The 55,500-nt window shown below is 66.6% G+C and carries 53 protein-coding genes (1 of these 53 only partly in view); 29 read left to right on the top strand and 24 right to left on the bottom strand.

Going from position 1 to position 55,500, the window contains the following annotated elements; all coding sequences use genetic code 11:
* The 5 genes from ACYQ1Z_RS06860 to ACYQ1Z_RS06840 form a co-directional block, all read left to right on the top strand.
* Positions 1–209 carry the 3' end of an IclR family transcriptional regulator domain-containing protein gene (locus ACYQ1Z_RS06860; RefSeq protein ID WP_459791741.1) on the top strand. Its footprint begins 604 nt before the window's first position, so only the last 209 of its 813 coding nucleotides appear in the window; its start codon lies off the left edge, out of view; its stop codon occupies positions 207–209.
* A 251-nt stretch (positions 210–460) separates the two neighbouring features.
* A complete protein-coding gene (locus tag ACYQ1Z_RS06855) occupies positions 461–1,630 on the top strand; it encodes a Re/Si-specific NAD(P)(+) transhydrogenase subunit alpha (RefSeq protein ID WP_459791740.1) in 1,170 nt (389 codons plus the stop codon).
* On the top strand, positions 1,630–1,947 hold the full coding sequence (locus ACYQ1Z_RS06850; RefSeq protein ID WP_459791739.1) for an NAD(P) transhydrogenase subunit alpha part 2: 318 nt from the start codon (positions 1,630–1,632) through the stop codon (positions 1,945–1,947). The genes ACYQ1Z_RS06855 and ACYQ1Z_RS06850 overlap by 1 nt, the downstream gene beginning before the upstream one ends.
* Positions 1,944–3,317: an NAD(P)(+) transhydrogenase (Re/Si-specific) subunit beta gene (locus tag ACYQ1Z_RS06845; RefSeq protein WP_459791738.1), complete on the top strand. Its 1,374-nt coding sequence runs from the start codon at positions 1,944–1,946 to the stop codon at positions 3,315–3,317. Before ACYQ1Z_RS06850 ends, ACYQ1Z_RS06845 begins: the two co-directional genes overlap by 4 nt.
* A gap of 80 nt (positions 3,318–3,397) precedes the next feature.
* Entirely contained in the window at positions 3,398–4,318 is a 921-nt protein-coding gene (locus ACYQ1Z_RS06840) for a diacylglycerol/lipid kinase family protein (protein ID WP_459791737.1), read from the top strand.
* Between the two features lie 16 nt (positions 4,319–4,334).
* Here the strand turns inward: ACYQ1Z_RS06840 and ACYQ1Z_RS06835 are convergent, their stop codons facing one another.
* From ACYQ1Z_RS06835 to ACYQ1Z_RS06810, 6 genes are all read right to left on the bottom strand, one after another.
* Entirely contained in the window at positions 4,335–5,060 is a 726-nt protein-coding gene (locus tag ACYQ1Z_RS06835; RefSeq protein WP_459791736.1) for a maleate cis-trans isomerase family protein, read from the bottom strand.
* A gap of 8 nt (positions 5,061–5,068) precedes the next feature.
* Positions 5,069–6,496, bottom strand: a complete 1,428-nt coding sequence (locus tag ACYQ1Z_RS06830) for an amidohydrolase family protein (RefSeq protein ID WP_459791735.1) — start codon at positions 6,494–6,496, stop codon at positions 5,069–5,071.
* A 28-nt stretch (positions 6,497–6,524) separates the two neighbouring features.
* The gene (locus ACYQ1Z_RS06825; protein ID WP_459791734.1) at positions 6,525–7,304 is read right to left on the bottom strand and encodes an aspartate/glutamate racemase family protein; all 780 of its coding nucleotides are present in this window, start codon (positions 7,302–7,304) and stop codon (positions 6,525–6,527) included.
* Positions 7,304–7,984: a GntR family transcriptional regulator gene (locus tag ACYQ1Z_RS06820; RefSeq protein WP_459791733.1), complete on the bottom strand. Its 681-nt coding sequence runs from the start codon at positions 7,982–7,984 to the stop codon at positions 7,304–7,306. The genes ACYQ1Z_RS06825 and ACYQ1Z_RS06820 overlap by 1 nt, the downstream gene beginning before the upstream one ends.
* A 79-nt stretch (positions 7,985–8,063) precedes the next feature.
* Complete coding sequence (locus ACYQ1Z_RS06815) at positions 8,064–9,422, bottom strand: MFS transporter (RefSeq protein ID WP_459791732.1); 1,359 nt, start codon at positions 9,420–9,422, stop codon at positions 8,064–8,066.
* Positions 9,423–9,785: 363 nt separating this feature from the next.
* Positions 9,786–10,628 (bottom strand): amino acid-binding protein, encoded by an 843-nt coding sequence (locus ACYQ1Z_RS06810; protein WP_459791731.1) that lies wholly within the window; start codon positions 10,626–10,628, stop codon positions 9,786–9,788.
* Positions 10,629–10,792: 164 nt separating this feature from the next.
* Between ACYQ1Z_RS06810 and ACYQ1Z_RS06805 the strand changes: the two genes are divergently transcribed.
* From ACYQ1Z_RS06805 to ACYQ1Z_RS06795, 3 genes are all read left to right on the top strand, one after another.
* On the top strand, positions 10,793–11,857 hold the full coding sequence (locus tag ACYQ1Z_RS06805) for an FUSC family protein (RefSeq protein WP_459791730.1): 1,065 nt from the start codon (positions 10,793–10,795) through the stop codon (positions 11,855–11,857).
* 62 nt (positions 11,858–11,919) lie between these two features.
* Positions 11,920–12,657 (top strand): IclR family transcriptional regulator, encoded by a 738-nt coding sequence (locus ACYQ1Z_RS06800; RefSeq protein WP_459791729.1) that lies wholly within the window; start codon positions 11,920–11,922, stop codon positions 12,655–12,657.
* A gap of 112 nt (positions 12,658–12,769) precedes the next feature.
* Positions 12,770–13,957, top strand: coding sequence for a 4-hydroxybenzoate 3-monooxygenase (locus tag ACYQ1Z_RS06795; RefSeq protein ID WP_459791728.1), 1,188 nt, complete (start codon positions 12,770–12,772; stop codon positions 13,955–13,957).
* Positions 13,958–13,961: 4 nt separating this feature from the next.
* Here ACYQ1Z_RS06795 and ACYQ1Z_RS06790 read toward each other — a convergent pair whose 3' ends face one another.
* Positions 13,962–14,501, bottom strand: a complete 540-nt coding sequence (locus ACYQ1Z_RS06790) for a TetR/AcrR family transcriptional regulator (RefSeq protein ID WP_459791727.1) — start codon at positions 14,499–14,501, stop codon at positions 13,962–13,964.
* Positions 14,502–14,556: 55 nt separating this feature from the next.
* Between ACYQ1Z_RS06790 and ACYQ1Z_RS06785 the strand changes: the two genes are divergently transcribed.
* A complete protein-coding gene (locus ACYQ1Z_RS06785; RefSeq protein ID WP_459791726.1) occupies positions 14,557–15,612 on the top strand; it encodes an FAD-dependent monooxygenase in 1,056 nt (351 codons plus the stop codon).
* Here the strand turns inward: ACYQ1Z_RS06785 and ACYQ1Z_RS06780 are convergent, their stop codons facing one another.
* The 5 genes from ACYQ1Z_RS06780 to ACYQ1Z_RS06760 form a co-directional block, all read right to left on the bottom strand.
* A complete protein-coding gene (locus ACYQ1Z_RS06780) occupies positions 15,613–17,442 on the bottom strand; it encodes an ABC transporter permease (protein WP_459791725.1) in 1,830 nt (609 codons plus the stop codon).
* Complete coding sequence (locus ACYQ1Z_RS06775; RefSeq protein WP_459791724.1) at positions 17,439–18,506, bottom strand: ABC transporter ATP-binding protein; 1,068 nt, start codon at positions 18,504–18,506, stop codon at positions 17,439–17,441. The genes ACYQ1Z_RS06780 and ACYQ1Z_RS06775 overlap by 4 nt, the downstream gene beginning before the upstream one ends.
* Positions 18,507–18,548: 42 nt before the next feature.
* Complete coding sequence (locus ACYQ1Z_RS06770) at positions 18,549–19,625, bottom strand: extracellular solute-binding protein (RefSeq protein WP_459791723.1); 1,077 nt, start codon at positions 19,623–19,625, stop codon at positions 18,549–18,551.
* Positions 19,626–19,803: 178 nt separating this feature from the next.
* Entirely contained in the window at positions 19,804–20,238 is a 435-nt protein-coding gene (locus tag ACYQ1Z_RS06765) for an acyl-CoA thioesterase (protein WP_459791722.1), read from the bottom strand.
* Positions 20,239–20,291: 53 nt separating this feature from the next.
* Positions 20,292–20,795, bottom strand: coding sequence for a GNAT family N-acetyltransferase (locus ACYQ1Z_RS06760; RefSeq protein WP_459791721.1), 504 nt, complete (start codon positions 20,793–20,795; stop codon positions 20,292–20,294).
* A gap of 157 nt (positions 20,796–20,952) precedes the next feature.
* Between ACYQ1Z_RS06760 and ACYQ1Z_RS06755 the strand changes: the two genes are divergently transcribed.
* Positions 20,953–21,468, top strand: coding sequence for a MarR family winged helix-turn-helix transcriptional regulator (locus ACYQ1Z_RS06755; RefSeq protein WP_459791720.1), 516 nt, complete (start codon positions 20,953–20,955; stop codon positions 21,466–21,468).
* Between the two features lie 330 nt (positions 21,469–21,798).
* Positions 21,799–22,734, top strand: a complete 936-nt coding sequence (locus ACYQ1Z_RS06750; protein ID WP_459791719.1) for a serine/threonine-protein kinase — start codon at positions 21,799–21,801, stop codon at positions 22,732–22,734.
* Here ACYQ1Z_RS06750 and ACYQ1Z_RS06745 read toward each other — a convergent pair.
* Positions 22,731–23,405, bottom strand: a complete 675-nt coding sequence (locus ACYQ1Z_RS06745; protein WP_459791718.1) for a histidine phosphatase family protein — start codon at positions 23,403–23,405, stop codon at positions 22,731–22,733. The genes ACYQ1Z_RS06750 and ACYQ1Z_RS06745 overlap by 4 nt on opposite strands.
* 117 nt (positions 23,406–23,522) lie before the next feature.
* Positions 23,523–24,965: an adenylosuccinate lyase gene (purB, locus tag ACYQ1Z_RS06740; protein WP_459791717.1), complete on the bottom strand. Its 1,443-nt coding sequence runs from the start codon at positions 24,963–24,965 to the stop codon at positions 23,523–23,525.
* Between the two features lie 170 nt (positions 24,966–25,135).
* Between purB and ACYQ1Z_RS06735 the strand changes: the two genes are divergently transcribed.
* Together ACYQ1Z_RS06735 and ACYQ1Z_RS06730 are read left to right on the top strand one after the other, a co-directional pair.
* Positions 25,136–25,438 (top strand): hypothetical protein, encoded by a 303-nt coding sequence (locus tag ACYQ1Z_RS06735; protein ID WP_459791716.1) that lies wholly within the window; start codon positions 25,136–25,138, stop codon positions 25,436–25,438.
* Complete coding sequence (locus ACYQ1Z_RS06730; protein ID WP_459791715.1) at positions 25,435–26,784, top strand: alpha/beta hydrolase family protein; 1,350 nt, start codon at positions 25,435–25,437, stop codon at positions 26,782–26,784. Before ACYQ1Z_RS06735 ends, ACYQ1Z_RS06730 begins: the two co-directional genes overlap by 4 nt.
* 10 nt (positions 26,785–26,794) lie before the next feature.
* On the opposite strand, the gene ACYQ1Z_RS06725 is transcribed toward ACYQ1Z_RS06730, so the two are convergent.
* Positions 26,795–27,220 carry a phage holin family protein gene (locus ACYQ1Z_RS06725; protein WP_459791714.1) on the bottom strand — a complete coding sequence of 142 codons (426 nt, stop codon included), beginning with the start codon at positions 27,218–27,220 and terminating at the stop codon, positions 26,795–26,797.
* 122 nt (positions 27,221–27,342) lie between these two features.
* On the opposite strand from ACYQ1Z_RS06725, the gene ACYQ1Z_RS06720 reads away from it, so the two are divergent.
* The 5 genes from ACYQ1Z_RS06720 (at position 27,343) to ACYQ1Z_RS06700 (ending at position 32,933) form a co-directional block, all read left to right on the top strand.
* Complete coding sequence (locus ACYQ1Z_RS06720) at positions 27,343–28,461, top strand: histidinol-phosphate transaminase (protein WP_459791713.1); 1,119 nt, start codon at positions 27,343–27,345, stop codon at positions 28,459–28,461.
* A 150-nt stretch (positions 28,462–28,611) separates the two neighbouring features.
* A complete protein-coding gene (gene pdhA / locus ACYQ1Z_RS06715; protein WP_459791712.1) occupies positions 28,612–29,853 on the top strand; it encodes a pyruvate dehydrogenase (acetyl-transferring) E1 component subunit alpha in 1,242 nt (413 codons plus the stop codon).
* Positions 29,853–30,833 carry an alpha-ketoacid dehydrogenase subunit beta gene (locus tag ACYQ1Z_RS06710; RefSeq protein ID WP_459791711.1) on the top strand — a complete coding sequence of 327 codons (981 nt, stop codon included), beginning with the start codon at positions 29,853–29,855 and terminating at the stop codon, positions 30,831–30,833. Before pdhA ends, ACYQ1Z_RS06710 begins: the two co-directional genes overlap by 1 nt.
* Before the next feature lie 8 nt (positions 30,834–30,841).
* The gene (locus ACYQ1Z_RS06705; RefSeq protein WP_459791710.1) at positions 30,842–32,311 is read left to right on the top strand and encodes a dihydrolipoamide acetyltransferase family protein; all 1,470 of its coding nucleotides are present in this window, start codon (positions 30,842–30,844) and stop codon (positions 32,309–32,311) included.
* Positions 32,312–32,315: 4 nt separating this feature from the next.
* Complete coding sequence (locus ACYQ1Z_RS06700) at positions 32,316–32,933, top strand: phosphatase PAP2 family protein (RefSeq protein ID WP_459791709.1); 618 nt, start codon at positions 32,316–32,318, stop codon at positions 32,931–32,933.
* Here the strand turns inward: ACYQ1Z_RS06700 and ACYQ1Z_RS06695 are convergent.
* The 5 genes from ACYQ1Z_RS06695 to ACYQ1Z_RS06675 form a co-directional block, all read right to left on the bottom strand.
* Positions 32,912–33,259 carry a hypothetical protein gene (locus ACYQ1Z_RS06695; RefSeq protein WP_459791708.1) on the bottom strand — a complete coding sequence of 116 codons (348 nt, stop codon included), beginning with the start codon at positions 33,257–33,259 and terminating at the stop codon, positions 32,912–32,914. The two genes, ACYQ1Z_RS06700 and ACYQ1Z_RS06695, sit on opposite strands and share 22 nt — an antisense overlap.
* 157 nt (positions 33,260–33,416) lie before the next feature.
* Entirely contained in the window at positions 33,417–33,845 is a 429-nt protein-coding gene (locus ACYQ1Z_RS06690; protein ID WP_459791707.1) for a universal stress protein, read from the bottom strand.
* A 44-nt stretch (positions 33,846–33,889) separates the two neighbouring features.
* Positions 33,890–35,179 (bottom strand): aminotransferase-like domain-containing protein, encoded by a 1,290-nt coding sequence (locus ACYQ1Z_RS06685; RefSeq protein ID WP_459791706.1) that lies wholly within the window; start codon positions 35,177–35,179, stop codon positions 33,890–33,892.
* Positions 35,180–35,241: 62 nt separating this feature from the next.
* Positions 35,242–36,003, bottom strand: a complete 762-nt coding sequence (locus ACYQ1Z_RS06680; protein ID WP_459791705.1) for a GerMN domain-containing protein — start codon at positions 36,001–36,003, stop codon at positions 35,242–35,244.
* 211 nt (positions 36,004–36,214) lie between these two features.
* Positions 36,215–36,772: an NAD(P)H-dependent oxidoreductase gene (locus ACYQ1Z_RS06675; protein ID WP_459791704.1), complete on the bottom strand. Its 558-nt coding sequence runs from the start codon at positions 36,770–36,772 to the stop codon at positions 36,215–36,217.
* 121 nt (positions 36,773–36,893) lie between these two features.
* Between ACYQ1Z_RS06675 and ACYQ1Z_RS06670 the strand changes: the two genes are divergently transcribed.
* From ACYQ1Z_RS06670 to ACYQ1Z_RS06645, 6 genes are all read left to right on the top strand, one after another.
* Positions 36,894–37,502, top strand: coding sequence for a TetR/AcrR family transcriptional regulator (locus ACYQ1Z_RS06670; protein WP_459791703.1), 609 nt, complete (start codon positions 36,894–36,896; stop codon positions 37,500–37,502).
* Positions 37,503–37,868: 366 nt separating this feature from the next.
* Positions 37,869–38,852: an ABC transporter permease gene (locus ACYQ1Z_RS06665; RefSeq protein WP_459791702.1), complete on the top strand. Its 984-nt coding sequence runs from the start codon at positions 37,869–37,871 to the stop codon at positions 38,850–38,852.
* A gap of 3 nt (positions 38,853–38,855) precedes the next feature.
* Positions 38,856–39,854, top strand: a complete 999-nt coding sequence (locus ACYQ1Z_RS06660; RefSeq protein ID WP_459791701.1) for an ABC transporter permease — start codon at positions 38,856–38,858, stop codon at positions 39,852–39,854.
* Positions 39,851–42,088 (top strand): dipeptide ABC transporter ATP-binding protein, encoded by a 2,238-nt coding sequence (locus tag ACYQ1Z_RS06655; RefSeq protein WP_459791700.1) that lies wholly within the window; start codon positions 39,851–39,853, stop codon positions 42,086–42,088. The genes ACYQ1Z_RS06660 and ACYQ1Z_RS06655 overlap by 4 nt, the downstream gene beginning before the upstream one ends.
* A 49-nt stretch (positions 42,089–42,137) precedes the next feature.
* Complete coding sequence (locus ACYQ1Z_RS06650; RefSeq protein WP_459791699.1) at positions 42,138–43,859, top strand: ABC transporter family substrate-binding protein; 1,722 nt, start codon at positions 42,138–42,140, stop codon at positions 43,857–43,859.
* A gap of 135 nt (positions 43,860–43,994) precedes the next feature.
* Entirely contained in the window at positions 43,995–45,065 is a 1,071-nt protein-coding gene (locus ACYQ1Z_RS06645) for a Gfo/Idh/MocA family protein (RefSeq protein WP_459791698.1), read from the top strand.
* A 102-nt stretch (positions 45,066–45,167) separates the two neighbouring features.
* Here ACYQ1Z_RS06645 and ald read toward each other — a convergent pair whose 3' ends face one another.
* Positions 45,168–46,286: an alanine dehydrogenase gene (gene ald / locus ACYQ1Z_RS06640; protein WP_459791697.1), complete on the bottom strand. Its 1,119-nt coding sequence runs from the start codon at positions 46,284–46,286 to the stop codon at positions 45,168–45,170.
* Between the two features lie 233 nt (positions 46,287–46,519).
* On the opposite strand from ald, the gene ACYQ1Z_RS06635 reads away from it, so the two are divergent.
* Positions 46,520–47,740 (top strand): PucR family transcriptional regulator, encoded by a 1,221-nt coding sequence (locus ACYQ1Z_RS06635; protein WP_459791696.1) that lies wholly within the window; start codon positions 46,520–46,522, stop codon positions 47,738–47,740.
* On the opposite strand, the gene ACYQ1Z_RS06630 is transcribed toward ACYQ1Z_RS06635, so the two are convergent.
* Entirely contained in the window at positions 47,737–48,192 is a 456-nt protein-coding gene (locus ACYQ1Z_RS06630; RefSeq protein WP_459791695.1) for a helix-turn-helix domain-containing protein, read from the bottom strand. The two genes, ACYQ1Z_RS06635 and ACYQ1Z_RS06630, sit on opposite strands and share 4 nt — an antisense overlap.
* Positions 48,193–48,240: 48 nt before the next feature.
* Between ACYQ1Z_RS06630 and ACYQ1Z_RS06625 the strand changes: the two genes are divergently transcribed.
* Positions 48,241–49,071: an alpha/beta fold hydrolase gene (locus ACYQ1Z_RS06625; RefSeq protein WP_459791694.1), complete on the top strand. Its 831-nt coding sequence runs from the start codon at positions 48,241–48,243 to the stop codon at positions 49,069–49,071.
* A gap of 4 nt (positions 49,072–49,075) precedes the next feature.
* Here the strand turns inward: ACYQ1Z_RS06625 and ACYQ1Z_RS06620 are convergent, their stop codons facing one another.
* Both ACYQ1Z_RS06620 and ptsP read right to left on the bottom strand, forming a co-directional pair.
* Entirely contained in the window at positions 49,076–49,354 is a 279-nt protein-coding gene (locus ACYQ1Z_RS06620) for an HPr family phosphocarrier protein (RefSeq protein WP_459791693.1), read from the bottom strand.
* Positions 49,355–49,387: 33 nt separating this feature from the next.
* Complete coding sequence (gene ptsP / locus ACYQ1Z_RS06615) at positions 49,388–51,073, bottom strand: phosphoenolpyruvate--protein phosphotransferase (protein ID WP_459791692.1); 1,686 nt, start codon at positions 51,071–51,073, stop codon at positions 49,388–49,390.
* Positions 51,074–51,234: 161 nt separating this feature from the next.
* On the opposite strand from ptsP, the gene ACYQ1Z_RS06610 reads away from it, so the two are divergent.
* The 3 genes from ACYQ1Z_RS06610 to ACYQ1Z_RS06600 all read left to right on the top strand — a co-directional run bounded on the left by ACYQ1Z_RS06610 (position 51,235) and on the right by ACYQ1Z_RS06600 (position 55,262).
* Positions 51,235–51,963, top strand: a complete 729-nt coding sequence (locus ACYQ1Z_RS06610; RefSeq protein ID WP_459791691.1) for a TetR/AcrR family transcriptional regulator — start codon at positions 51,235–51,237, stop codon at positions 51,961–51,963.
* 99 nt (positions 51,964–52,062) lie between these two features.
* A complete protein-coding gene (locus tag ACYQ1Z_RS06605) occupies positions 52,063–54,099 on the top strand; it encodes a PTS mannitol transporter subunit IICBA (RefSeq protein WP_459791690.1) in 2,037 nt (678 codons plus the stop codon).
* Positions 54,099–55,262: a mannitol-1-phosphate 5-dehydrogenase gene (locus ACYQ1Z_RS06600; protein WP_459791689.1), complete on the top strand. Its 1,164-nt coding sequence runs from the start codon at positions 54,099–54,101 to the stop codon at positions 55,260–55,262. The genes ACYQ1Z_RS06605 and ACYQ1Z_RS06600 overlap by 1 nt, the downstream gene beginning before the upstream one ends.
* Positions 55,263–55,500 lie beyond the last annotated feature (238 nt).

The raw sequence follows: 55,500 nt of genomic DNA, 5'->3' as shown, positions 1-55,500 counted from the left end.
GCGTCCTCGACCAGGAGCTGGAACTCGGCTTGATGTCCGTGGCGGCGCCCGTGCATGACGGACCTAAGGTTGTGGCCGCCGTCAACGTCTCGCTGCAGGCGCAGTCCGTGGCCGGCCAGCCGGACCCGGAGGCGTACCTGGCTTCGGTGGCACAGGAAACCGTGGCCACCGCAAAACTTATTTCCGCCGATCTCACCGCCCGCGGCTGATCCCGGGCCGCGGCGGCGTGCACACCTGCGGCCTCTGGCGCCGTGTCGCTGCGCAGGGACAGTCCCTGCGGAGTGAGCCCTGGTCTCATGGCGCCGGCCGGTACATGAAATAACCCCCGCTACTCCCGCCGCGGCTGCTCGGGCCATAGACTCTAGCCAGTTACGTGCAGCAGCGCCGCTCCGCGACCCCCGCCCCACCCGGGTTAGGCAGCAGAGCCGCCGCAGCACTCGTCTGGAAGGGAAGTCGGCGGGTGAAACTGGGGATTCCGCGGGAACGCCGGGAGGGCGAGCGGCGTGTTGCCGCCACCCCGGAAACGGTCAAGCAGCTGGCGGCGATGGGCCTGGAGGTCCTCATCGAGGAGGGTGCCGGCGCCGCCGCAGGGTATCCGGACGGCGAGTACCGCAAGGCCGGCGTAGCAGTCGTCCCGGACCTCGACCTTGCCCGGCTGGACATCCTCGCGCATGTTCGGCCGCTGCAGCCGGACACCGCCGGGAACCTCAAACAGGGGGCCGTCACGGTGGGGCTCGCATCGCCGTCGTCCGAACTGCCCACTGTCGAGGCGCTCGCGGACGCCGGCATCACTTCGTTCGCGCTGGAGCTGGTGCCCCGCATCTCCCGGGCCCAGTCCATGGACGCGCTCAGCTCCCAGGCCCTGGTGGCCGGTTACCGCTGCGTCCTGGAAGCGGCCATCCGCCTGCCCCGGTTCTTCCCGCTGTACATGACCGCCGCCGGCACCGTGCCGCCCGCCAGGGTCCTGGTGCTGGGCGCGGGCGTCGCCGGGCTGCAGGCGATAGGCACGGCCAAGCGCCTGGGTGCCAGGGTTTTCGCCAATGACATCCGCCCCGCGTCCGCCGACGAGGTAGCGTCCATGGGCGGCACGTTCGTACGGCTCGACCTTGAAACGGCGGAAGCAGCCGGCGGCTACGCCCGCCAGCTCAGCTCCGACGCCGGAACCCGGCAGCGCCAGCTTCTGGCACCGCACGTGGCACAGGCGGACGTGCTGATTACGACGGCGGCTATCCCGGGCAGGCCCGCACCGCTCCTTGTGACGCGCGAGATGGTGCAGGGGATGCGGCCCGGATCCGTCGTGGTGGACCTCGCCGCGGAGTCCGGCGGCAACGTGGAGGGCGTGGTCCCCGGCGCGGACATCCCCGTCCCGACCGCCGACGGCGCCGGCCACGTGACCCTGGTCGGACTCAAGGATCCCGCCTCGGCGATGGCGTTTGACGCGTCCCGGCTCTATGCCAAGAACGTGGCGAACCTGTTGGCACTGATGGTGCGGGACGGCACCGTAGCCCCGGATTTCGACGACGAAGTGGTCGCAGGTGCCTGCCTCACCCACGGCGGCGGTGTCAGGCACCAGCCCACCGCGGAGCTGCTCGGCGACAGAACCAGGGCCCGGCAGGAAGGAGTGCTCTGATGGACGGGATGAGCCTGCTGACCATCACGGTTCTGGCCGTGTTTGTGGGGTTCGAGGTGGTGTCCAAGGTTTCCAGTACGCTGCACACACCCCTGATGTCTGGAGCCAACGCGATCCACGGCATCATCCTGGTGGGCGCCATCATCGTTGCCGGCCAGGCAACCGACCCGTGGGTCCTGGTGGTGGCCCTCCTCGCCGTCGTCCTCGCCACCGCCAACCTGGTGGGCGGCTTTGTGGTCACGGACCGGATGCTCCACATGTTCCACGCCAAGAAGGACGTCACCCGGGCAGCGGCATCGAAGGGGGAGGGTAAATGAGCCTCCTCAGCCCCGAGTGGACAGCCCTCCTGTACCTCGCCGCCGCCGTGTTCTTCATCCTGGCCCTGCGCGGGCTCAGTTCCCCGCGGACCGCCCGCCGCGGCAACCTGGTCGGCGCGTTCGGGGCGCTGGTGGCAGTGGTCACCGTGTTCTTGTCAGTCCGGCTGGAGAACATCCCGTGGATCCTGGCCGCCATTGCCGTGGGAACTGCGGTCGCAGCCCCGGTGGCGCGCCGCGTGAAGATGACGCAGATGCCCCAACTGGTAGCCCTGTTCAACGGGGTGGGCGGCGGCGCAGCCGCCCTGGTCGCACTCCTCGAACTGGCCCACACGGACAACCCCTGGGTGCGGCTGGCCATCGTGTTCACACTCCTGGTGGGCGCTGTTTCGTTCGCGGGGTCCGGGGTCACGTTCGCCAAGCTCCAGGAACTGATGACCACCCGCCCCGTCGTGTTCCCCGGACTCCCTGTGGTCATGGCGGTGGTGCTGCTCGCCGCGGTGGCGGCCGCCGTCGTCGTGGTCCTGACCGGTTCCCCCGCGCTCGCGGTGCTGCTCCTGGCCCTGGGGCTGGTGGCCGGCGTCCTGCTGGTGCTGCCAGTGGGCGGGGCGGACGTGCCGATCGTGATCTCGCTGCTGAACGCCTTCACCGGCCTGGCCGTGGCCGCTTCCGGTGTGGTGCTGGGCAACGTGCTGCTCGTGGTCGCGGGCACGCTGGTGGGCGCCTCCGGTACCATCCTCACCCGGGCCATGGCGGCCGCGATGGGACGCAGCGTGGCCGGCATCCTGTTCGGCGCCTTCCGGGGAGGTTCGACGGCGGGATCCACCGCCGTGAGCGACCGTCCCGTGCGGTCCTCCAGCCCGGAGGACGTGGCGGTGCTGCTGGGCTACGCGCAGCGGGTGATCATCGTGCCCGGGTATGGCCTGGCCGTGGCGCAGGGGCAGCACACCGCCGCCGAACTCGCCGACGCACTGGAGGCCCGCGGCATCGACGTCGACTTCGCCATCCATCCGGTGGCCGGCCGGATGCCGGGGCACATGAACGTGCTGCTGGCCGAGGCAAACGTGCCCTACGAATCGCTGAAGGAAATGGGCGAGATCAACCCCGAGTTCAAGACGGCGGACGTGGCGCTGGTGGTGGGTGCCAATGACGTGGTGAACCCGGCAGCCAAGACAACCTCGGGGTCGCCCATCTACGGAATGCCCATCCTGGAGGTGGCGGAGGCGCGGCAGGTGGTGTTCCTCAAACGCTCCATGCGGCCGGGCTTCGCCGGGATCGAAAACGACCTGCTGTACGAGCCGCAGACCTCGCTGTTGTTTGGCGACGCCAAGGATTCCCTGGCCCAGGTCCTGGGCGCGGTAAAGGCCCTGTAGCCGCGCGGTGCAACGGACCCCGGGGCGGCACGCTACTCTTCTTTCATAAGTAGCCTTTCCATCCGCCAGCGAAGGACACCATGACTGCCACTCCTCCCGTTGCCCCCCAGCGCGCAGCAATCATCATCAACCCGGCGAAGACGGTGGAAATCGACGTCAAGGAACTTGCCGCCAAGCATGCGGCGGAAAACGGCTGGGGTGAGACGCTCTGGTTCGAGACCACCAAGGAGGACCCCGGCGTCGGCCAGGCGAAGGACGCGCTGGCGCAGGGTGCGGACATCATCATCGCCGGCGGCGGCGACGGGACGGTGCGCTGCGTGGCAGAGGTACTGGCCGGCACCGACGTGCCGATGGGCCTGCTGCCGCTGGGCACCGGAAACCTGCTGGCCCGCAACCTCGGCATGGACATCACGGACTACGACGCCGCCATGGCCGGTGCGTTCGCCGGGACCGAGCGGAAGATCGACGTCGTCCGGGCGCACCGGAAGGACCCGGACAAGGAACAGCTGTTCCTGGTGATGGCCGGCATGGGCTACGACGCCACCATCATGGCCGACACCGACGAGGAACTGAAGCACAAGGTGGGCTGGCTGGCGTATGTCGATGCCGGCATCCGTAACCTTCCGGGCAAGCCGGTCAAGGCCACCATCGTGATCGACGGCAAGCGGGTGGTGCACCGCGGGGTCCGCAGCGTGATGGTGGGCAACTGCGGCAAGGTGCAGGGCGGCCTGGAGATCTTTCCCGAGGCCAAGGTGGATGACGGGCTGCTGGACGTCGCCGTCCTGGCGCCGCACCATGGCCGCCTGGGCTGGCTGTCGGTGCTGGCCGGAATCATCGGCAAGGGCCGCAACAAGGACACCGCCGTGGAGTACTTCCAGGGGAAGGCCGTGGAAGTCACCCTGGAGCACGACGACGACTACCAGCTGGACGGGGACCACGAGGGCCAGGGCCGGCACGTCCGCATGACCCTGGAGCCCTCCGCCCTCACCTTGCGGATGTAGGCGCCCGGCGGCGGTCCTATGCCAGCAGCCGGCCCCAGCGGGGGTCCAGCAGCGGTGCGCCTGCCAGCTTCAGCGCGTGCCACAGCGTCACTGCCACGGAATCCAGGACGGCAACCCCGGTGCTTTGTTCGATCCCGGCCGTGATGTTGGCGCCGTAGAGGTTGGTGCACAGGTATACGAGTGCGTCCGGGGCGGCTGCGGCGAGCTCGAGCGAACCCGGCCGCATCTCGTCGTCGGTCACGCGCGCGAACGATTCGTTGTCGCTCAGGCCCAGCGCCCGGTGGTCCACGGTCTTAATCCCTTCCCGCTCATAGGCGGCGATCACCTGGCGGTTGACGTCTTCCGTGTAGGGCGTGAACAGGCCGATCCGTTCAGTGCCGAAGGTCCGGAACGCCTCCAGGTAGGCCAGCGTGGACGTCGTGGCCGGTATTCCGGTGGCGGCGGTGATTTCCTGTATGAGGTCCCGGTCGTGCCCCGGCCCCAGCCAGGAGCCCGAGGTGCCGTTCCAGGCGATAACGTCCACGTCCGCCGTCGCGAGCAGCCGGGCGGCCTCGCGCATGAGGGACGGGTCGAACTGCCGGTCCGAGGAAGCGTCAAGGGCAATCCTGGTCACCGGAATGCGCGTGAAGTGCACGGTCACGTCCGTGCGGGCACCCAGGATCCGGTAGGTTTGCGGCTCCAGGCAGGTGTTGGAGGACGGGACAATCATCCCGATCCTGCGGGGGCGTGTTGCTGATGGCATTGGGGCTCCTAGAGGACTGCGGCGTGGGCCGCGCCGGCGGCGAGGGTGGACTGGTGCTGGCGGAAGCCGTCGCGGGTGATGAACCGCCCGGCAGCGCCGGGGTCGTGGAAGCCTTGTTCATCCAGCACCACCCGGCCATTGGAAACAACGACGGCGGGCCAGCCGGTGAGTGCCTGTCCGTCGAAGGGCGAGAAGTCCGTTCCCATGTGCAGTGCGCGCCCGTCCACGGTGCGCTCTTCGGCAGGGTCGAACAACACAAGGTCGGCGTCATAGCCTTCGGCGATGCGCCCCTTGCCGGGAACCGCGTTGATCCGCGCCGGGCCAGCCGAGAATACTTCCACGAAGTCCTCAACAGACGCGCCCGCCGAGGCCATGGCGGTGTAGGTCACCGGCATCCTGGTTTCCACCCCGGGCAGGCCGTGCGGCATGGCCCGGACATCGTCGGTCCGCTCGCGCTTTTGCGACAGGTCGTAGCAGGAATGGTCCGAGGACATGGTGTGGATGGAACCGGCCGCGAGCCGTTCCTTGAGCGCCGCAACCGTCCGGGCATCCCGCATGGGCGGGCAGCAGGCGAACCACTCCGGAAACCTGGAGCCGTAGACGGAGTCGTCAAGCGTGACGTAGTGCGGGCAGGTCTCGGAGAAGGCCTCGATGCCCCGCCGCCGCGCGTCCGAAACGAGGTCCACCGCCCCCGGGGTTGACTGGTGGACAAAGTAGACGGGAGCCCCCGTGTACTCGGCCATGGCAAGGGTTTCCTTAACGGATATCTCCTCGGCGAGTTCCGGCCGGGTCCGGTGCAGGTGTTCGATCCCGATCCGCCCGTCCTGGGCATGCTGTTCGGTGCAATCGGAGATGATGGGGTCGTGTTCGGCATGGATGTACGTGAGCCCGTCCAGCCGGACCATTTCACGCATGACCTTCAGGATTGTGTCCCCGTCCGCCATGGTGGTGCCGCGGTTGGTGGTGTACATCTTCACGGAGCGGACGCCCTCCGCGGTGAGCTGCTCCAGTTGCCAGGGCACAGTCTCGTCCCAGGTGATGACGGCCCCGTGGAGGGCCACGTCGCACCGGGATTCCCTGGCGAGTTCCTTTTTGTTGAGGACGGCGGCGAGCGGGGTTTCCTGTGCGTCCCGGGGGATGCCGAAGTCGATGATGGTGGTGGTGCCTCCCCACAGGGCGGCGGTGGATGTGGTGCGGTAGTCGTCAAGGGTGCGGAAGCGGCCCGTCACCTGGGCGACGTGGCAGTGGGCGTCAACGCCGCCGGGGATCACGGGTTTCCCCTTGGCATCGATGGTGCGGGCGGCGGCCGGCGGGGCTTCGCGGACATCAACAAGTTCGGTGATGCTGCCGTCTCGGACCACGATGTGGGCGTTCCGGCGGCCGAAGCTGTTGACCACGGTGGCGTTGGCAATAACAAGGTCTGGGTGGCGGGACATCGGCGTCCTCCTTCTGGCTTCGGTGGGTTTACGCCGCGGGCACGGCGTTGTGTTGGGCTGCTGCCAGGGCGGCGTCGAGATTGTCGCTTAGGCCCCGGCGCGTTTTGGCGGGCGGGGCGGCGAAGGCGCCGGCGCGGTGGGGCCCGGATTGGAGGCCCACCACGGCTTCGGCCATCCGGATGCCTGCGGAAATGCCGTCCACGACCGGTACGGGTATTTGCCCTTCGAGTCCGCGGGCCAGTCCGGCCAGCGGGGCGCCTGCCAGGATGACGACGTCGGCGCCGTCCTCCTGCACGGCCTGTCGGCTAAGTGCCAGCAGGGTTTCCTTAAAGTCCTGCTGGACCGAACCGATGCTGGTCAGGGACTCGTTGATGGACCTGATGGAGGCGAGCCGTCCGGCCAGGCCGAACCGCTCTACGCAGTCCCGGTACCAGGGCCTGATCCGGTCCGAGATCGCGATGATGGAGAAGCGGTGGCCTTGGAGGGCGGCCGCGCACAGCGCCGCCTCTGTGATGCCGAGAACCGGGACATCCGCCAGTTCCTTGAGGGCCGGCATCCCGGGATCGCCGAAAGCGGCCACCACCACGCCGTCGACGCGGGCGGCGCCGGGGCGGGTATGTTCGGCGATGATTTCGGCGACGGCGCCGGCGGCGATAAGGGATTCAAAACGGGTTTCGATGTACTCCACGCCGGTGGCCGCGGTGCGGACCAGCAGTTCGGTTCCCGGGGCGGCGGAGCGGTGGGCTTCGGATTCGATCAGGGCGGTGACATCGTCGCTGATGTTGGGGTTGATGACCAGGAGTCGCATTATTTCTTCCGGTGGAGTTGGGGTTCTGTTTTCTGGAAGTCGTCCGGGAACTGTTCGCGGTACTTGTCGATGTGGGACGCGGACTGTGCCGCAGCGCGGTCCGGGTCGCCGCTGGCGATCGCGTCGTACAGGTCGCGGTGTTCGCGGATAAGCTCGGGCAGGTCGCTGACGTGGCGGAACAGCCAGTGCATACGGCCCTGGAGGGGCTCGAGGGCTGACTTGAGGAAGTCGTTGTCGGCTATGCCGGTGATGGCATCGTGGAATTCGCTGTTGGCCCTGTGCGCCTCCATGACGGCGCCTTTGGCGAGGAACGATTCGGCTTTGTCCAGGAGGCCCGATAGGTAAACGAGGTCCTTCTTGGTGGCCCGTTTGGCGGCGAGCCGGCAGGCCAGGACTTCCAGGGACTGGCGGACGTCGAAGAGGTCCTCCACATCCTTGGGGCTGAGGGTGCTGACCTCAGCCCCGCGCGCGCCCCGGTCGCTGATGAGGCCTTCCTGCCGAAGCATGCGGAGTGCCTCGCGGACCGGCAGCCGGGAAACGGAAAATTCGGCTGCCAGGTCCCGTTCCACCAGCCGCGTGCCGGGAGCGTAGTGTCCTTCAAAGATCCGGGTGCGGAGGGTGTCCCGGACAGTTTCGCGGAGGGGCCGGTCCTTGTCCTGGGTCTCTTCTGCGGTCAGCATGTTGCTCCATTCGGATTCTTGGTGTGACACGGCTCCCGGCGGGGGGAGCGCGGGTTGCGTGTTGCCTTGGATGGCCAGCTTAGACAGGAAGCCGCTTGTTGTAGTTCAGCGTCAGGACCGAGGCGCCCATGACAATCGCGGAACCTACGAAGTACAGCAGTGCCCAGGTGTAAGAGCCCGTGGCGCCGACGATGAGTCCTACGGCGATGGGGGTGACGAACCCTGAGATGTTGCCGCTGAAGTTCATAGCCCCGCCCAGGACGCCTGCGTTGGTGCGCCCGCCCAGGATCGAGGGAATGCTCCAGAAGAGGCCAACCCAGCGCAGGAAGAACATGACCAGCGAGAGCAGGACGACGGCGGTGGTGGAGTCCGGGACGACGGTGACGCCGACGAGGCCGCCCACCACCACGGCGCTGGAGATGCCGAGCAGGGTGCGCATGACCCGGTTGGCCGAGGCGCCGGATGCCCGCCACTTGTCGGCGATGGTGCCGCCGATGATCTCTCCCACGAACCCTGCGCCGAAGATCACGAAGGTGGACCAGCCGATGGTCTTCAGGTCGAAGCCCTTGGCCTGTGCCAGGTAGAGCGGTCCCCAGGTCAGCAGGCCGTAAAACACGCCGTTGAAGCCAAGCCAGCCCAGGCACATGGCCCAGAAGGACCGGAACTTGAGGTAGGGGAGGAGGGCGCGCTTGCCCTGGCTGCCGTCAAGCTTCGCCTCGGCATCTTCTGCTGCGTGGGACGCTTCGATGTAGGCGGCCTCGGCCTCGTTGACGCCCCGGTGGTCGCGGGGGTTGTCGCGGACGTACCACCACACGGCCAGGCCCATGAGGACTGTGGCGGCACCGGCAATCACAAAGGCCCAGCGCCAGCTGCCCGTGGCCGCAATAAGTCCGGCAATGATGATGCCGCCGAGGCCTGCGCCAAGGGGAGCGCCGGCATCCAGGATCGTTGCCCCGCGGCCGCGTTCAGACTTGTGCATCCAGATGGCGTTGAGTTTTCCACCGGCCGGCATCACGCCGGCCTCGGTGACGCCAATGCCCATGCGGGCGATCATCATGCTGAGGAACCCGCCGGCCATGCCGGAGGCAGCGGTGGCTGCACCCCAGCCGACGCAGGACGCGGTCATCACTTTGCGGGGTCCGAACTTGTCGATCAGCCAGCCGACAGGGATTTGCATCAGTGCGTAGGTCCAAAAGAAGGCACTGAGCAGCAGGCCCACCAGCTCGGGGGCCAGGTTGAATTCTTTCTGGATGATGGGGAGGGCAACGGAGATGGAGCCCCGGTCGATGTAGTTGACGGCGACGAGGACCAGCAGCAGAAGGAAGAGTTTCCACCGGACTGTGGTGCGCCGTTGCACGCCGTCCTTGCGGGCTCCTTCAGGTGAATCGGGTGAGGTGCCTTCGGCAGAGGTTGCCGTTTCGGTGTTTGGAATGGACACGTCTTCTCCTTCACGGGGAAGTTTACGGAGGGGGAGGTTATGGGTGCAGTGGGCTCCCGCAGGGAAGCGGGCCGTGCGAGATGTGAATGCGCTGGACCGGCGCTCCGGAACGCCAGTGCAGCGGGGGTTTTTTGGGATCCCAATTTGGGATCCCAAAACTAAAGCTAGGAGTGACCCGCGCCACTGTCAAGGGGTTTCGGCGCAAGCGTGCAGGCCGGCCCCCAAAAAACGGATTGTGACTGCCCGCTGCCGGTCGTCCGAGCCATCACCCGTCCCGCTCCAACCCAAGTAGGTCGCAGTAGATGTCGTTCTGGGGCCCCAAAACGACATCTACTGCGACCCAGTTGGGAGGGGTGGGTGGCGCTACTGGCGGGAGGGGGCGGGGGCGCAGCGGTGCGACAGGATCTCGGCGAGTTCTGCGAGCCGGTGGGCCCGGGCCGACTCCGCGGGGGTGAACGGCTCGCCGGGCCGGGCGAAGGTGATGGGCCCGTGCCAGGCGGTGGGGATCTTGATGCGTGTGCCGTCGTCGGGAGCCTGGGCCGAAAATTCCGACGGCGGCACGATCCGCGCGCGCAGCAGCTCGGCCACCGCGAGGGGCAGTTCGTCCGGGGCGTCGGCGATCCTGGCTGCGAGGCTGAGCGCCTTGGTTTGCCCGTCTGCCATGGCCAGAGCCGTGGTGGGCCAGACGCGTGAATGCGTGCCGCCGCCGTCGTGCAGCGCACCCAGCAGCTGGTGTTCGCTGAGGTGTCCGGGAGCCGACAGCACAAACTCGTCCAGCACCCCGCCGGAGACGGGATGCACGTGGATGCCCAGGATGTTTGTGTCCAACCGCGCCAGTGCCCGGGTGAGCCTCTGCAGCGAGCCGGGCTCATCGCGCAGGACGGTACGCGCCCGCCAAAGCGCCGGCGCTGCGCCCAGCTTCCGCCGGTGCCGCAGCGCCGGTGCGTGCAGCCAGCCGCGGAGGATCCTCGCCGCGGACGGCTCCGCTACCCAGATCACCAGGATGGTGGCGGTCACTGCCAGGACCAGGACCTTGGCCACATAGGGCAGATGGGTGTCCACAACCGCTGCGTGGACCAGCAGTTCGATCGGAAGCATCACGGCCACGTTGGCGAGGGTCAGTCGGGCCTTGGTCGGTTCGGGCATCAGGCCGCAGACTTCGCAGCGCAGGTCATGGGCAGGAGTGTTCCGTGAACTGGGCTTCATGGTCCAAGCATCAGGGTCAGCTGTTTCCGCTCTATTGCCTGGCCGTTCCATTCATGGGAACGCGAAGCCCGTTTGCGGGGCGCCCCGCCGTAGGATTTAGCAGGAACGTCAGCGCGGCCGGCCACCCACCACCAACCGGTCCTGCAGGAAGGCGCTGTTTCCACGTGAAGTTGCTCGCTGAGATGTTCAGCATGGCCCCGGCCAACAAGGACCACCATCCGGCCCTGAGATGCGCGGTGGGGGTCTTCGTCCCGCTGCTCACCCTCGTGCTGCTGGGCCGGCTGGACCTGGCGATCTTTGCCTCTTTCGGTGCGTTCACGGGAATCTACGGCCGCGGCGAACCGCACGGGATCCGGTTCGCGCTGCAGCTCCGCGCGGGCCTCCTGATGCTCCTGGTGATCCTGCTGGCCGCCCTCGCCGCCAGGATGGAGGCAGCCTGGGGGCTGGACCGCCCAACCACCACCTGGCTCCTGGTCCTCGCCACCACCCTGGTGGCGGGCGGCTGCTCGGTAGCCATTTCCTGGCTGCGGCTCCGGCCCGCCGGCTCCCTTTTCCACATCTTCGCGTTTGCCGCCATCGCCTCCATCCCCAACCAGCCGCCGCTGTGGCAGGGCCTGCTGGTGTCCGTCCTCACCACGGTGTTCTGCCTCCTGATCGGATTCTCCTCCCGCGTGCTGCCCGGCCGCCGCACCCCCTGGACCCGCCCGCCGCGGATCCGCCGGACTCCGGACGAGCGGCGCGCGGCCTGGCTGGAAGGCTTTGGCTACCTGGTGGCGGCCGGGCTGGCGGGTGCCCTTGCCACCTGGGCGGGGGAGCGCCTCGGCTTTGGCCACAACTACTGGGCGATGGTGGCCGCGGTGGTTCCGCTGGTCGGCCACACCACCCGCCACCGCGTCCGGCGCGGCGTGCAGAGGATTATCGGCACCGTCCTGGGCCTGGTGCTCCTGGCCGGGATCGTCGTGCTCGGGCTGCAACCCTGGCAGACCGTCCTGGTGATGGCCCTCTGCCAGTTCGGCGCCGAAATGTTCATCATCCGCCAGTACCTGGTGGCCCAGGTCTTCGTGACCCCCCTCGCACTGATTTCCACACTCCTGGTGGTCCCGTCTTCGCCCGCCATCCTCCTCCGCGACCGGATCATCGAGACCGTGATCGGCGCCGCCGTCGGGATCGCCGTGGTGCTTGCCCCGGGTGCGTGGCGGCGGCTTCGGAAACGCACGACGGCGGCCTGACCGCCTTCGCCGGGCCGCGGTACGCTGGGTGCCGGAGACCGTTCAATGGAAGCTGGTGCGGCGTGGCGAACTCGAAGTCCGGTGATTCGGTGGTGGACCGGATTGTCCGGCTGATCTCCGCCTTCCCGGCGGACGGCGCACTGCAGCTGTCCGACCTGGCGGCCCGTGCCGGCCTTCCCCTGACCACCACCCATCGCCTGGTACGGCAACTCGCCGAGCACAACCTCCTGGACGCCGCTCCGGGTGGTGTGGTCCGGCCCGGGCTGCGGCTGTGGGAGTTGGTGAACCGGGCCTCGCCCGCCCTTGCCCTCCGCCAGGCGGCGATGCCTTTCATGGAGGACATCCAGCAGGTCCTGAACCAGAACGTGAACCTGGCCGTGCTGGACGGCTGGGAAGTGCTGTTCGTCGAAAGGCTCTCACGGCGGGGCTCTGTCGCCAACCGGGCCCGCGTGGCGGGACGGATGCCCGTGCACATCACGTCCGCCGGCCTGGCCCTGATGGCGCACCAGGACAACGCGCTGCAGGCGGCATATCTTAAGCAGTTCGCCGACCCAGACGGGAAGCTCGCCGTCGACGACGTCCGCGCACTTCTCGCCGAGGCCGCGAGGCAGGGCTTCGCGCAGTTGCAGGGGGTGGTGGATCCGGACACGTGGGGCATCGCCGTCCCCGTGCTCGACCGCCGGAAGCACGCCGTGGCTTCGCTCGGCGTCGTGGTTCCCCTGCAGGAGGTGAGGCTGCAGGCGCTGGTGCCGGCCCTGCAGACGGCGGCGCGGGGCATTGCCCGCAGCCTCGGTTCCTAGACGAACCATTCAACGGAATTACTGTTACGTCCGTCACGGGTCCTGCCCCACACTGGTGGCAGAACCAGTAACCCGGCACCGCTTGGCGGGCCCGCAATGAAGCGAGACGAACATGGCACGGAAAACCATCACCACCCAGGTAGCCATCATGGGCGCCGGCCCCGCGGGGCTGATGCTGTCCCACCTGCTGGCGAAGGCCGGCATCGAGTCGACGGTGGTCGAGGTCCGCAGCCACGACGAGATTGCCCGGACCGTCCGCGCCGGCATCCTGGAACACGGGACCGTGAACCTGCTGGTTGACAGCGGCGTCTCCGACCGCGTGCTGACCCACGGTGACCGGCATGACGGCATCGAACTCCGGTTCAACGGCGAGAGCCACCGCGTCGACTTCAAGGACCTGGTGGGCGAATCCGTATGGCTCTACCCGCAGACGGATGTTTTCACGGATCTCGCCGCGCGCAGGAAGGCCGACGGCGGGGACGTCCGTTACAGTGTGGCAGACACCTCCGTGCATGACCTGGAGGGCAGGCCAAAGGTTTGGTTCACGGATGCGGACGGCGTGGAGTTCGAGCTGCAGGCTGACTTCCTGGTGGGCGCTGACGGGTCCCGCAGCCACTGCCGGTTCCAGATTCCCGAAGCCCACCGCAAATGGTACTTCCACGAGTACCCTTTCGCGTGGTTCGGGATCCTGGCCGAGGCCCCGCGCAGCTCCGACGAACTGATCTACGCCAACTCCGCCAACGGCTTCGCCCTCATCAGCCAGCGCACCGAGACCGTCCAGCGGATGTACTTCCAGTGCGATCCCAAGGAAAACGTGGCCGACTGGGACGATGACCGGATCTGGGCCGAGTTCCGCAGCCGGGTCAACGGCAACGGCTTCGAGCTCAAGGAAGGGCCGGTCATTGAAAAGATGGTGCTGCCGTTCCGCAGCTTCGTCCACACCCCCATGCGCCACGGAAACCTCTTCCTGGCCGGCGACGCGGCCCACACGGTCCCGCCCACCGGCGCCAAAGGCCTGAACCTGGCCATCCACGACGTCAAAATGCTGTTTGAGGGGCTGGACAGCCACTACAACTCCGGCTCGGACCAGCTGCTCGAGGTGTACAGCGACCGCGCGCTGGAGCGGGTCTGGAAGGCCCAGCAGTTCTCCTACTGGATGACCACCATGCTCCATACCCCGGCCGACGCCGACGACTTTTCCCGCGCCCGCCAGCTCGGCGAGCTCAACTCGGTGGTCTCGTCACGCCATGGCATGGCCTACCTCGCCGAGGCCTACACCGGCTGGCCCGGCCGCCCCTAACCACCTAGGGGGCCAGCAGGCGGCGGATGGCCGAAGCGATGGCCGCCACGTCCGGTGTCTCGTCCCGCCTCACTGTCAGCAGGTGGAGCATGAGGCCATCGCCGTAGTCTGCCAGGTCCCGCGCCCGGGTTGCCGCGTCGGCCACGCCGAGGGAGGTCAGCGCCCGTTCCAGGTTGCCCACCAGGAGGTAATGGCCGGCGGTCACAGCCTCGGGGCGGTCCAGCGAGAAGGCCATCCGTGCCCGGTTGATGCCCGCGTGTTGCGTGGTCAGGAGCGTCACCATGGAGGCGAGCTGGGTGGCCAGCTCGCCGATATCCTTCGGCGGACCGGCCGGGCCCTGTTTCCGCAGGAGGTCTGCGTCGAGCTCAAGCAGGCGGTCAAGGACTCCGTCAAGGAGGGAGGCCCGGCTCCGGAAGTAGTTTGAGGTGGTCCCTTCGGCCTGCCCGGCCGCGGCGTCGACCGCCCTGTGGGTAAGTCCCTTCATGCCCTTGTCCGCTACAACGTCGAGGGCTGCATCGAGCAGTTGGGTGCGGCGGTCGGGCATGGCTCTAGTCTAGTCAGGCCTTCCCGCACTACTACAAAAGTAGTAGAATCGCGTCATGGAGAAGATTTCGATCATCGGTGGCGGAATCGCGGGCCTGGCTTTGGCGGCGTGCCTGGACCAGGACAGGTTCCAAGTGACAGTGCACGAGAAGCGCCCGGAGCTCCCAACGGTCGGCAATGCACTGGGAATGTGGCCCAACGCCCAGCGTGCCCTGGCGCGGGTGGGAATCCTTGACGACGCGCGGGCGCTCAGCCCCGTCATCGGCACCGGATCCGTCCGTAACGCCCAGGGTGAGCCCTGGATCACCGTCAATGCGGGGGACATGTTCGGCATCTCCCGGGTTGACCTGTTGCGCTTGCTGGACGGAGCCGTGCCGGGGGCAGTCCGCCGGAGTGTCAGCCACGTGCGGACCCTTCCGTCGGACGGAAGCTTAGTTGTGGGTGCCGATGGAGTCCACAGCGTGGTCCGCAGCCACGCCTGGGGCGCCGCCGCGGATGCCCGGCTGAGCCCATACCTTGCCCTCCGCGGCACACTTCCAACTCCAGTTGCCCAGGATGAGGTGGGTGAGTACTGGGGCCGCGGCGACCTCTTCGGCATGGCCGCCGCGCGGGGCGGCTCCTTCTGGTACGCCAGCTACCGCTCGAGCGCAGGCCCCTACGGCATCGATGCAGCCGCAGCCCTGGAGCAGACCCGGGAGCGTTTCACGGGTTACGCGCCTGCCATCCGGCGCACCCTGGCCGCAGCCACTCCCGAAGAATGCCTTGTGCAGCGGCTCTGGATCGTTCCGCGCCTCGGCTCCTACGTCCGCGGCCGGACAGTGCTCATCGGCGATGCCGCACACGCCATGATGCCCACCCTGGGCCGCGGCGCCTGCGAGTCGCTGGTGGATGCGGTGACACTCGCCGATCTCCTCAACACGTTGCCCCGGGACCAGGCACTGCACGCCTACGACCGGCAGCGGTGCTTCCGGACCCGGGCCCTGAGCGTGGCGTCCTCGGCGCTGGGGCGCGTCGCCCTCGCCGAAGGCGCCCAGCCCTTCCGTGACCATCTGCTCAACCTGGTCCGACGGCGGAACGCACGCGCCGCCGTCGGGAGCACCCCCGCGGGCTAATCAGCGTACGGGCGCCGCCGGCAGCTTGCTGTCCGCCGCCGCGGCAGCTGCTCCCGCGACCGGCGGAACCTCCCCTGAGGCCGGAGAACCGGCCGCAGGTGGGACCGCCGGCAGCCGCTTCCGCCCGCTGCGCCGGCCTGCCCGGCCGTACACCAGGTACATGGTGATCCCGGTGATGATCATCAGGAGTACCGTGTACACGAAGGTGTTGGCGATGCCCTCCGTGCCTTCGGCGCCGTCGGTGTTGTTCTTGATCACCAGGCCCAGCGGCTGGACCAGCGGGTGCGCCAGGAAGATCGCCGTGTCGTAGTCGTCCAGCAGGCTGTTGAAGTTCAGTGCGGTGATGGCGGCCGCCGCGGGAAGGACCAGCGGCAGGAGGATCCGCCGGAACACATACAGCGTCTTGGCGCCCATGATGGCGGCCGCCTCCTCCAGCGACGAGTTCACCGAAGCAAAGGACGCCTTGAGCATGCGCAGCGTGAACGGGATCTTCACCGTGATGAAAGCGATCAGCAGGATCACCGTGGTCCCGGTCAGCACGGCCCCGCCCACCAGCGGGTTGGGGTGGTCGTAGCTGATGATCAGGCCGAGGGCGAGCAGCGCTGAGGGGAGGATCCACGGGATGTGCAGCAGGTACTCGAAGAGGGATGCCACCCAGTTCCGGTACTTCTGCAGCAGCCGGGCAACAAACAACAAGCCGCCCACGGCGATCAGCGCAGCGAGGGCGCTGTAAACCACACTGACCAGGAACGGCCGCAGCCCGGACTGCTGGGTCAGCACCCGGATGTAGTTGTCCAGTGTCAGGTTGCCCGGCGAGAGCTGTCCGGTCTGGATGGCCGCGCCGTCCGCGAACGAGTACAGCACAATCAGCAGCACTGGCAGCAAGTACACCGCGAACAGCAGGTACGCCACCGCGTGTACTACACCGTTCGCAACCGGGTTGGTGATGTCCTGCTTCTGCAGCTCCGAGGACACCTTGGATACCGAAAAATACGTGCCGCCCTTCTCCAGCCGGGTCATCACGGCCAGCATGAGCACGGTGGCCAGGCCCAGGATCACGGCCAGCAGCGCGGCAAGGTCCCGTGAGGTGGGGCTGTTGGTGAAGGTCAGGATCATCGGGGTGATGGTCTGGAAGTCCCGGCCGCCCAGCACCTGCGGGGCACTCAGCGCGCCCAGCCCGGTGAGGAAGGACAGGATGGTGACGGCGAACAGCGTCGGCTTGAGCATCGGAAGGACGATCCGCCGCAGGATGGTCCACGTGGAGGCGCCCAGGTTCTTCGCCGCCTCGATGGTCTGGTAGTCGATGCCCTTCAGCGCGTTGGCCACGAAGAGCATGTGGTTGGTGGTGGTGGCAAAGGTCATGACCACCAGCACCGCGAAGAACCCGGAGAACCACGCCGGGTCCATGCCGGGGAATACCTGCAGCAGCAGGGAGGTGACAATACCTTTGTCCCCGTAGATGAACTTGTATCCGGCCGCCAGCACAATGCCGCCGTAAATGAAGGTTGTGGCGTAGCCCAGGAACAGGATCCGGGAACCCCGGATCCGGAAGTAGTGCGTCACGAGGACAATGAAGATCCCCACCACGTTGACAGTGATGGACAGCGCCACCGCCAGCAGGAAGCTGTTGCCCAGCGCCTTCATGGCCCGCTGCGATGAGAACAGCTTCTCGGCAGCCCGCCCCGAAAAGCTGCCGTCCGGAAAGAACGTTGCAATCAGGACGTTGATGTTGGGCCACACCAGGAACGCTGCAATAAACCAGGTGAGCACCACGCCCACCACCAGCACGAACGGGGAGCGGGCCATCGCGCGGACCGGCGTGTTGCTCATGGCAGGGCTACCGCCGGATCCTGCAGCCGCAAGGCGGCGCCGGTTTCAGGCCTGTACTGCAGGATGTGCGCCGGCTGGACGTAGACGGTGGCCTCGGTCCCGGGCTCGGGGTGGGCGCCGCCGTCTTCCCGCACCAGCAGCCGGAGGTCCGCGCCGTGCGCGCGCACCACGTACCGGCTGTGCAGGCCATGGTAGGTGCGGGACAGCACCTTGCCGGAAAGCCCGACGGCGGCACCTCCATTGGCCGGAGCGTCCAGGGATGCTTTTTCCACGCGCAGGTAGGAGCGGGCCTCGGTGCTCAGCCCGGCGCCGGAGAGCCGGTTTACTTCTGCGACGAACTCCGGCGTCAGGGCCGAACTGTCACCGATGAAATTGCAGACGAATTCGGTGGCCGCATGGTCATAGATCTCCTGCGGCGTACCGACCTGTTCCACAACGCCCTTGTTGAACACTGCCACGCGGTCGCTCATGGCAAGTGCTTCGTCCTGGTCGTGGGTCACGTACACGGTGGTGATGCCGAACTCACTCTGCAGATCCTTGAGCTGCTGCCGGAGCTGGTGGCGGAGCTTGGCGTCCAGGTTCGAAAGCGGCTCGTCGAGGAGCAGGATTTTAGGCCGGAGCACCAGGGCCCGGGCCACCGCCACCCGCTGCTGTTGCCCGCCGGAAAGCTCCGCCACGTTCTTGGCCAGCTGCTCGTCACTCAGCTCCACCCGGCGGGCGATATCGCGTACCAGCCGGTCGCTGTCCGCAGGTTTTTCCTTCCGGACCCGCAGGCCGAATGCGATGTTCTCCCACACACTCATGCTGGGAAACAGGGCGTAGTTCTGGAACACCATGCCCACCTGCCGCTTGTCGCTCGGCAGCCTCGTGACATCCTTGCCGTCGACCCGGACGGTGCCCTTGGCCGGCTGGATGAAGCCCGCCAAGGTGCGCAACGCCGTCGTCTTCCCGCAGCCGGAAGGGCCCAGGAGGGTGAAGAATTCGCCCGGCTGGACGTGCAGGTCCAGGTGCGGGATGGCGGTGAAATCGGCGAAGGAAACTTCGATGTTGTCCAAGCGGATCATGGTTAACCTGTCCTGTGGTGCGTGGCTGGTCGGAAAGCCGGATTACGTCATGTACTCCAGTTCGATCTTCTCCACCCAGGCGCCCATGTTTTCCTGCACGAAATCCCAGTCGATGTCCTGCTGCTTGAGGTCGGCGAAGAAGTCCACCACCTCGGGGTTCGCCCGGGTTGCTGCTTCCTCATTAACCGGCATTGAGTTGAACTGTTTGGCGAACTCGCCCTGGACCTCGGCGCTGCCGAACCAGTCGATGAACTTCCGGGCCTGTTCCTTCTTGTCGGTGCCCTTGACCAGCGCGATCTGCTCCACAGCGAGCGGCACGCCGACGGACGGGATGACGGTCTCGACGTTTACGTTGAACGACTTCTCGCGCTCGGCGATGATCGAGGACGGCATCTGGCCCATGTCCACTTCGCCGGACTGGATGCGGGCGAAGAGGTCGGTCTTGGCGACAGCGGGGCTGCCGTTCTGGAAGTACTGCTCCACCTGCTTCCAGCCCTCATCCGAGATGCCGAGGTCGCCGGAGTCGTCGCGGTAGCGGCTGAGGATGCCGGCGAAGACGAGCTGTGCGGTGGCTGTGCCCAGGCCGGTCACGCGCTCGTACCGGTCCTTGAACTCATCCTTTGTCCAGAGGTCGGTCCAGTCCTTCGGGGCGGCATCCTTGGAGATCTTGTCCGAGTTGTAGCCCAGCAGGATGGCCTGCTTCACCAGGGGCCAGTAGGTTTCGCCGTCGGCGAGATCTGTGTCCACCTGATCGGCCCACGAGGGCTCATAGGGTTCCAGCGCATCCTCGGCCTTGATCTGGGAGAAGTACATGTTGTTCAGCCCAAAGGCCACGTCCGCAATGGGGTTGTTCTTCTCCGCGATCAGCTTGTTGGTGGCATCCGCGCCGCCCGCACCAACAATCTCAATCTTGAAGCCGGCCTCGGCGGCCTTGGCAGTCACCCATTCGCCGCGGCCTTCGCCGTTGGAGTTGGTGTAGACGACCAGGGTTTCGCCGGATCCGCCTGCAGGAGCCGAGGAAGCTTCGCCGGAAGCGGCAGGGGACGTGGGGCCCCCGCCGCAGCCGGCAAGGAGGGTGGCGGCGACGGCGGCAGCCACCAAAGCTTGAACTTTACGCACGATCAGGACTCATTTCTGACTGGAACCGGAGCATGTCCGCACAGCCTAACGCCGGGCATGCGGAAAAGGGGGCTGTTATTCCTATCGATTCGATAAACAGCCCGGCTGTCCAATATCGTCCAGTCTGAAGAACAGCATCCGGCGTCGGGGTAAACGCCGGATGAAACGTCCCGGCGTGCTAGTCCTGAACTGCGGTTTCCGTGAGGTGGTGCGTGGGGATCCGGTCCCGGTCGTAGGTGATCCCGGTGTAGCCGTGCGGCTCCGGCTTGCCTGCCTGGTTGAGGTTGACGAACACGATCTCCTCGATGGTGAGGATGCTCTGCCGGGTGATCATGTTGCGGACCTCCGCACGCATAGTCAGGGAGGTGCGGCCGAATTTCGTGGCCGTCAGGCCCATTTCGATCAGGTCACCCTGGACGGCGGAACTGACGAAGTTGATCTCCGAGATGTATTTGGTGACGGCGCGGCCGTTGCCCAACTGGAGGATGGCGTAGATTGCCGCTTCCTCATCAATCCACTTCAGCAGGCTTCCGCCGAACAGGGTCCCGTTTGCGTTCAGGTCCTCGGGACGGACCCACTTGCGGGTCCGGAAGGTGATGTCTGCTGTTTCCATAGGCCGAGATTAGCGGAGGTCCGGGGACGTCCGTGGAGTGTGACGCTTGCCAGCTACGCCATCGCCGTGTGCGCCGCGCTCCGCGAGTTGATGCTCTTGGCATAGCAGTACGAGTGCTCCAAGCCGATGTAGGGACCGAAGTTTGGGACCGGTTCGAAGCCGGAGTTCTGGTAGAAGTTCCGCCCGTCCGGCTGCGCTGAGCCGGCCTCCGCCTTAATGCGCGTGATTCCCTGTTTGTACGCCTCCGCCTCGAGGGCTGCCAGGATGGAGCTGGCCACTCCAGAACCCCGGGTGTAGGGAAGGACGTACAGGCGTTTGATCTCCGCGGTGGACGGATCCAGCAGGCGCAGCCCTCCGCAGCCCACCGGCTGGCCTGATCCCTTGTCGTACGCCACTATGAATACGGCACAGTCAGCTTCCGACGGCGGTGTGCCGGGTTCATGGTTCGGATTGCCGAAGCGCGCATCCAGTTCGGCCTGCTGTGCCCGCCGCAGGTCGGCCCCCACGGGGTTCGACCATGAAACCTGCCGGATGTTGAGCCGGGGGTTGGTCTGCATGTCTGCCTCGATTCGCCGAAGGGTCTGTGCTTTCCAAGGCTAGAAGCGCGCGGTTACGCGGGTGTTTCTCCAACGTAAGCGTCAGGAGAACCTAGAAAGGCGCACCTACTGCAAGGTAGCTTGGCAGTCTAGTAAGCAGACTGTCTAAAATAGTTCCATGGCTTTTTCTGGCAACGAAGGCTCCGGTTACTGGTACGGCCCCAACGGGCAGTTGGATTACGGGGCGGCCGTCTTGAAATCCTTGCGCGATTACCGCGCGGCCGAGACGGCGATCCGCAGGTCGACGCGGGACTCCATGGGCATGGGAGAGACGGATATCCTCGCCCTGCGGTATCTGCTGCGCGCCCAGGCCTCGGGTAAGGCGGCCGTCCCCAAGGACCTTAGCCACTTCCTTGGCATTACCAGCGCGTCCACTACTTCGCTGATCGACCGGCTTGTGGCCAGCGGCCATGTCCGCCGGGAAGCGCACCCTTCGGACCGCCGCTCCGTTGTTGTGGTGCCCACGGTCGAATCGGACGCTGAGGTGCGGGAAACGCTGGGCGCCATGCACCGCAGGATGATGTCTGTTGCCGAGGGGCTGACGGCGGACGAGGCACGGGTCATTATTGGCTTCCTCCAGCGGATGACCGAGGCGTTGGACGTGTCCGAGGAAGCAGCCCACAAAATCCCCTAGACAGACTAGCTAGTTCGTCTAGCAATATGTAAGCTTAGGATCAGCCCCAGCCCCCACCCTTATGGAGCCGTGAGTGTTGATCTCCTGCACAGGAAACAAGTCCCGCCCCGCCGGTGCCGTCCATTGCGGCACGGCCATGGACCTGGTTACTCCAGTTCTCGCATGGACCAGGACGGGTTACACCTTTGAACCCGAAGGCGTCTGCAGGGATGAGTTGCCTCCGGTGTGGCGCTGCCAGTGCGGCTTCCAGCTGGATGCGTGGCTGCCCGCGGCTGCGCCGGCGATGCAGGTGCCGGCGACCTCTGCCATGAGCTTCGGGCCATACCCGGGATGAGCGCGCCTTCCGCTCTTGCACCGGCGGCCCAACGCCCTGGCCCTCCGGACGGGGGCCTCGTCGTCGCCGACAGGTTCCAGCTGAAAGAGCGGCTGGGGCGCGGCTCCGGGGCAGAGGTTTTCCGGGCTGTTGACCTTTCGGGCGGCCCGGATGTGGCGGTCAAGGTGGCTGTGGACCGCTCGGAAAGGCAGCACGAGCGGATCAGGAACGAGGCGTCAGTCCTGGCAGGCCTCCGGCACCCTTCCATCGTCAGGTTTGTCCAGCAGGGCGTGGAGCCAGGCACAGGGCCGCTGGGCGGGCGGCCTTTCCTCGTGGAGGAACTGGCTCTGGGAACCAGCCTTTCGGAAGCAGCACGGAGCGGCATGGCCAGCCCCAATGTGGCCGCCCGCTGGGCCGCGGGCCTCTTTGCTGCGCTTGAACATGTTCACTCCCGCGGGCTGGTGCACCGCGATATCAAGCCGGCCAACATCATGCTCAGCGGCCTGAGGAGGAGTCCCGTCCGCATCATTGACTTTGGCATCGCGGCAGTTGCGGGGACCGCCCCTGAACTGGGGGTATCTTCGGGGACTGTCCACTACATGAGCCCCGAGCAGGCGGCCGGCGGTGTTGCAGCCCCGTCCGGGGATGTCTACTCGGCCGGGCTGGTCCTCCTGGAACTCCTCACCGGAAGCAAGGCGTTTCCCGGCACCGCCATTGAAGCGCTCGTGGCCCGCACCCTGCGCAGCCCGGACGTTCCGGGGTTCCTTGGTCCGCGCTGGAGCCCGTTCCTCCGTTCACTCACCGCCATGGACAGCGCAGAACGTCCCTCCGCGGGCGAGGCCGCCGCCGTCGCGGCACGCCTCATCCCGCCGGCTCCCGCAGCCCCGTTGGAGACCCGCGCTTGCCCCCTGAACACGGCATTCCGGAAGCGCCGCAGCCGGCAAGGCATCTAGGGCACGGCCGAATCCATCCCGGTCGGGTCCTCCGCCGTCGGGTCTGCCAGCGCCAGTCCGCCAATCGGGCTGCCATCCCAGTGGATGAGCTTCCAGCCGGAGTCAGGGTCCCCTTCGAGGGCGACGATCCCGGTATTGGCCAGGACATGCTTGGCCGCGAATTCGTGGTCGATTCCTTCCGCCCGGCGCCCGGCCCAGGTCCGGATGGCCGCGCCGTGGCTCACCACGGCCACCGTGTCCTGTTCGCCGGCTGCCTGTTCCACTGCGCGCAGGATGGCGGCGTCGAAACGCTCGAAGAACGCGTGGCCGTCGGGTCCCGCCGGCATGCGGCGGTCAAGGTCACCGGCCGCCCATGCGATCACGGTCCCCATGTATCGCTTGTGCGATTCATGGTCAGTCAGCTTTTCCAGGGAGCCGGCCTCAATTTCGTGCAGGCCCGCCAAAACTTCAACCTCGAGGCTGCGCAGCTTTCCCAGCGGCGCGGCGGTGATTTGTGTGCGGATCAGGGTGGAGGCGTACAGGGCACCGATCGGCTCGTTGGCCAAGGACCGGGCCATGGCTTGCGCCTGCCGCTCGCCAAGCTCTGTCAGTCCCGGCCCCGGGTGCGCGGTGTCCAGCTGTCCGAGGACATTTCCGGGGGTCTGGCCGTGGCGGATGAGCAGCAGTTTCATGGTCACCAGTGTCCCACCCCCCGGGGGCGATCGGCGGTGGCGGGAAAAACGAAGGCGCCGGGCCCTGCGAGGCCCGGCGCCGCCGTCGTGAATTCTCCCTGTGTGCTGGCGGAACGACTACTTGAGGTGGTCCACCAGCTGGTCCGCGATGCCCGTGTACTTGCCGGGCGTGAGCGCCAGCAGCCTTGCCTCGGCCTCGGCCGGGAGGCCCAGGCCCTGCACGAATTCCTGCATGCGGGCAGCGTCCACCCGCTGGCCGCGGGTGAGGTCCTTGAGGCGCTCGTAGGGGTTTTCCATGCCTTCGGCGCCGGCAATCGCCTCGGCACGCATGACCATCTGGATCGCCTCGCCCAGGACCTCCCAGTTGGTGTCCAGGTCGCTGGCCAGCACGTCCTCGGCAACATCGAGGCGCTCGAGGCCCTTGGCGACGTTGGAGATGGCCAGCAGGGAGTGGCCGAACGCCACGCCGATATTGCGCTGGCTGGAGGAGTCGGTGAGGTCGCGCTGCCAGCGCGAGGTCACCAGTGTGGCGCCGAGGGTGTCAAGGAGGCCGTTGGAGATCTCCAGGTTGGCTTCGGCGTTTTCGAAGCGGATCGGGTTGACCTTGTGCGGCATCGTGGAGGACCCGGTGGCACCGGCAACCGGGATCTGCGCGAAGTAGCCGATGGAGATGTAGCTCCAGATGTCGGTGCAGACGTTGTGGAGGATGCGGTTGAAGCGGGCGACGTCGGCGTACAGTTCGGCCTGCCAGTCGTGGCTTTCAATCTGCGTGGTGAGCGGGTTCCAGGTCAGCCCCAGCCCTTCCACGAAGGACTTGGCGACTTGCTGCCAGTCTGCGCCGGGGACGGAGGCGACGTGGGCGGCGTAGGTGCCGGTGGCGCCGTTGATCTTGCCCAGGTATTCGGTTTTGGCGATGCGGTCCAGCTGGCGGGTCAGGCGGTGTGCGATGACCGCAAGTTCCTTGCCGAGCGTGGTGGGGGTGGCGGGCTGGCCGTGGGTCCGGGACAGCATGGGGACAGCGCGGTTTTCTTCAGCCATCTTGCTGATCTGGGCCACGAGCGAGCGGGCCGCGGGCAGCCACACGTCCTCCACAGCACCTTTGACGCCGAGGGCGTAGGAAAGATTGTTGATGTCTTCCGAGGTGCAGCCGAAGTGGACCATGGCCGTCAGGTTTTCGATGCCGATGGCGGGGAGCCGGCGGCCAATGTAGTATTCCACGGCCTTGACGTCGTGGACCGTGACGGCCTCGATTTCGGCGAGTTCGGCCACGGATGCGGCGTCGAATTCGGTCACGATGGCACGGAGCTGGTCCTGCTGGTCCTTGCTCAGGGCGCCTGCCCCGGGCAGGACGTTGTTGCTGGTCAGGTGGATGAGCCATTCGACCTCGACAGCGACGCGGTCGCGGTTCAGGGCGGCCTCGGAGAGGTAGTCGACCAGGGGAGCGACCGCTGACTGGTAACGGCCGTCCAGGGGTCCGAGTGCGATTTTTTCCGGTGACGCGGCGAGGGCCTGGCGTCCTGAGGGCGTACGTGTGTCAGCTGTGGCGGCAGTTTCAGGCATGGGCCAATTCTTTCACGAACTCGAGCGGCGCCTTAAGCGGGCAGGCCACGTTACTTGTCCACATAGCCGACGCCGGCGCTTCGGTTCCGGCGGTGCCTTCCGTAGCGTGGAGCGCATCAGGCAGGCCAGGAAGGCAGTGGCCCCCGGTTGAATGGGCGGAGGGAGTGGAAATGGGCGAAGGTCCCGACGCCGCCCTGTGGGGCTCCGGTGCCCGCCGCAGCGTGGAGGTGCAGCAGCTCGCCGCCAGGCTCCTTTTATGCGAGGCCCGGGCTGACGAGGTGCTTGCAGGGTTTTGGGCGATCCAGATGTCGCAGTGGCAATCCCCGGCGGGGCAGGCATACCGGAACAGGGTCGGCCTGGAGGCGGTCGCCCTGCGCCGAACAGTCGAAGCCCTCCGGGAAGCAGCAGCCTCGGTCAGCGGGCACGCACGCGCAGTCCTGACCTCCGATTGCACTTATGGCGGAAGTTCGTGAAGGCTGACGTCACGCCACAGGATACGGGCGGCGGCTTTCAACTGTCCGGGCCTGCCCGGGACGGCAATCTAGTGATCTCCGGCGGCATCGGCGGCATAACCTTCCAGCTGCAGGAGCTTGCCGCCGGGGCCGCGAAACTGGATCAACTCTCCTCCGCACTCGGGGACATCGAAAGGGAGCTGCACTGTATCTGGGATGAACTGTGCCAATTCCAGAATGAGCCGCGGGCCACAGGAACCACGGCTCTTGCGGCGGTTTGGGCTGCTAAAGACAGTGTGGCGTCGGTCAGGACGCAGTTGCAGGCGATCAGCGGGAAGGTCTCCGACTGCCGGCGTGACTATGAAACAGCTGAGGGCTTCTCGCGGACACTCAGGAGCCTGGGGATCCCGCATCTGCCTGCCGACTACGAGCAGCACGCGGATTTTTGGAGGACGGGGTTCCTGAACCGGCATGCCATGGAGTCGCTGGTGGCGGAATCCGTCACTGCCATGGGCCCGATCAAGTCGCTCCTCGAGGAAGTTCTCCCCGGGTACGCCCCGAAGCCGCTCGAAGTAATGCAGGAAGAATCCCTCGGGATAGACCTGGAGGCCTCGCCGGCAGGCCTGCTTGAGCGGATCCGCCTAATCGAGGCACGCGGTAACGGATACATCGAGGTCATCGAAGTGCAGCGCGACCACCGGACGGCGTATGTCGTGGTCATCCCGGGCACCCAGATGGAGGATGCAGATTCCGGAACGAACCCGTTCGACCTGGGCGGGATCGCCGACGGCCTGGGCAGCCGCTCCGCGGGGGTCAACGCGGCTGTCCTCAAAGCGCTTCAGGCCGCCGGAGCTGAACCGGGTGCACAGGTAGTGGCCGCCGGTTACAGCCAAGGCGGGATCCATGCGATGAACTTCGCAGCCGACGAACAGGTGCGTTCCCGGTACAAGGTGGAGTACGTCCTGACGGCGGGGTCACCGGTCAGCCGGATCACACCCCCGCCGGACGTCACCACCCTGCATCTGGAACACAGGACCGACTGGGTTCCAGGAAGCGACGGCTCTCCCAACGCCGATGGCGGCAGCCAGGTCACCGTGACGATGGTGAACAACCTGTATGTGAAAACAGGGGAAGACGTTGGCCTGGGCCCCGGGCACCGTCTTGGCGGATACGAGGAAGGGGCGCGGCTGGTTGCAGCCAGCGCTGACCCGTCGCTCGTGCACTCCACAGCCATACTGGGCAGCGTGCTCGGTGCCGGCGGAGCGGCCAAGGCGACCCGCTTCTCGCTGTCCCGCTCCGGCCGGCCGCTGCCCGTGATGACCCAGCAGGGTGGGCCGGTTCGCGAGCGGGGACACGGTGGGCGTTAGCTTGCCCGATTCAGCGCCGCCCTCCGGGGAGCAGGCCGGCGACCAGTGAAACCAGGGAGATGATGATGGCGGCCAGGACTGCCGTCCAGAAGAAGGAATCGATGGTGAATTTCACCGGGGTATAGCTGCTGATCCAGGACGTCAGGTACAGCATCCCGGCATTAATGACAATCGTGAACAGGCCAAGGGTCAGGATGGTGATGGGCAGGGCCAGCAGCCGGACGATGGGGCGGACCAGCGCGTTCACCAGGCCAAAGATCGCGCCGATAAACAGGTAGGCCAGGATCAGGCCGATGGTGTCCGTGCCCTCGGTGACGCCGGTCTTGGCTACCGCCTCAGAGGTGGCCGAACTGGTGATGTCGAGCCCCGGCAGGACCCAGCTTGCCGCCCACAGTGCGGCCGCATTGATGATGACCCGAATAATGAGGGAGCCCATGCACCCATGCTTGCACAACGGGCCGGGAATCGGCTGGACCTCTCGGACGCGGGGATCCGGAGGTTACCACCCTCCCCGGGAATCCCGGCCGCTGTGCGGCGGTGCGAAGTAGGCTATGAGGCATGACCTCACCAGAAATCCTGGCCGGCGGAGCAGCGCCGCGCCCGGTCGTGGGCCGGCTTCCCCGGTACGCGGCAGGAAAGCCGCCGGCCGCCGTCGAAGGACTTGCCAGTTACAAGCTCTCCTCCAACGAGAATCCGCTCCCGCCGCTCCCCGCGGTCCTCGAGGCCATAGCCCGCCGGACAGACTTCAACCGCTACCCTGATCCGCTGAGCAGCAGGCTCCGCGCCGCGCTCGCCGGCTTCCTCAACGTCCCCGCGGACGACATCGTTACCGGGGCCGGCAGTCTTGGCGCCCTCAACCAGATCCTCTCCGCTTTCGCAGGGCAGAACGACGACGGCAAGCCCGACGAAGTCATCTACGCGTGGCGCTCCTTCGAGGCCTATCCCATCAGCGTGGGCCTGTCAGGCGCGGCGAGCGTCCAAATCCCGGTGACCCCGGAGGGCCGCCACGACCTGGAAGCCATGGCGGCCGCAGTCACGGCCCGCACCCGGGTTATCCTGCTGTGCACTCCCAACAACCCCACAGGTCCCGCACTCACCGCCGCCGAAACCGAATCCTTCATCCGCTCCGTTCCCGCGGACGTGGTTGTCGTGATCGACGAGGCCTACCAGGAGTTCGTAAGGGCCGACGGTGCCGTGGATGGTTTGGCGCTTTACCGGAAATACCCCAACGTCGTGGTGCTCCGGACGTTCTCGAAGGCGCACGGACTCGCCGGACTGCGGGTGGGGTACAGCGTGTCCAATCCGGCCATCACGCAGCATCTTCGGGTGGCCGCCACGCCGTTCGCGGTGTCGCAGATAGCAGAAGAGGCGGCCATTGTTTCGCTCCAAAATTTCCCGCAGGTTGTAGAAAGGGTACAAACCCTGGTGGACGAGCGGGCCCGGGTAACAGCGGGGTTGCGGGATCTTGGCTGGACCGTGCCCGACGCCCAGGGGAACTTCGTGTGGCTGGACCTTGGACCGCGCAGCACCGAGTTTGCCGAGCTTGCAGGAGCGCGGGCGCTGTCTGTCCGCGCGTTCCCCAATGAAGGCGTGCGGGTCAGCATCGGCGAGGCGGAAGCCAACAGCCGGTTCCTCCAGTTATGTGCGGACTATACAAAGGGTCCGGGGGCTTCCTAGCGCTTAACAAGTGGTCCCGTGGCTACCTACTGCAGATAAAGTTAGGATCTGTAAGCCAACATATATGCCGCAAAGGGAATGTATTCCTTGAAAGGCATATATTCCAGCGACATTGCAATTGCATCCGGATGCGGCAAGCAAGGAGACGGTATGGGCACACATCTGCCTTCCACCGAGTTTGAGGGAACAGCGGTTGACGACCAGCGCGAGGCTGATGCGGAAGCCGTCATGGGCGAACCGCCCGTGCAGATGGTGCAGCTGCTGGGCCCGGACGGAAAGCTCGGCGCCGATCCCGTCTACAGCGACTACGCCAAGAAGCTGACTCCGGAGGACCTCCGCGGGCTGTACGCGGACATGGCGGCCATCCGCCGGTTCGACGTGGAAGCCACTGCCCTGCAACGGCAGGGCCAGCTGGCACTTTGGGTCCCGCTCACGGGGCAGGAAGCCGCACAGATCGGCTCGGGCCGGGCCAGCCAGCCGCAGGACTACATTTTTCCCACCTACCGCGAACACGGTGTGGCGCTGACCCGCAACGTGGACCTTGCGGAACTGCTTCGCCAGTTCCGTGGCGTCTCCAACGGCGGCTGGAACCCGAAGGACACCAACTTCCACCTTTACACGCTGGTCCTGGCGGCCCAGACCCTGCACGCCGTCGGCTACGCGATGGGCATCCAGCGCGACCAGAAGCTCGCCGCAGCCTCCAACCGCGCAGGCCAGGAACCGGAGGCGGCAGTGATTGCCTACTTCGGCGACGGCGCCAGCTCCGAAGGCGACGTCCACGAATCCATGGTCTTCGCCTCCTCCTACAAGGCCCCCGTGGTGTTCTTCTGCCAGAACAACCACTGGGCCATCTCGGTGCCCACCAACGTCCAGACCCGCGTCCCGTTGTCCAACCGGGCCAAGGGCTACGGTTTCCCCGGAATCCGGGTTGACGGCAATGACGTCATCGCCGTCCACGCCGTCACCGAGTGGGCGCTCGAGCACGCCCGACAGGGCAACGGGCCCGTCCTCATCGAGGCGTTCACGTACCGGGTGGGCGCGCACACCACCGCGGATGATCCCACCAAGTACCGGCACTCCGACGAAGAGGACGCGTGGCGGGCCAAGGACCCGCTCCTGAGGCTGGAGAAGTACCTCCGCACCGAGGGCCTGGCTGACGACGCCTTCTTCGCGAAGGTCAAGGCCGACGGCGACGAACTCGCCGCCTACGTCCGGCGCACCACCCACGACCTCGAAACCCCCGACATCCGCTCCGCATTTGCCAACACCTATGCCGAGGCGCATCCCCTGGTGACCGAAGAGCTTGCCTGGTTCGAGGAGTACAGCGCGGGCTTTGCCGGCGACGAAGCGCTGGCGGGGGACGCCGGACAAGCAGCAAAGGCAGGCCACTGATGCCCACCATGACCATCGCCAAGGCCATCAACGAAGGCCTCCGGACCACACTGGCCAGCAACCCCAAGTCACTCCTGATGGGCGAGGACATTGGCCCGCTCGGCGGCGTCTACCGCGTTACGGACGGGCTGATCGGTGAGTTCGGGCCGGACCGCGTGGTGGACACGCCGCTCGCTGAATCCGGCATCATCGGCACCGCCATCGGACTTGCGCTGCGCGGGTACAACCCGGTTTGCGAAATCCAGTTCGATGGCTTCGTCTTCCCCGGGTTCAACCAGATCACCACCCAGCTGGCCAAGATGCACGCCCGCAGCAACGGCAACCTCACCGTTCCGGTGGTAATCCGCATCCCCTACGGCGGCGGCATCGGCTCGGTGGAGCATCACTCGGAATCGCCCGAGGCACTCTTCGCGCACACCGCCGGCCTTCGCATCATCACCCCGTCCAACCCGCACGACGCCTACTGGATGATCCAGCAGGCGGTGCAGTGCCAGGACCCGGTAATAGTCTTCGAACCCAAACGCCGGTACTGGCTCAAGGGCGAGGTGGACGTGGCAGCCCCCGGCCCCGCTGAAGACCCCTTCAAGGCCCACGTCCTTCGCCAGGGAACTGATGCGACCATCGTGGCCTACGGGCCGCTGGTCCCCGTGGCGCTGGCGGCAGCCAACGCCGCCGGGGAGGACGGCCACAGCGTGGAGGTCATCGATCTCCGCTCCATCTCCCCGTTGGATTTCGACACCGTCACCACGTCCGTGCAGAAGACCGGCCGGCTGATCGTCACGCATGAGGCGCCGACCTTCGGAGGCATCGGCGGCGAAATTGCGGCACGGGTCAGCGAGCGTGCCTTCCATTCACTTGAGGCCCCGGTCATCAGGGTAGGCGGCTTCCACATGCCGTATCCCGTGGCAAAAGTGGAGGAAGACTACCTTCCGGACATCGACCGCATCCTTGAGGCGCTGGACCGCGCACTCTCCTACTGAGGACTCCCATGACGCTCAACAAGTTCAACCTGCCCGACGTCGGCGAGGGCCTTACCGAGGCGGAGATCGTCTCCTGGAAGGTCAAGCCGGGGGACGCCGTCGCCATCAATGACGTCCTCTGCGAGATCGAAACGGCGAAGTCCATCGTGGAGCTGCCGTCCCCCTTCGCCGGCACCGTCACCGAGCTGCTGGTCCCCGAAGGCGTGACGATCGACGTCGGTACTGCCATCATCAGCGTCAGCGATGAGGTCGCAGGCGACCCCACCCCCGCGGATACGCGTGCCCCGGAGGTGCCCGTGCAGCCGCTGTACGGCAAGCTTCCGGACGGGGCAACGTCCGACGCCGGCCCCCAGGACAGTGCCTTGGCCGGCGGTCCGCTGGTGGGTTCCGGGCCCAAGGCTGACGCCGTGAAGCGCAGGCCGCGGAAGGCCTCGCCCGCCGCTGCCTTCACCGCGAACGCCCCCGAGGTCGAACCTGTGCAGCCGCACACGACGGCGGAGATCCAGGACACGCCGACGCCCGCTACCAGCCAGGACGCCGCCGTCGATAACCGGCCCACCCTGGGCGGCACCATCACTGGCCTTGTCAACCGCGTCCTGGCCAAGCCCCCGGTGCGGAAGATCGCCCGGGACCTGGGCATCGACCTCGCGGACGTAGTGGCCACGGGTTCCCGCGGCGAAGTGACCCGGGAGGACCTGGTCAGCTACCAGGCCCAGCGGGACGCCGAACTCGACAAGGCCGACGGCTTCTGGGGCAAGGCCGGCAAGCCCCAGGATGAGCGGGTCGAGCGGATCCCGGTGAAGGGCGTCCGGAAGGCCACAGCCAAGGCCATGGTTGAGTCTGCCTTCTCTGCGCCTCACGTCAGCATCTTTGTCGATGTGGATGCCAGCCGCACCATGGAATTCGTCAAGCGGCTGAAGGCATCACGGGACTTCGAAGGCATCCGGGTGTCGCCGCTGCTCATCCTGGCCAAGGCGGTCATCTGGGCCGCCGCCCGGAACCCCAGCGTCAACGCTGCCTGGGTGGACAACGGCGAGTCAGCCGAGATCCACGTGAAGCACTACATGAACCTCGGCATCGCAGCGGCCACGCCTCGAGGGCTGATGGTGCCGAACATCAAGAACGCCCAGGACCTGTCGCTCAAGGAACTGGCATTGGCGCTGAACAACCTGGCCACCACGGCACGGGCCGGCAAGACACAGCCGGCGGAAATGCAGGGCGGAACCCTGACCATCACCAACATCGGCGCGCTGGGTATCGATACGGGAACCCCCATCATCAACCCCGGCGAGGTGGCCATCGTCGCCTTCGGCACCATCAAACAGAAGCCATGGGTGCTGGACGGCGAGGTGATCCCGCGCTGGATCACCACCCTGGGCGGCTCCTTCGACCACCGTGTGGTGGACGGTGACCTGTCCGCCCGCTTCATGGCGGACGTGGCGGCCATCCTCGAAGAGCCGGCACTGCTGCTGGACTGAGGGCGTGGTCATCAACGCCGGCCGAATCCGAGCGAAGAACAGGGCGGCCAGGTGGTTGACGGAGACGTTCCAGCCGCCCGTGGTGGTCACCATCCAGCTCCTGGCCAGCCCGGTCATCGAGCCGGGGTTTCCGCAAACGGTGGTGTACGGGGCGCTGGCGGCACTGTTCGTGTGCGTTATTCCCCTGGTCCTGCTGCTGGTCCTGGTACGCCTTGGGAAAGTCACGGACCACCACGTCAGTGACCGGAAGCAGCGGGCGCCGGTGCTCCTGATGGCACTGGGATCGATCCTCGCCGGGCTTCTGGTCCTGGCGGCGTTAGGGGCGCCGCAGAGCGTGACCGCGATGGTCCTTGCCGTGGTGGGCGGGGTGGTGGTCCTTGCGGTGGTGAGCCCGTTCTGGAAGATGAGCGGACACGCTGCCGCCATTTCCTGCTCTGCCGTGATAGCCGTGCTGATGCTTGGCGCGGCCTGGATTCCGCTGCTGCTCCTGGTTCCAGCCGTCGGGTGGTCGCGCGTTGTCCTGCGCGCACACACGGTGGCTCAGGTGGTGGCGGGTTCCCTCTTTGGCGGAGTGGTGATGGCTGGCATCTGGTGGATGCTTCAGGGCCTCATGGTGCCGTAGGACATGGAGGCGAACATCTCGAGCGTTGCCGGGTCGGCGGTGGTTCCCAGGGCAACGGCGGCCGCAGTCATGAGGACACCCATCGCGGCGGCCATGCCGGCCCACGCCGTCAGGAGCTTCCAGTCTTCGCGCAGGACCTTGCCAACGGTTTCGGGAAGCTGCAGGTCCGGGGAGATGAGGTTCGGCGCGGTGTCCACGGAACCGTCGTCCAGGAGCGCCACGACGGTTCCATTGCCGCGGTCCACGCGCATGGAGCAGATGTGGTTCCCGTGGCGGGCCAGGAGGATGTCGTGGCCCACAAGCTGACGGCGCTGCAGAGTAATCAATGGTGCCCCTCGGTTGTGGTGGTTGCCGGGAATCCGCACCTTTGGGGCCCTGTTCAATTTTATCTTTGCGCCCAGAGCGTAAATGGCGTATAAGGCGTGAGAACGGACACTCCCCATGGCGATATGTGCCACCAGGGGGAGTGTCCCCGGTAACTGCCTAGTCGGCGTCGTAGGTATTGGCGATGTAGACGTCGCAGGGGGCGTTGTGTGCCACGCTGTTCGCCACGCTGCCCAGGACGCGCCCGATGCCCTTCATCCTGCGGTTTCCGACGACGATGATGCGCGCCTCCACGCGGAGGGCCTCCTTGATGAGGGCGTCGGCGGGACGCCCCCGTGCGGCGGAGTAGGTCACCTTGACGCCGCCGCCGAGCGATTCCGCCACGGTCCGTGCAACATGCTCGGCTGCGTCGGCGTCGGAGACGATCCACTGGTCACTGCCGCTGCCAAACACCTCGGTACGGTCGCTGTCGAAGGCGGAGACCACGTGCAGTTTTGCGTTCATGGCCGCGGCGAGATCACGGGCGGACTCTGCTGCCTTCTTTGCCGTTCCGCTGCCGTCGACCCCTACAACGATGGTTCCGCTCATGTGTATGCTCCTTTGCTTGGTGTGCGGCGCTGGTGGGGCCTACGCTACAGCGCGGCGATGGCTTCCTGAAGCACCGGGGCGAGCCGCCGCACGCCTTCGGCAATGGCGTCCGGGGGAACGGCGCTGAAGGCGAGGCGCAGTTTGTTGGACGGTTCGTCCGACGGCGTGAAGGCGGCTCCGGGGATGAACACCACGCCGGCGTCGATTGCCTTGTGCAGCAGCGGGTAGGTGTCCAGCCCTTCCGGCAGGGTCACCCACACAAAAAAGCCTCCCTCGGGACTGGTCCAGGTGGTTCCCGGCGGCATGTATGCGGCCAGGGCGTCGAGCATGGCCTGGCAGCGCTCCGAGTAGAGGCCGCGGTAGGTCCGGATCTGGGCCTTCCAGTCGTACTCCCGGAGGTAGGCGGAGACCAGCATCTGGTTGAACGCCGGCGGACACAGCGTGACGGATTCGGCCGCCAGGTAGTAACGGCGCTGCAGGTGCGCCGGGACGAGGGCCCATCCGATGCGCAGGCCGGGGGCAAAAATCTTCGAAAAGGACCCCATGTAGATGACGTCGTCGGGATTTTCCGCTCGCAGCGGAGCCAGGTGTTCACCGCTGAACCGGAGCAGGCCGTACGGATTATCCTCAAGGATCAAGATATTCGCCCTGCGGCATATCTCGACTATCTGCTGGCGGCGTTCCTTGGCCAGTGTGATGCCGGAAGGATTGTTGAAGTTGGGGATGGTGTAGAGGAACTTGATGCTCTTGCCTGCCAGCTGGAGCGCCGCGATCCTGGCTTCCAGCAGTTCGGGCACCAGGCCGGCGCCGTCCATCTCCACGGTCTCCACCTGGACCTGGTAGGCCTCGAACGTGTTCAACGCGCCGACGTAGGTGGGATCCTCGACCAGCACCACGTCGCCCGGGTTGCAGAACACCTTCGTCGCCACGTCCTGGGCGGACTGCGAGCCGGCCGTGATCACCACGTTCCGCGGATCGGCGTCCGTGATTCCTTCCGCCGCCATCACTTCGCAGATCTGCTCCCGCAGTTCGGCCGTCCCCTGGCCCGCCCCGTACTGCAGGGCCGTAAGCCCGTCCTCGGCAATAATCCGCGCGGCGGTGGCGGCGAGCCGCTCCATTGGCAGCGACTGCAGATACGGGCTTCCGCCGGCAAGGGACACCAGCCCCGGGCGCATGGAGATGTCGAAGACATCACGTACGGCAGACTGCCGGATGTGTGCGGCACGTTCGGAGAACAGCTCCTCGTGACGGTGGGCGGACGTCGCGGCACGTTCGATGGCGTCGATGGCTTCGGCGGGCAGCGTCCCTGCTGCATCAAGTGTTTCGTGGCTCACATGCACAGGATACAGTCGGCTGTTGCCCTTAATGCAACATCTGTTGAATATAAAGTTCCGGGCTACCGGTCGCTGCGCAGCGCTTCGCGCAGTGGCTGTCCGTTGACGTACACCTCGGCCCTGACCGCTCCCACCGCCGCCACCGCGGTCTGCGTCAGCTGTGCATCCACGCGGGGTGTGTCGCACGCCCCGCCCAGGCTAAGCAGGCCTGCCAGGTAGACGGTCACGGTGGTGCCGTCAAAGGAGCCGGACAGGAAACGGAGCTGCGAGCCGGCCAGCGCGTTGTACACCTCACCCGGTCCGGCGCCCGATGGCTCCGTCATGTCGCCGTCCGCCAGCAGGGCGCCGATGGCGGCCGCGAGAGGCTCGGCGGCCTCCCCGGCGGGGCGGTCAACGCCAACCAGGCTGTCATTGCACCCGAACCGCACGCCTTGGCTGCCGCCGTCGTCCAGCAGCACGTAGTAGGCGGTAACGGTGCGCTGTCCTGCGGCCGCCTGTTGGGTTTGCCTGGGCGACGGCGACGGCGTCGGCGATGGCGCGGGTGCCGCCGTCGCCTCCGGCGCTGGAAGTGTCTCCGGCGTGGCCGCAGGCGGCGGGCTGCTTGCCTCGACTTCCGGCTCCAGGCTGGGAACGGGCGGAGCCTGTCCGGTTCCGGCCGGGGGCGGCGCCTGGGGCTTTGGGGTTGGGTCCTGCAGGGGAGGCGGGGCCGCGGGGCTCCCGGCCGATCCCTGAAGGGTGGACTCAACGGTAGCGGGAGCAGTAGGGGTGACACATGCAGCCAGGAGCAGTGGAAGGGCAAGGCAGGCGCTCGCTGCTGCCTGCATTGCCGCCCGCCGCCGTCGGGGGCTCCATCCTGCCGTCATCCGTGCACCGCAATCCCGTCCGGGACCATCCCGTGGATTAACGTTACGGCCGGCCCTTCAGCCGCGGATGTCCGGGAGGTACCGGTTGGGACAAGAGTTGGTCACGGCACCACCCGGACACGGAAGCGCCCGGCGCGCATCACTGCGGACCGGGCGCCTTGGAGTGCGCGGACTAGGCTGCGGGTGCGGCGGCTGCCAGTGCGTCGAACACACCCTTGATCTGCTCCACCACTTCGGCGTCGTCCTTCGGGTGCACCTCGGCGAACCGGACCATGGAGCCGGGGACGGCGAGCTTGACGTCCTCAAGGACTTGGGCGCCGGCAATGCCCACAGCCTTGCGGGCCTCATCCTGCGCCCAGACGCCGCCGTACTGGCCAAAAGCGGTACCGACGACGGCGGTCGGCTTGCCTGCCAGCGCGCCGGCGCCGAAGGGGCGGGACAGCCAGTCGATGGCGTTCTTCAATGCGGCGGGAACGGTGCCGTTGTGCTCGGGCGTGACCAGCAGGACGGTATCCGCTTCGCTGGCGGCTGCGCGGAGGGCGGCGGCAGCGGCCGGGACCTGGCCTTCGACGTCGATGTCTTCGTTGTAGAAGGGGATGTTCCCCAGGCTCTCGTGGATAACAACGTCCACCTGGTCGGGGGCATTCAGCTGGATGGCCTCGGCCAGCTTCTGGTTGGTGGATTCGGCACGCAGGCTGCCGACGAGGGTGAGGACAGTGCTCTTGGTCATGGGAACTCCTTGCGGTAAGGGCTGCGGGGGCCGCGGCCGTTCAAAGCTGAGGCTTCTTGATGCCTTCACCACTCTAAACGGACCGCGGTCCGCTTGTATTCCCGGGGGCTAGAATGACGCTGTGAGCTCCCTCCCACTGCGCCCGGGCACACCGCCGGCAACAGCCGCGGAACGCCGTGACGCCGCACGGAACCGGGAGCGCCTGCTGGCTGCGGCCCGGGAACTCATCCAGGAATGCGGCGCCGAGGGCCTCACCATGGACCGCCTCGCTGAACGGGCCGGCGTGGGCAAGGGGACGGTATTCCGGAGGTTCGGGAGCCGGGCCGGACTGATGCTGACCCTGCTGGACGACTCCGAAGCTGCTTTCCAGGCGCGCTTCCTTTTTGGCCCGCCGCCCCTTGGCCCCGGTGCACCGGGCCTGGACAGGCTGATCGCTTTTGGCTCCGAGCGCATCGCCTATGTGCTGGAGTTCGGGGAGCTTGTGCTTGCGGCCGAAACCGCCGCCCGGGGCCGCTACGATGTCCCGGCCGCGGCGCTGTGGCACCGGCACGTCGAGGTGCTGCTGCGGGAGGCGGGCTTCGACGGGGACGCATGGCTCATGGCTGGTTCGCTCACCGCCACCCTCGATCCCGAGCGCCTGCTGAACCTGGTGCGGGTTCACGGACTTGCCCCCGCGCGGCTGGCCGCTTCGTGGAGTGATCTTGTCACACGCGTGGCGAGGGCCGCGTAGATTACGCCGTTGCCGCGGCCGGCGTCCAGTCAAATCAACTTCACAGAATTATTCATAACGATCTGGTACGGGGGTCGCGTCTTTACGCTCCTTTGCCCCCAATTGGGGGACCCGCTTGTGATAGTTTCCTCTGGAATGTGACCCGCGACATAGTCCACCAGGGCTGCCTGCCAAGGCGCGGGACGCCAGCCACCCGCTGGCATGGTATCCGGTGAAGCGGCACAACTCCCGCTGATCCGGAGGGGGAGGGAAGGATCTTGCTTGTGATTGTAGATTTGCCCGGCATCCGTAACCGCCGGGTGGCCCCGGAATTGCCGCCGCGCCGCATTCCCCCAGCCCCGTGCGCGGCGGCGAAGCAGAAGTAGCGTGCTCAAGTACCTCGCCAAGCGCGGCATCACGTACGTGGTCATGATCTTCCTGACCACCTCCGCCGGATACTTCCTCGCCGTCAGTTCACTGAAACCCGCCCTGTTGGAGCAGGAACGCATTCCGCGTCCCACCCCGGAACAGGTTGCCGAATCAATGCGGCTCAAGGGCCTTGATCCTGACCTGAGCCCCTGGGAGCGGTACGTCGAGTGGCTGACCGCCATTGTGACCCGCTGGGACTGGGGCCGGAGCCCTAACGGCGCCTTCATCAACGCCGAGTTCGGCGACCGCGTCTGGATCTCCACCCGGCTGTTCATCGCCTCCATCGTGCTGACGCTGGTCATCGGCGTGGCATTGGGCGTCTACTCCGCGGCGCGGCAGTACAAGTTCCAGGACCGCGCCATCACCTCCTACAGCTACCTGGCGTACATCGTGCCTGCCCCCATCGCCTACTTCCTCGTGCAGCTCGGCGCGATCAGCATCAACGAATCCGTGGGGGAGCGCATCTTCTTCGTCACCGGGATCTCCACGCCGGGGATCCAGCCCGGGTGGGAGCAGTTCGTCGACATGCTGGCGCACTACGCAGTCCCCACGGTTGCCATCACCCTCGTCGGGTGGGGTTCCTACCAGATAGCCCAGCGCCAATACCTTCTGGACAACGTCAATGCCGACTTCGTCCGCACCGCCCGGGCCAAGGGGCTGAGCCGTAACCAGGCCATCACCCGGCACGCCCTGCGCGTCTCCTTCATCCCTGTGGCGCAAAGCATCGCCTTCACCATTCCTGCCATTTTCGCCGGCGGATTCTTCGCGGAGAAAATATTCGCCTGGCCGGGCGTGGGCTCGTGGAGCATTGATGCCATTTCCCTGCAGGACGTCAACGCCGCCACCGCCACCCTCGCCTATGGTTCCGTCATCTTCGCGGTGGGCGCCATCCTTGCCGACTTCGCCACCACACTGGTGGACCCGAGAGTGCGGGTGCAGTAGCGGATGACGAACCTGAACGCCGTTGACCCGGCAGCCGTGGCCCAGGACGCGCACCTGGACCATGCCGACGTCGTCATTGGAAAGTCCACCATCATCTTCCGCCGCTTCATGCGGAACAAGACTGCGGTCGCGGGCCTGGCCATCTTCCTCGCGCTCACCCTGTTCTCCTTCGTGGGCGGATACTTCACGCCTTGGGACAAGCAGACCATCGACCCCTTCAACATCGGGATGCCGCCTTCCGCCGAGCACTACCTGGGCACTTCCCAGGCGGGCATCGACCTCTACGCCATGACCGTCGAAGGCACACGCATCTCCATCCTCATCGGCCTGGTGGTCGGCCTCGTGTCCGTCCTGATAGCCGCCGTCTACGGATGCACCATGGCGTACTTCGGCGGCAAGGTGGACAAGGTGATGCTCTTCATCCTTGAAGCGCTCATCATGATGCCCGCGCTTTTGGTGGTTGCGGTAGCCACAAGCGGAGGCGGCGCCGGCCTCAAGCGGGACCTGCCGTCCTGGCTGCTGCTGATCGTGGTGCTGCTGGTCTTCAGCTGGATGGGCACCGCCAGGCTGATCCGGTCCATGTCCATGTCGCTGATGCAGCGCGACTTCGTGAAGGCCGCCCAGTACATGGGAGTGCCCCCGCGCCGGATCGTTTGGCGGCACCTGGTGCCCAACATCGGCTCGCTGCTGGTGCTGGACATCACCCGCGGAGTCACCGCCGCCATCCTGGCCGAGGTCGCCTTCTCCTTCATCGGCATCGGTATCAAGGTTCCGGATGTGAGCCTCGGCGTGTTGATCGGCGGAGCCACCTCCCAGGTCCAGACGTTCCCCTGGATGTTCTGGGTTCCCCTGACCGTGATGTTCCTCCTCACCGGCTCCCTGGCCATGATGAACGACGGCCTGCGGGACGCGTTCGACCCCAGCTCAAATTCCTCCGGAAAAGCCGGCAGGAAGAAGGCCAGGAAGAACGGTGCGGCGGCGGCAGGGAAGAAGACAGCATGAGCAGCGAAACCACCATGGGGCCTGCAGAGTCCACAGGAATGCCGGCGGAGCGCCTGCACGTGGCCGGGCTCCACTCCGCAACGGACGCCGTGCTGTCCGTGCGTGACCTCCACGTCAGGTTCAACTCCGAAAACGGCCTGGTGCACGCGGTCCGCGGGGTCGACTTCGACCTCCTGCCCGGCAGGACACTTGGCATCGTGGGCGAGTCGGGATCCGGAAAATCCGTCACCTCGCTGGCCATTATGGGCCTTCTGCCCGGGACGGCGGGGGTCTCCGGCTCCGTCCGGCTGAACGGGCGGGAGCTGCTCGGCCTCAGCGACAAGGAGATGTGCCGGTATCGGGGGAACGACCTTGCCATGGTCTTCCAGGACCCGCTGTCCTCCCTGACACCGGTGTACACGGTCGGCGCCCAGATCATCGAAGCGCTCACCATTCACAATCCCGCCATGAGCCGGCAGGCGAAAGAAGCCCGCGCCGTCGAACTCCTCGCCATGGTGGGGATTCCCAGCCCCAAGGAAAGGCTGCGCGCCTTCCCGCACGAATTTTCCGGCGGCATGCGCCAGCGCGTCATGATCGCCATCGCCATCGCCAACAACCCGCGGGTCCTCATCGCGGATGAGCCCACGACGGCCCTGGACGTGACCATCCAGGCGCAGGTCCTGGAGGTGCTTCACACGGCGCAGGAGGAGACGGGCGCCGCCGTCGTGATGATCACGCACGATCTTGGCGTGGTGGCCGGCATGGCGGACGACATCATGGTCATGTACGCGGGCAAGCCGGTGGAAACCGGAGCCGTGGACGACATCTACTACAACCCGCGGATGCCCTACACCATGGGCCTGCTGGGTGCGGTGCCCAGGGTGGACGTGGCTGAAAAGTCGTCCCTCGTGCCCATCGAGGGCATGCCGCCCAACCTCCTCCAGGAGCCCACGGGCTGTTCTTTCGCGCCGCGCTGCCCGCTCGCCTCGGACGCCTGCCTGGACGGCGAGCCGCCCCTTGCCCCCGTGCCGGGAGGCCCGCAGCACCGTGCGGCGTGCATCAAGTCCGCCGCGCTGGGTGGGGAGGTGGACGTGCTGGACGTCTTCGCGGCCCCGCCGGTGCCGGTGTCCCGGTTCGACGCCGTTCCCCGCGGGGAGCGCCCGGCCGTGCTTGAGCTCAAGGATGTCCGGAAGCACTTCCCGCTGACCAGGGGTGCACTGTTCAAGCGGAGGATCGGCACCGTGAAGGCCGTGGACGGAATCAGCTTCGACATCCGGGAAGGGGAATGCTTCTCCATCGTCGGCGAATCCGGTTCGGGAAAGACCACCACCCTCCTGGAAATCATGGAGTTCGACAAGGACCAGGACGGCGAGGTGGTGATCGGCGGTATCAGTAACAGGCAGTCCGCCGACGCCAAAGCCCGGAACGCCATGCGGCGGGAACTGCAGATGGTGTTCCAGGACCCGACCGGCGCACTGGATCCCCGGTTCACTGTGTACGAGGTCCTGGCCGAGCCGCTGCAGAACGCCGGGATGGACGGCAAGGCGGTCAGGAAAAGGATCATGGAGCTCATGAAGCTCGTGGGCCTGCAGCCGGACCACGTCAACCGCTTCCCCAACCAGTTTTCCGGCGGGCAGAGGCAACGGATCGGGATTGCCCGGGCGCTCGCGGTGAACCCGAAGCTGGTGGTGCTCGATGAACCCGTGTCCGCCCTCGACGTGTCCGTGCAGGCGGGTGTCATCAACCTGCTGGACAAGCTCCGGGCCGAACTGGGGCTCAGCTACCTGCTGGTGGCCCACGACCTGTCCGTGGTCCGGCATATCTCCAACCGCGTGGCCGTGATGTACCTGGGCAAGATTGTGGAAATCGGCGAGGTGGACCGCGTGTTCGACAACCCCCGCCACCCCTACACCAGGGCACTGCTGTCCGCCATTCCCGTGCCCGATCCCCAAGTGGAACGGACCCGGGAACGCATCATCCTCAGGGGTGACCTGCCGTCTCCACTGGACGCCCCCAAAGGTTGCAACTTTGCCACCCGCTGCCCGGTTTTCGCCGCACTGCCACCCGCCAAGCAGGAGAAGTGCCTCACGCTTGAACCCCCGTTGGAGGCGGTCACTCCCTCCGCCGCAGCGCGGGCACTGGAAACAAGTGCGAAGCAGCCCCTTGACCAGCGCTTCGCGTGTTTCTTCCCGGACGGGGAGCTCGACGAGGACATGCTGGTGGTTCACGACCAGGCGGACCACCATGCACCCTAGGACCATCAGACCCACCAGCATCACCACCCGCATCAACGAAGGGAAAACCATGAGGAAACTGAACAGGATCGGCGGAGCAGCGGCCATTGCTGCAGCTCTGGCGCTGACCGCCTGTGGCGGCGGTGGTGGCGGAGCCACCGGCCCGGAAACGGCCAAGGGGCAGGAGGCAGGCGACGACCTGTCCAAGCTGATCAGCATCAACGAAAAGCCCGCCGCCGATCTTGAACAGGGCGGCAAGGTTACGCTTCCGCTGGGCAGCATCGGGCCCAACTTCAACGGTTTCTCCAATGACGGCAACAGCTCGGACAACTCCGCGCTGATGGCCCCGATCAACCCCGTCGCCGTGAGCGGCGGCGGCATCGGCGGCTGCTGGAAGGTGGACTTCAAGGGCAAGGCCACCCCCAACACGGACTTCTGCGAGTCCGTGGAGAGCGAGATGGTTGACGGCAAGCAGACCGTGACCATCAAGGTCAACGACAAAGCGACGTACAACGACGGCACGCCGATCGACATCAAGTCATTCCAGAACACGTGGAACATCCTGAAGAGCCCGGACGCGGGGTACGACATCGTGACTTCGGGGTCTTACGCCTTCGTCGAGTCCGTTGAAGCCGGCAGCAACGACAAGGAAATCGTCGTCAAGATGAGCCAGCCGGTCTACCCGCTGGAGGACCTGTTCTTCGGCCTCATCCACCCGGCCGTGAACACCCCCGAGATCTTCAACGAGGGCTTCGTTGGCGAGATGCACCCGGAGTGGATGGCCGGTCCGTTCAAGGTGGACCAGTATGACGCCGCCGCCAAGACCGTATCCTTGGTGCCCAACGAAAAGTGGTGGGGCGCCAAGCCGGTCCTGGAGAACGTCGTTTTCCGCCAGCTTGAAACCAGTGCCCAGATCGCGGCGTTCAAGAACGGCGAAATCGACGCCATGTCCGCCAACACCATCGCCCTGTACAAGCAACTGGAAGGCACCAAGGACTCCGAGGTCCGCCGTGGGCAGCGCCTGTTCGCCGGCGGCATGAACATCAACGCCCAGCGCATCACCGACGTCGCCGTGCGCGAGGCCATGTTCGCCGCCGTCGACCGCGAAGCCCTGCGCAAGGTCCGCTTCAACGGCCTCAACTGGGAAGAGCCGAGCTCCGGCTCCATGATGCTCCTGCCGTTCTCCGAGTACTACCAGGACAACTACCCCGTGAAGGAAACCGGTCCTGAGGCTGCCAAGAAGGTACTGACCGACGCCGGTTACACCGAAAACGCCAACGGCATCATGGAGAAGGACGGCAAGCCCGTCTCCTTCAAGATCAGCAACTTCGGCGACGACCCCACCACCCTCGCCTTCACCCAGACACTGCAGAAGCAGCTCCAGGACGCCGGTATGGACGTCGGGATCGACCAGCGGGCCTCTGCCGACTTCGGCAAGGTCATCGGCGGGCGCGAGTTCGACCTCAGCGTCTCCGGCTACACCGTGGGCGCCGACGCCACCTCCGCCGTCAAGCAGTACTACGACTCCAAGACCAACGAAAACGGCCTTGGCGACGAGGAACTGGACAAGAAGATCGCCGACCTCGCCTCGATTGAGGACAACGCCGAGCGCAACAAGGCGGCCATGGAGGTGGAGAAGGAACACATGGCCAAGTACTTCTCCATGGGCGTGATCATGAACGGCCCGCAGATCTCCTTCGTCCGCACCGGCCTGGCCAACTACGGCCCGTCGCTGTTCCAGAGCCTGTCCCAGGTTCCGGACTGGACCACCCTGGGCTGGGAAAAGAAGTAACCAGCTAAGCGCTCCGGCACGTATTGCAGAAAGCGTGCCAACGCCCTCCCACCTTCCGCGCACGACCGGCGGAAAGTGGGAGGGCGTCCGGCTTTAAGCGAACGAAACGGGAGAGCGCCGGAGTAGCGTGGCCTTATGAACGGAACTGCTGCCCCACGCACCATCCGTACCGCCGTGGTCGGTTATGGACTGTCCGGAAGTGTCTTCCACGCGCCACTGATCAGCGCTGACGGCAGCTACTCACTGGACATCATTGCCACGTCCGACGCCAGCCGGCAGTCCGCCGCCACCGCCCGGTATCCCGGAGTGAAAACCGTCCCCCATGGTGATGCGGTGCTCGACTTCGCCTCCGACCTCGACCTTGTGGTCCTGGGAACGCCGCCGGCCACGCACTACCCCCTGGCCAAGGCAGCCCTGGAAGCGGGCCTGGACGTTGTGGTGGACAAGCCGTTCACCGTGACCAGCGCCGAGGGACTGGAACTGATCAGCTTGGCGGACAAGCTCGGCCGGGTCCTCACCGTCTTCCACAACCGCCGGTGGGACGGTGACTTCCTGACCCTGCGGAAGCTGCTGGCCGCGCAGGCTGTCGGCACGGTGACCAGGTTCGAATCACGCTTCGAGCGCTGGTCCCCGATCATCGCCAAGGCGTGGAAGGCACGCGCCACGGCGGCGGAGGGCGGTGGAACACTGTACGACCTCGGCACCCACCTGATCGACCAGGCGCTCCAGCTGTTCGGCCCGGCAACAGTGACGCATGCAGAGCTGCGGGCCCGGCGCTCGGATGAACGCGCTGACGACGACAGCTTTGTGGTCCTCAGGCACGAGACCGGCGTGCTCAGCCACCTGCACATGAACATGCTGTGCGCCCAGCAGGCCCCACGGTTCCGGGTGCTGGGGTCGGTGGGCGGCTATACCAAGCACGGCGTGGATCCGCAGGAACCCTACATTATTGCCGGCGGCAGTCCCCTGGACGCGGAGTACGGGGTGGAAGCACCGGAGTGGGCAGGGCTCCTGGGCCGGGACGGGCACCTGGACGCGCTGCCCACTGAGCGCGGCGCCTACCCCGAGTTCTACCGGCTGCTCGCGGACAAGATTTTCGACGGCGGCACCCCCTCCGCAGCGCCCCTTCCGGTGGACCCGACCGACGCCGTCGAGGTCCTCAAGCTCATAGAAGAGGCACGGGAACGGGCATCGGGAAAGGCTTAACCACGAACGCTGGGCGACAGACATCCGGCAGCGTGCGTCAAGGCGACGGAGGAGCCAGCACGCAGAGGATGTGTGTCGCCCAGCGCAGCGGGCGGCAGATGATCAGGCCGTGACCAGCTCGTGCCAGTCCGCAACGAGCGGCAGGTTGTGCGCTTCGGAGACGGAATGGTGTGCCACGTGGCCGGCTGCGATGTTCAGGCCGGCGGCGAGGGCCGGGTCGCGGTCGAAGGCAGCCTTCACACCGAGGTTGGCCAGCGACACGGCGTAGCGCAGGGTGACATTGGTCAGCGCGTAGGTGGAAGTGTTCGGCACGGCGCCCGGCATGTTGGCCACGCAGTAGAAGATCGTGTTGTGGACCTTGTACGTGGGTTCCTGGTGCGTGGTGGGGTGGGTGTCCTCAAAGCAGCCGCCCTGGTCCACCGCGATGTCCACCAGCACCGAACCCGGCTTCATCCGGGCCACAAGCTCGTTGGTGACCAGCTTGGGGGCCTTGGCCCCCGGAATCAGGACGGACCCGATCACCAGGTCGGCGTCAACCACGGACTTCTCGATCTCGTACTTGTTCGACGCGACCGTCTTCAGCCGGCCCTGGTACTGGGCGTCGAGTTCGCGCAGCCGGTTGATGTTGATGTCCAGGATGGTGACGTCGGCGCCGAGGCCCAGGGCCATGGCTGCGGCGTTCGTGCCAGCCACACCGGCGCCCAGGACAACCACCTTCGCCGGGCGGACGCCGGGGACGCCGCCGAGCAGGACGCCCTTGCCGCCGGCAGGGGCCATCAGCGAGGAGGCGCCCACCTGAACGGAGAGGCGGCCGGCCACCTCGGACATGGGGGCCAGCAGCGGCAGGCTGCGTCCTTCCTGGACGGTTTCGTAGGCGATGGCGGTGACGCCGGAGTTGATCAGTTCCTGGGTCAGCTCGGGCTCGGCAGCGAGGTGCAGGTAGGTGAAGAGGATAAGGCCCTTGCGGAACCGGTGGTACTCGGCCTTGATGGGTTCCTTGACCTTCATGACCATGTCGGCGCGGGCCCAGACGTCGTCAGCGTCGGCAACGATTTCGGCGCCGGCGATTGAGTATTCCTCATCGGTGATGCCTGAACCGAGGCCGGCGCCGCGCTCCACCAGCACGGTGTGGCCGTGGGTGCGGAACTCGTGGACGCCGGCGGCGGTGATGGCCACGCGGAATTCGTTGTTCTTGATTTCTTTGGGGACACCGATGATCATCGTGGACTCCAGGTTCTCGGCCGGGTAGGCCGGAAAGTGCGGAAGGATTTCGTGTTTCCACGATAAATCCGGTTGTGAGCCAGCCGACATGCACTTGGATGGCCGGTGGTGCGGAAACCGCTTGATTTCGCGGGTTTTTGCCGCTCAGGCTCGACAGATGTCGAGGCGCAGGGCGTCAAGTGTCGCCTGTTGTCCGTTCGATCCGGCGGCCCGCAACGCAGTAATGTTGCCCCATGCAGCAGCAGGGTGTGGAGCAGCTCGTGGAGCAGGTGGCACAGAAGCTTGGACGCGGGCTGTCGCTCGAGGACCTGGACGGGGTGCTGCTCGCCTACAGCTCCAACCAGTCCCACGCGGACCGGGTCCGGGTCAACTTCCTATTGAGCAAGAAGGTCCCGGCCGACGTCAGCGCCTGGCAGCTGTCACACGGCATCGCCACCGCAGTGCGGCCCGTGGTCGTGCCGGCCAACCCGGACCTGGGCATGCTGGGCCGGGTCTGTGTTCCGTTGATGGTCCGCGGGTTCCGTGTGGGCTACCTGTGGGTGCAGCAGGACGCGGAGGATGAGAGTCCGGCGGCGATCCTCACCCAGCTGCCGGCCGTCAACCAGGAGTTGGAGTTGCTGTCCGGCCTGCTCCTCGACTCCAACACCGCCGAATCCGAATTCCGCCGCAGCCGGGAACGTGAGTTCCTGGCCGCCTGCGCCGGGGAGCCCAACGCCGTGGCAGCCGTGGCGGGGTGGAAGGAGGTCCAGGGAAAGGGGCCCTGGCAGATGGTGACCGTCCTGGACGCCGACGGCTGGGCAAGCGGCCCGGATCCCATCGCCGCCACCCTGATCCACCGGTCCACCGCCCTCCAGGCCACTGTCGGGGTGGACGCTGCGCTCTTCAGCGCCGGGACCGAGACGCACTCCGTGGCGCTGTTCCGCGACTCCACCGGGCGCGCCAACCACGCCCAGGTGCTGGTCCACTACCAGCTGGAGCTGGCCAAGCGTTCCGGCCGGCCCGTGCACCGCATCATCCTGGGCATCAGCGAAGGCTTCAGCCGCACCCGCCAGCTGTCGGAGGCCTACCGGCAGTCCAGGGTGGCGGCCCAGGCCGCCGCAGTGGACCCGCAGCTCGGAGAGCTGGTGGACTGCCGGGCTGCCGGCGTCTACCAGCTGCTCGCGTCCGCCGGGGGAGGGGTGGGCGCCTGGGCGGACTCGGGCTCGGTCTACTTCCGGATGCTGGAGGACCACGACAGGAACGGGGAGCTTATCCCTGTCCTTGAACTGCTGTACGACAACGACGGGTCCGTCCAGGACGTGGCTGCCAGGCTCCACCTGCACCGCAGCAGCATCTACAACCGGCTCGCCCGGATCCGCCAACTTCTGGGCGTTGACCCGCTTAAGGGCATGCTGCGGCTGGAACTGCACGCGGCCCTGAAGATGCGGCGGTGGGCCGGAAGACCCCGGATCTAGCCCTCCGGCGCGCTCTCCGGGGTGCTCTCGTCCGGGCGGCCGGCCTTTTTACGGGCAGACCTCTTCTCCTGCTCGATCCTCTGCTGCTCCGCCTTCTGCTTCTCCAGCCAGGCCATGATGGCTGCCAGCGGAATGCGCCGGTGCGTCCCCCGGTACTCCACCGGGATCTCGCCGCGGTCCGTCATGTTGCGCAGGTAGGTGTGCGAGATGCCGGCCAGCTCCGCGGCCTTGGACGTGGTGAGCATGTCCTCCACGCTGCTCACGGTCACGGCTTCACCGCGGCTGAACCGGTGCAGGAGATCCACGACGGCGTCCCTCGCCACCGGGGGCAGCCGGTGGACGGTGCCGTCCACGAACACGGTGATGTCATCGCTGCCGGCCAGCGCCCGTGTCAGCCTGTCGGCATCTTCCCGAGGCAGGGCGCCGGTCATCCGGGGAGCTATCTGTGCCATGGATTCAGCCTACCGGCGGGCCGCCGCCTCCGGCGGTATGCTCGGCTGATGGCATTGAGCGACGGGCGGGACGTGGACTACGGCGGCCTGCAGGGGACGCTGTATGCCTCAGTCCTGCCCGCAACGTCGGGCGAGGGGCCGGGAGTCGGCGGGCAAACGGCACGGGGGCAGGCCGCAGCAGGGAAACCGGTCTACGTGCTGCTTCACGGCATCGGGGTGTCCCACCGCTACCTTGCCCGCCTGCACGTGGAACTGGCAAGGAACGCGGATGTCTACACGTTCGACCTGCCCGGCTTCGGCAAGGCATCGCGGCCCAAGCGCCAGCTGCAGGTGGAAGACTTTGCCGCTTTCGTTGCCGGCGTCCTGGCGGCGGAAGGTGTCCGGACCGCCGTCGTCGTTGGCCACTCCATGGGGACGCAGGTGGCCGTGGAGCTCGCACTGCAGGAGCCGGACCTCGTGGCCGGCCTGGTCCTGATGGGCCCGGTAGTGGACGCCGCCAGGAAGACCGTCACCCGGCAGGCGCTGGCTTTGACCCGGGATGCCCTGTTCAGCGAATCCCTGACCTCCAACCTCATCGTGTTCGGCGACTACTTCCGGGCCGGTCCCCGCTGGTACCTGACCGAACTGCCCGTGATGATGGAGTACCCCACCAGGGACAGGGTGGCGGCTGTCCGCCAGCCGGTGCTGGTACTGCGGGGTGCCAAGGACCCGATCGCCAAAAGCCCGTGGTGCGCCAGCCTGGCGGGCGCCGCCCGGCAGGGAACCTTCAAGGAAATCCCCGGCCAGGGGCACGTCTTCCAGCACACGGCCCCGGACATCGCGGCCCGCACCATCAGCGGCTGGGTCCGTGCCGTCGACGGGTTCGGCGTCACCGCCTGAGCCGCTAAACGGCGTCGAGATCCGTTTCCAGGAGCTTGACCAGCGAGTCCAGCGCGGCGTCCGCGCCGTCCCCTTCGGCGCGCAAAACCACAACGTCGCCCTGGGAGGCGCCCAGGGTCATCAGGGACAGGATGCTCGAGGCGTCGAGGGCGTCGTCGGCCGGCTCGCCTTCACGGGCGATGGTGACGTCGACCCCCACGTCTCCGGCAGCCTCGGCGAAGAGGGCAGCGGGGCGGGCGTGCAGGCCGGAGCGGCTGGCGATGGTGGCGGTGCGTTCAGGCAATGGTTTCTCCAGTCGGGTGCGGTTGCGGCAGGTTCAGAGCCCGAGTTCGTCCAGGACCGGCAGCTTTTCGCGGACCCATGCCCTGGCTTCGGTAGCGCTGGGTGCGGAGAGGGCCAGCTTGGCCAGTTCCTGCGCCTCGGACAGGGTGACCGTCTTGAGGACGGCGGCGACGGCGGCCAGCGAGCGGGCGGTCATGGACAGCGTGTTCACGCCCAGGCCGGTGAGTACGACGGCGAGGGCGGGGTCCGCGGCAGCCTCACCGCAGACGCCGACGGGCTTGCTGTTGCCTTCGGCCCTGGACCCTTCCACGGTCAGCCCCACCAGGCGCAGCACGGCCGGCTGCCACGGAGTGTTCAGGTTGGCCAGGGGGCCGAGCTGGCGGTCGGCGGCCATGGCGTACTGGGTGAGGTCGTTGGTGCCCAAGCTGGCGAAGTTCACCTCGCGCAGGATGGATTCGGCGGTCAGGGCAGCGGAGGGGACTTCCACCATCACGCCCGGGTTCCGGATCCCGGCAGCTTGGCACATGGACGCGAAGTGGGCGGCTTCCTCGGCGGTGGAGATCATGGGCGCCATGACCCAGACGTCCGCCTCGGACTCCTTTTCGGCCAGGGCGATGGCCTGCAACTGGCGTTCCAGCACGCCAGGGGTGGTGAAGTCGGTGCGGTAGCCGCGGACACCGAGCGCCGGATTGGGCTCAGTGGAGTCGGTGAGGAAGGGCAGTGGTTTGTCCGCACCGGCGTCCAGGGTGCGGAGCACCACCTTCTTGCCCGGGAACGCATCAAAGACGCCCTTGTAGGCGGCTGCCTGCTCCTCAACGCTCGGCTCGGTGTCCCGCTCCAGGAAGCAGAACTCCGTGCGGAACAGGCCCACGCCCTGGGCGTTGAGCCCGGCAGCCGCGGCAGCGTCCTTGGCGCCGCCCACGTTGGCGAGCAGCGGCACGAGGTGTCCGTCCGCCGTCGTGCCGTTGCCGTCGAAGGTGGCGAGCAGCGAGGCGTTGCTGGCCCAGGCCAGGGCTGCTCCGCGCTGGGATTCGTCGGGGTCGATGCTGATGGTGCCGGCCGCGCCGTCAACGTACACCTCTGCCCCGTCCGGCAGTTCGTCCACGCCCGCGGCGGCCACGACGGCCGGCAGGCCCAGCGAACGGGCGATGATGGCCGTGTGCGACTGGGGTCCGCCGCCGGACGTGACCAGTGCCAGGACCTTGTCCGGGTCCAGGGTCGCGGTGTCGGCCGGGGCCAGGTCCTCGGCCACCAAAATGAACGGGGTGGCGGAGGAGGGGATGCCCGGTGCGGGGACGCCGCGCAGTTCGGCCACGATGCGGGCCCGGACATCGAGTACGTCGGTGGCGCGTTCGGCCATGTAGCCGCCCAGGTTATGCAGCATCTCGGAGACGGAGGCGCCAGCCTCCCAGATGGCCCGCTGCGCGGAGGTGCCACGGGCAATCAGCTTGGAAGCGCTCTTCAGGAGCATGGTGTCCTTGGCCATGAGCGCGGTGGCTTCGAGGACGGCCTTGCCGTCACCGCTGGCGGTTTCGGCGCGGGACTTGAGCTCGTCATGGACAGCGGTGGCAGCCGCCTTCAGTGCTGCGGTGGCTTCCTCGGAGGTGGTGTCCGGTGCCAGCTGTTCGCCGGCGGGGGGTTCGCTGATCGGTTTGGGCATCTGGCGGATGGTTCCGATGACGCGGCCCGGGCTGACGCCTACTCCTGGGAAGTTCTGCACTGAAGGTCCTCATTCTCTTCCGGTAGCCAGGCCCGCCAGGATCTCCGGCGCCGTGCCGGGGCCGCCTGCGGACTGCTACGTCCGAAGGCGGGAAACGTGCCTGAAAAAATTGTATGTGATTCAGTTCATATAGCATTGCTATAGGTGCTAGGGTAGCGGTTATGAGTTTGGATGGCCAGCTTCCCCCCAAAATGCGGCTGCTCCGTGCTGCCGCGGAATTGCTGGCAAAATCCGGGGGAGCTCCCGTCTCGACCCGCCAGATCACCCAGCTGGCGGGGGTTTCGGCGCCCACCCTGTACCACCACTTCGGCGACAAGGAAGGCCTGTTCGACGCCGTAGTCGCCGCGGGATTTGAGGAATATGTCGCGGGCGAAAGGGATTTCGCCCCCTCCGGGCAGCCGCTTGAGGACATCCGGAGAATGTGGGACAACCACGTCCAGTTCGGGCTCAACCAGCCGGAACTGTACTTGGTGATGTTCGGCAACATCCGCCCGGAAAGCCGCCCCGCCATCGTTGCAGATGCCGAGGCGCTGATGGAGGAGATGCTGAACAAGGCAGCGGCGGCGGGCCAGCTGAACGTCCAGCCCCGGGAAGCGGCCAGGTCCATCCTGGCGGCCAACGTGGGAGTGACGCTGATGCTGATTGCGGAGCCCGCCACCGAACGGAACCTCGAACTGTCCACCATGACCCGGGACGCCATGATCTTTGCGGTGTCGGCAGCGCCCTCCGGCGGCGCGGCCCCGGGCGACACCGGGAAGTCCTCGGTGGTGGTGGCAGCGATCGCACTGAACGCCGCACTTCAGGCCTCGCACTCAGACCAGCTTTCCAGCTCGGAACTCAAACTCTTCCTCGAATGGCTGCACCGGATCTCCACCAGCCCCGCCGGCTAGGCCGCCTCAACGTCGCACTACCCGTTCCACCAGCAGTCACGTCGCTCGTCATCATCGGACCATCCTGCGGAGCAGCAGGACAGACGGTTAGGAAATCACATGGCAACAGAAACAGTTGCAAAGCCCCGTACCAGCGCCCGGGTACATATCCAGAAGTTCGGGACGTTCCTGTCCGGGATGATCATGCCCAACATCGGCGCATTCATCGCCTGGGGCCTCATCACCGCCCTCTTCATCGAGAAGGGGTGGCTTCCGGTACCGCAGCTCGGCGGCTTTGGTGAGACCGACGGAAAACCGAACATCGGCCTCGTCGGACCGATGATCACCTACCTGCTGCCCCTGCTGATCGGCTACACCGGCGGCAAGATGGTCTACGACGTCCGCGGCGGCGTGGTGGGCGCCATCGGCACCATGGGCGTGATCGTGGGCGCGGGCATCCCGATGTTCATCGGCGCCATGATCATGGGCCCGCTGGGCGGCTGGACCATGAAGAAGATCGACTCCATCTGGGACGGCAAGATCCGGCCCGGCTTCGAGATGCTGGTGAACAACTTCTCCGCCGGCATCTGGGGTGCCCTGCTGGCCATGCTGGGGTTCTACGCCATCGCCCCCGTGGTGTCCGCCTTCAGCGCGGGCGCCGGGAACGTCGTGCAGTTCCTTGTCGACAACGGCCTGCTGCCGCTGACCAGCATTTTCATCGAGCCGGCCAAGGTGCTCTTCCTCAACAACGCCATCAACCACGGTGTGCTGACCCCGCTGGGCGTCCAGCAGTCCCTGGAGCAGGGCAAGTCCATCCTCTTCCTGCTCGAGGCCAACCCCGGCCCCGGCCTGGGCATCCTGCTGGCCTACATGTTCTTCGGCCGCGGCGCCGCCAAGGCCTCCGCTCCCGGTGCCGCGATCATCCACTTCCTCGGCGGCATCCACGAGATCTACTTCCCGTATGTCCTGATGCGCCCGCTGCTCATCCTCGCAGCCATCGCCGGCGGCATGACGGGCATCGCCACCCTGGCCATCACCGGTTCCGGCCTGGTGGCTCCGGCCGCCCCGGGTTCCATCTTCGCGGTGCTTGCCCAGACCTCCCGTGACAGCTACGTCGGCGTGATCCTGGCAGTCCTGCTCGCGGCAACGGTCTCCTTCCTGGTGGCCTCCGTCATTATGAAGACCACCAAGCACAGCGACGAGGTTGACCTCAATGACGCCACCTCCCGGATGGAGCAGATGAAGGGCAAGAAGAGCTCCGTGGCCTCCACCCTGACCGGCGCAGGCGCAGGTGCTGCCGCCGGCGGCGTCGGCGTCCTTGCAGGACCCGTCAGGAACATCGTCTTCGCCTGCGACGCCGGCATGGGCTCCAGCGCGATGGGCGCCTCGGTGCTGCGCAACAAGATCAAGGCTGCCGGGTTCCCGGACGTCAAGGTCACCAACGCGTCCATCGCCAACCTCCGCGACGACTACGACGTGGTGATCACCCACCAGGACCTCACCGAACGCGCCAAGCCGGCCACGTCCAGCGCCGTCCACTACTCCGTGGACAACTTCATGAGCAGCCCGCGCTACGACGAGATCGTCGAACTGGTCCGCGAAAGCAACACCGGGGGCGGCACTGTTCCCGGCACCGAACCGGCCGAGGGAACGCCGGGCGGGGCACATGCAGCCGCCCCGGCGGCTGCAGCACCCGTCGCGGCAGGCAGTGCAGGCACCGGAACCTCTGACGTCCTTGCCCGCGAAAGCGTGGTGCTCAACGGTTCAGCCACCACCCGCGACGCCGCCATAGACGAGGCCGGCCGGCTCCTGCTGGACCGGGGCGCCGTCGACGAAGGCTACATCGCCGCCATGCACGAACGGGAAGCCTCCGTCTCCACCTATATGGGCAGCTTCCTGGCCATCCCGCATGGCACCAATGCTGCCAAGGACCACATCCGCAAGTCCGCGGTGTCGGTGATCCGCTACCCGGAGGGCATCGACTGGAACGGCAAGCAGGTCAAGTTCGTGGTGGGTGTCGCCGGCGTCAACAACGAGCACCTGCACATCCTGTCCTCCATCGCGAAGGTGTTCACGGACAAGCAGCAGGTCGCCCGGCTGGAGGCAGCCACGTCCGTGGATGAAGTCCTGGAGCTCTTCGGAAAGGTCAACGCATAGTGAAGGCAGTACATTTTGGTGCCGGGAACATCGGCCGCGGCTTCGTGGGCCTCCTCCTGCATGACGCAGGCTACGAGGTGGTGTTCGCGGACGTCGCTGACGCGCTCATCGCCCAGCTCGCGCAGGCGGACAGCTACCGGGTCCACGAAGTCGGGGAGGACGCCACCGAGCGGCCGGTCACCAACTTCCGTGCCTTGAACTCCAACACCCAGGAAGCCGAACTCGTGGCGGAGATCGCGACGGCGGACATCGTCACCACCGCGGTGGGCCCGCACGTCCTCAAGTTCGTGGCACCGGTCATCGCCCGCGGCATCGCCGCCCGCGAGGATGGGCTGGCCCCGCTCCAGGTCATGGCCTGCGAGAACGCCATCAACGCCACGGACATCCTCGCCAGGGAGGTGGCCTCCCGCCCGGAGGCCGCCGGCGGGGCGCTGGAAGGCCGCGCGGTGTTTGCGAACACCGCCGTGGACCGGATCGTGCCCAACCAGGAACCCGGCCAGGGCCTGGACGTTACGGTGGAGACGTTCTACGAGTGGGTGATCGACCGGACCGCCTTCGCCGGCGCAGCCCCGGCCATCCCGGGCGCCACGTTCGTGGACGACCTCGCACCGTACATCGAGCGGAAGCTGTTCACGGTGAACACCGGCCATGCCTCGGCCGCATACTTGGGGTTCGAGGCCGGACTGGAAAAAATATCCGACGCGATGGCGGACCAGGATGTGGCCGAGGACGTCCGTGCCGTGCTTGAGGAAACCAAGCAGCTGCTGGTGGCTAAGCACGGCTTCAGCAATGACGAGCAGGAGGCCTACGTCCAGAAGATCCTGGCCAGGTTCTCCAACCCCCACCTGCCGGACACGGTCAGCCGGGTGGGCCGGGCGCCGTTGCGGAAGCTCAGCCGGCATGAGCGGTTCATAGGGCCGGCCGCAGAGCTCGCGGAGCGCGGTGTGGTGCCGGAGGCCCTCCTGGGGGCCATCGCTGCAGCCCTGCGCTTCACCGATCCTGCCGACGCCGAGGCAACGGAATTGGCCAGTATCCTCGCGTCCGAAAGCCCCACCGATGCCACGGCCAGGATCACCGGCCTGGAACCGGAGCACCCGCTGTTCAACGCCGTCGCCACCCTGGTGGAGGAACGCCAGGCGGAGGTCGCCCGCACCCCCGCCTGACCCGGCTTTCCTCTCCGCAGCACCCGACGTACTGCCCGCTGCCCACAAACGACGACGCCGGCACTTCCGTAAGTGCCGGCGTCGTTCGCGTTATCCCGCGTTCAAAAGACTCTCCATCACTTCCTGCGCCCTTTCCAGCGGCAGGTTCAAGGGGTCGTTGCAACACCTGAGTGATTGGGGTGTTGTTGTGGGTTTTGGTCGGCCTGAGCTGTTGCATTCGGTGGTGCGGGTTTTCTGG

The organism is Arthrobacter sp. AD-310, from assembly GCF_054656615.1.
This window is presented reverse-complemented; position numbering and strand designations above follow the sequence as displayed.

Bases quoted from the DNA above. Each gene is read 5' to 3' on its own strand.
- ACYQ1Z_RS06850 (WP_459791739.1), top strand. From the start codon at position 1,630: ATGGACGGGATGAGCCTGCTGACCATCACGGTTCTGGCCGTGTTTGTG.
- ACYQ1Z_RS06845 (WP_459791738.1), top strand. From the start codon at position 1,944: ATGAGCCTCCTCAGCCCCGAGTGGACAGCCCTCCTGTACCTCGCCGCC.
- ACYQ1Z_RS06840 (WP_459791737.1), top strand. From the start codon at position 3,398: ATGACTGCCACTCCTCCCGTTGCCCCCCAGCGCGCAGCAATCATCATC.
- ACYQ1Z_RS06835 (WP_459791736.1), bottom strand. From the start codon at position 5,060: ATGCCATCAGCAACACGCCCCCGCAGGATCGGGATGATTGTCCCGTCC.
- ACYQ1Z_RS06830 (WP_459791735.1), bottom strand. From the start codon at position 6,496: ATGTCCCGCCACCCAGACCTTGTTATTGCCAACGCCACCGTGGTCAAC.
- ACYQ1Z_RS06825 (WP_459791734.1), bottom strand. From the start codon at position 7,304: ATGCGACTCCTGGTCATCAACCCCAACATCAGCGACGATGTCACCGCC.
- ACYQ1Z_RS06820 (WP_459791733.1), bottom strand. From the start codon at position 7,984: ATGCTGACCGCAGAAGAGACCCAGGACAAGGACCGGCCCCTCCGCGAA.
- ACYQ1Z_RS06810 (WP_459791731.1), bottom strand. From the start codon at position 10,628: ATGAAGCCCAGTTCACGGAACACTCCTGCCCATGACCTGCGCTGCGAA.
- ACYQ1Z_RS06795 (WP_459791728.1), top strand. From the start codon at position 12,770: ATGGCACGGAAAACCATCACCACCCAGGTAGCCATCATGGGCGCCGGC.
- ACYQ1Z_RS06790 (WP_459791727.1), bottom strand. From the start codon at position 14,501: ATGCCCGACCGCCGCACCCAACTGCTCGATGCAGCCCTCGACGTTGTA.
- ACYQ1Z_RS06785 (WP_459791726.1), top strand. From the start codon at position 14,557: ATGGAGAAGATTTCGATCATCGGTGGCGGAATCGCGGGCCTGGCTTTG.
- ACYQ1Z_RS06780 (WP_459791725.1), bottom strand. From the start codon at position 17,442: ATGAGCAACACGCCGGTCCGCGCGATGGCCCGCTCCCCGTTCGTGCTG.
- ACYQ1Z_RS06775 (WP_459791724.1), bottom strand. From the start codon at position 18,506: ATGATCCGCTTGGACAACATCGAAGTTTCCTTCGCCGATTTCACCGCC.
- ACYQ1Z_RS06765 (WP_459791722.1), bottom strand. From the start codon at position 20,238: ATGGAAACAGCAGACATCACCTTCCGGACCCGCAAGTGGGTCCGTCCC.
- ACYQ1Z_RS06760 (WP_459791721.1), bottom strand. From the start codon at position 20,795: ATGCAGACCAACCCCCGGCTCAACATCCGGCAGGTTTCATGGTCGAAC.
- ACYQ1Z_RS06755 (WP_459791720.1), top strand. From the start codon at position 20,953: ATGGCTTTTTCTGGCAACGAAGGCTCCGGTTACTGGTACGGCCCCAAC.
- ACYQ1Z_RS06750 (WP_459791719.1), top strand. From the start codon at position 21,799: ATGAGCGCGCCTTCCGCTCTTGCACCGGCGGCCCAACGCCCTGGCCCT.
- ACYQ1Z_RS06745 (WP_459791718.1), bottom strand. From the start codon at position 23,405: ATGAAACTGCTGCTCATCCGCCACGGCCAGACCCCCGGAAATGTCCTC.
- purB (WP_459791717.1), bottom strand. From the start codon at position 24,965: ATGCCTGAAACTGCCGCCACAGCTGACACACGTACGCCCTCAGGACGC.
- ACYQ1Z_RS06735 (WP_459791716.1), top strand. From the start codon at position 25,136: ATGGGCGAAGGTCCCGACGCCGCCCTGTGGGGCTCCGGTGCCCGCCGC.
- ACYQ1Z_RS06725 (WP_459791714.1), bottom strand. From the start codon at position 27,220: ATGGGCTCCCTCATTATTCGGGTCATCATCAATGCGGCCGCACTGTGG.
- ACYQ1Z_RS06720 (WP_459791713.1), top strand. From the start codon at position 27,343: ATGACCTCACCAGAAATCCTGGCCGGCGGAGCAGCGCCGCGCCCGGTC.
- pdhA (WP_459791712.1), top strand. From the start codon at position 28,612: ATGGGCACACATCTGCCTTCCACCGAGTTTGAGGGAACAGCGGTTGAC.
- ACYQ1Z_RS06710 (WP_459791711.1), top strand. From the start codon at position 29,853: ATGCCCACCATGACCATCGCCAAGGCCATCAACGAAGGCCTCCGGACC.
- ACYQ1Z_RS06705 (WP_459791710.1), top strand. From the start codon at position 30,842: ATGACGCTCAACAAGTTCAACCTGCCCGACGTCGGCGAGGGCCTTACC.
- ACYQ1Z_RS06690 (WP_459791707.1), bottom strand. From the start codon at position 33,845: ATGAGCGGAACCATCGTTGTAGGGGTCGACGGCAGCGGAACGGCAAAG.
- ACYQ1Z_RS06680 (WP_459791705.1), bottom strand. From the start codon at position 36,003: ATGCAGGCAGCAGCGAGCGCCTGCCTTGCCCTTCCACTGCTCCTGGCT.
- ACYQ1Z_RS06675 (WP_459791704.1), bottom strand. From the start codon at position 36,772: ATGACCAAGAGCACTGTCCTCACCCTCGTCGGCAGCCTGCGTGCCGAA.
- ACYQ1Z_RS06660 (WP_459791701.1), top strand. From the start codon at position 38,856: ATGACGAACCTGAACGCCGTTGACCCGGCAGCCGTGGCCCAGGACGCG.
- ACYQ1Z_RS06655 (WP_459791700.1), top strand. From the start codon at position 39,851: ATGAGCAGCGAAACCACCATGGGGCCTGCAGAGTCCACAGGAATGCCG.
- ACYQ1Z_RS06650 (WP_459791699.1), top strand. From the start codon at position 42,138: ATGAGGAAACTGAACAGGATCGGCGGAGCAGCGGCCATTGCTGCAGCT.
- ACYQ1Z_RS06645 (WP_459791698.1), top strand. From the start codon at position 43,995: ATGAACGGAACTGCTGCCCCACGCACCATCCGTACCGCCGTGGTCGGT.
- ald (WP_459791697.1), bottom strand. From the start codon at position 46,286: ATGATCATCGGTGTCCCCAAAGAAATCAAGAACAACGAATTCCGCGTG.
- ACYQ1Z_RS06635 (WP_459791696.1), top strand. From the start codon at position 46,520: ATGCAGCAGCAGGGTGTGGAGCAGCTCGTGGAGCAGGTGGCACAGAAG.
- ACYQ1Z_RS06630 (WP_459791695.1), bottom strand. From the start codon at position 48,192: ATGGCACAGATAGCTCCCCGGATGACCGGCGCCCTGCCTCGGGAAGAT.
- ACYQ1Z_RS06625 (WP_459791694.1), top strand. From the start codon at position 48,241: ATGGCATTGAGCGACGGGCGGGACGTGGACTACGGCGGCCTGCAGGGG.
- ACYQ1Z_RS06610 (WP_459791691.1), top strand. From the start codon at position 51,235: ATGAGTTTGGATGGCCAGCTTCCCCCCAAAATGCGGCTGCTCCGTGCT.
- ACYQ1Z_RS06605 (WP_459791690.1), top strand. From the start codon at position 52,063: ATGGCAACAGAAACAGTTGCAAAGCCCCGTACCAGCGCCCGGGTACAT.